The sequence below is a fragment of the Haloparvum alkalitolerans genome (genome assembly GCF_050122995.1).
GTDB classification, from domain to species: Archaea; Halobacteriota; Halobacteria; order Halobacteriales; family Haloferacaceae; genus Haloparvum; species Haloparvum alkalitolerans.
Map to the genome: position 1 here is coordinate 110466 of NZ_JBNLIA010000003.1, position 53495 is coordinate 163960.

The 53495-nt window shown below is 71.1% G+C and carries 59 protein-coding genes (2 of these 59 cut by a window edge); 28 read left to right on the forward strand and 31 right to left on the reverse strand.

Going from position 1 to position 53495, the window contains the following annotated elements; all coding sequences use genetic code 11:
- Window positions 1–222 carry the 5' portion of an MATE family efflux transporter gene (locus ACQE3L_RS04090; RefSeq protein ID WP_426962517.1) on the reverse strand. 1254 nt of this gene lie to the left of the window's left edge, so the window shows 222 of its 1476 coding nt (coding positions 1–222); the start codon lies at window positions 220–222; the stop codon falls past the left edge of the window.
- A gap of 121 nt (window positions 223–343) precedes the next feature.
- Between ACQE3L_RS04090 and ACQE3L_RS04095 the strand changes: the two genes are divergently transcribed.
- Window positions 344–745, forward strand: coding sequence for a gamma-glutamylcyclotransferase family protein (locus ACQE3L_RS04095; protein ID WP_426962518.1), 402 nt, complete (start codon window positions 344–346; stop codon window positions 743–745).
- 366 nt (window positions 746–1111) lie between these two features.
- A complete protein-coding gene (gene ilvA / locus ACQE3L_RS04100; protein ID WP_426962519.1) occupies window positions 1112–2323 on the forward strand; it encodes a threonine ammonia-lyase in 1212 nt (403 codons plus the stop codon).
- A 235-nt stretch (window positions 2324–2558) separates the two neighbouring features.
- Here the strand turns inward: ilvA and ftsY are convergent, their stop codons facing one another.
- The 8 genes from ftsY to ACQE3L_RS04140 all read right to left on the reverse strand — a co-directional run bounded on the left by ftsY (window position 2559) and on the right by ACQE3L_RS04140 (window position 7983).
- The gene (gene ftsY, locus ACQE3L_RS04105; protein WP_426962520.1) at window positions 2559–3692 is read right to left on the reverse strand and encodes a signal recognition particle-docking protein FtsY; all 1134 of its coding nucleotides are present in this window, start codon (window positions 3690–3692) and stop codon (window positions 2559–2561) included.
- Window positions 3693–3698: 6 nt separating this feature from the next.
- On the reverse strand, window positions 3699–4154 hold the full coding sequence (pfdA, locus tag ACQE3L_RS04110) for a prefoldin subunit alpha (protein ID WP_426962784.1): 456 nt from the start codon (window positions 4152–4154) through the stop codon (window positions 3699–3701).
- Complete coding sequence (gene rpl18a, locus ACQE3L_RS04115; protein ID WP_058367126.1) at window positions 4154–4330, reverse strand: 50S ribosomal protein L18Ae; 177 nt, start codon at window positions 4328–4330, stop codon at window positions 4154–4156. Before rpl18a ends, pfdA begins: the two co-directional genes overlap by 1 nt.
- A 662-nt stretch (window positions 4331–4992) precedes the next feature.
- On the reverse strand, window positions 4993–5814 hold the full coding sequence (locus ACQE3L_RS04120) for an ABC transporter permease subunit (RefSeq protein ID WP_426962521.1): 822 nt from the start codon (window positions 5812–5814) through the stop codon (window positions 4993–4995).
- Window positions 5811–6794: an ABC transporter ATP-binding protein gene (locus ACQE3L_RS04125; RefSeq protein ID WP_426962522.1), complete on the reverse strand. Its 984-nt coding sequence runs from the start codon at window positions 6792–6794 to the stop codon at window positions 5811–5813. Before ACQE3L_RS04125 ends, ACQE3L_RS04120 begins: the two co-directional genes overlap by 4 nt.
- A 90-nt stretch (window positions 6795–6884) precedes the next feature.
- Window positions 6885–7550 carry a translation initiation factor IF-6 gene (locus tag ACQE3L_RS04130; RefSeq protein WP_426962523.1) on the reverse strand — a complete coding sequence of 222 codons (666 nt, stop codon included), beginning with the start codon at window positions 7548–7550 and terminating at the stop codon, window positions 6885–6887.
- Window position 7551: 1 nt separating this feature from the next.
- Window positions 7552–7830 (reverse strand): 50S ribosomal protein L31e, encoded by a 279-nt coding sequence (locus ACQE3L_RS04135; protein ID WP_426962524.1) that lies wholly within the window; start codon window positions 7828–7830, stop codon window positions 7552–7554.
- Entirely contained in the window at window positions 7831–7983 is a 153-nt protein-coding gene (locus ACQE3L_RS04140; protein ID WP_058367121.1) for a 50S ribosomal protein L39e, read from the reverse strand.
- A gap of 542 nt (window positions 7984–8525) precedes the next feature.
- On the opposite strand from ACQE3L_RS04140, the gene ACQE3L_RS04145 reads away from it, so the two are divergent.
- The gene (locus ACQE3L_RS04145) at window positions 8526–9554 is read left to right on the forward strand and encodes a threonine aldolase family protein (protein ID WP_426962525.1); all 1029 of its coding nucleotides are present in this window, start codon (window positions 8526–8528) and stop codon (window positions 9552–9554) included.
- A 9-nt stretch (window positions 9555–9563) separates the two neighbouring features.
- Here the strand turns inward: ACQE3L_RS04145 and ACQE3L_RS04150 are convergent, their stop codons facing one another.
- From ACQE3L_RS04150 to ACQE3L_RS04160, 3 genes are all read right to left on the reverse strand, one after another.
- Window positions 9564–9971 (reverse strand): DUF6276 family protein, encoded by a 408-nt coding sequence (locus tag ACQE3L_RS04150; RefSeq protein ID WP_426962526.1) that lies wholly within the window; start codon window positions 9969–9971, stop codon window positions 9564–9566.
- Between the two features lie 115 nt (window positions 9972–10086).
- Complete coding sequence (locus tag ACQE3L_RS04155) at window positions 10087–10791, reverse strand: V-type ATP synthase subunit D (RefSeq protein ID WP_426962527.1); 705 nt, start codon at window positions 10789–10791, stop codon at window positions 10087–10089.
- Window positions 10792–10870: 79 nt separating this feature from the next.
- Window positions 10871–11185, reverse strand: a complete 315-nt coding sequence (locus ACQE3L_RS04160) for a DUF7536 family protein (protein ID WP_426962528.1) — start codon at window positions 11183–11185, stop codon at window positions 10871–10873.
- Between the two features lie 146 nt (window positions 11186–11331).
- On the opposite strand from ACQE3L_RS04160, the gene ACQE3L_RS04165 reads away from it, so the two are divergent.
- Together ACQE3L_RS04165 and ACQE3L_RS04170 are read left to right on the forward strand one after the other, a co-directional pair.
- Complete coding sequence (locus ACQE3L_RS04165; protein ID WP_426962529.1) at window positions 11332–12330, forward strand: C-terminal binding protein; 999 nt, start codon at window positions 11332–11334, stop codon at window positions 12328–12330.
- Complete coding sequence (locus ACQE3L_RS04170) at window positions 12327–13562, forward strand: hypothetical protein (protein ID WP_426962530.1); 1236 nt, start codon at window positions 12327–12329, stop codon at window positions 13560–13562. Before ACQE3L_RS04165 ends, ACQE3L_RS04170 begins: the two co-directional genes overlap by 4 nt.
- 580 nt (window positions 13563–14142) lie before the next feature.
- Here the strand turns inward: ACQE3L_RS04170 and ACQE3L_RS04175 are convergent.
- The 3 genes from ACQE3L_RS04175 to ACQE3L_RS04185 form a co-directional block, all read right to left on the reverse strand.
- Window positions 14143–14748 carry an L-threonylcarbamoyladenylate synthase gene (locus ACQE3L_RS04175; RefSeq protein WP_426962531.1) on the reverse strand — a complete coding sequence of 202 codons (606 nt, stop codon included), beginning with the start codon at window positions 14746–14748 and terminating at the stop codon, window positions 14143–14145.
- A gap of 74 nt (window positions 14749–14822) precedes the next feature.
- On the reverse strand, window positions 14823–15329 hold the full coding sequence (locus ACQE3L_RS04180; protein WP_426962532.1) for a redoxin domain-containing protein: 507 nt from the start codon (window positions 15327–15329) through the stop codon (window positions 14823–14825).
- Window positions 15329–15589 carry a glutathione S-transferase N-terminal domain-containing protein gene (locus tag ACQE3L_RS04185; RefSeq protein ID WP_426962533.1) on the reverse strand — a complete coding sequence of 87 codons (261 nt, stop codon included), beginning with the start codon at window positions 15587–15589 and terminating at the stop codon, window positions 15329–15331. Before ACQE3L_RS04185 ends, ACQE3L_RS04180 begins: the two co-directional genes overlap by 1 nt.
- Window positions 15590–15800: 211 nt before the next feature.
- On the opposite strand from ACQE3L_RS04185, the gene ACQE3L_RS04190 reads away from it, so the two are divergent.
- Entirely contained in the window at window positions 15801–17177 is a 1377-nt protein-coding gene (locus ACQE3L_RS04190; protein ID WP_426962534.1) for a hemolysin family protein, read from the forward strand.
- Between the two features lie 84 nt (window positions 17178–17261).
- Here the strand turns inward: ACQE3L_RS04190 and ACQE3L_RS04195 are convergent, their stop codons facing one another.
- The 5 genes from ACQE3L_RS04195 to ACQE3L_RS04215 form a co-directional block, all read right to left on the reverse strand.
- The gene (locus tag ACQE3L_RS04195) at window positions 17262–18470 is read right to left on the reverse strand and encodes an inorganic phosphate transporter (protein WP_426962535.1); all 1209 of its coding nucleotides are present in this window, start codon (window positions 18468–18470) and stop codon (window positions 17262–17264) included.
- Window positions 18471–18599 carry a DUF7859 family protein gene (locus tag ACQE3L_RS04200; RefSeq protein WP_281176564.1) on the reverse strand — a complete coding sequence of 43 codons (129 nt, stop codon included), beginning with the start codon at window positions 18597–18599 and terminating at the stop codon, window positions 18471–18473. It abuts the gene before it with no gap.
- Window positions 18600–18924: 325 nt separating this feature from the next.
- Entirely contained in the window at window positions 18925–19446 is a 522-nt protein-coding gene (locus ACQE3L_RS04205) for a metallophosphoesterase (protein WP_426962536.1), read from the reverse strand.
- A 49-nt stretch (window positions 19447–19495) separates the two neighbouring features.
- Complete coding sequence (locus ACQE3L_RS04210; protein ID WP_426962537.1) at window positions 19496–22426, reverse strand: replication factor C small subunit; 2931 nt, start codon at window positions 22424–22426, stop codon at window positions 19496–19498.
- Window positions 22427–22529: 103 nt separating this feature from the next.
- Window positions 22530–23075, reverse strand: coding sequence for a CDP-2,3-bis-(O-geranylgeranyl)-sn-glycerol synthase (locus ACQE3L_RS04215; RefSeq protein WP_426962538.1), 546 nt, complete (start codon window positions 23073–23075; stop codon window positions 22530–22532).
- 149 nt (window positions 23076–23224) lie between these two features.
- Between ACQE3L_RS04215 and ACQE3L_RS04220 the strand changes: the two genes are divergently transcribed.
- Both ACQE3L_RS04220 and ACQE3L_RS04225 read left to right on the forward strand, forming a co-directional pair.
- Window positions 23225–24064 (forward strand): proline dehydrogenase family protein, encoded by an 840-nt coding sequence (locus ACQE3L_RS04220; protein ID WP_426962539.1) that lies wholly within the window; start codon window positions 23225–23227, stop codon window positions 24062–24064.
- Window positions 24065–24147: 83 nt separating this feature from the next.
- A complete protein-coding gene (locus ACQE3L_RS04225; protein WP_426962540.1) occupies window positions 24148–24771 on the forward strand; it encodes a DUF502 domain-containing protein in 624 nt (207 codons plus the stop codon).
- Between the two features lie 33 nt (window positions 24772–24804).
- Here ACQE3L_RS04225 and kdgK1 read toward each other — a convergent pair whose 3' ends face one another.
- On the reverse strand, window positions 24805–25770 hold the full coding sequence (gene kdgK1, locus ACQE3L_RS04230) for a bifunctional 2-dehydro-3-deoxygluconokinase/2-dehydro-3-deoxygalactonokinase (RefSeq protein ID WP_426962541.1): 966 nt from the start codon (window positions 25768–25770) through the stop codon (window positions 24805–24807).
- Window positions 25771–25868: 98 nt separating this feature from the next.
- A complete protein-coding gene (mutL, locus tag ACQE3L_RS04235; protein WP_426962542.1) occupies window positions 25869–28370 on the reverse strand; it encodes a DNA mismatch repair endonuclease MutL in 2502 nt (833 codons plus the stop codon).
- A gap of 97 nt (window positions 28371–28467) precedes the next feature.
- Between mutL and ACQE3L_RS04240 the strand changes: the two genes are divergently transcribed.
- Window positions 28468–29571: a M20 family metallopeptidase gene (locus tag ACQE3L_RS04240; protein WP_426962543.1), complete on the forward strand. Its 1104-nt coding sequence runs from the start codon at window positions 28468–28470 to the stop codon at window positions 29569–29571.
- 225 nt (window positions 29572–29796) lie between these two features.
- The gene (locus ACQE3L_RS04245) at window positions 29797–29925 is read left to right on the forward strand and encodes a DUF7503 family protein (protein WP_426962544.1); all 129 of its coding nucleotides are present in this window, start codon (window positions 29797–29799) and stop codon (window positions 29923–29925) included.
- 10 nt (window positions 29926–29935) lie between these two features.
- Here ACQE3L_RS04245 and ACQE3L_RS04250 read toward each other — a convergent pair whose 3' ends face one another.
- Window positions 29936–32005, reverse strand: a complete 2070-nt coding sequence (locus ACQE3L_RS04250) for a CHAT domain-containing protein (protein ID WP_426962545.1) — start codon at window positions 32003–32005, stop codon at window positions 29936–29938.
- Between the two features lie 160 nt (window positions 32006–32165).
- Here ACQE3L_RS04250 and ACQE3L_RS04255 point away from each other — a divergent pair, with 160 nt between their 5' ends.
- Both ACQE3L_RS04255 and ACQE3L_RS04260 read left to right on the forward strand, forming a co-directional pair.
- On the forward strand, window positions 32166–33122 hold the full coding sequence (locus ACQE3L_RS04255; protein ID WP_426962546.1) for a succinylglutamate desuccinylase/aspartoacylase family protein: 957 nt from the start codon (window positions 32166–32168) through the stop codon (window positions 33120–33122).
- Complete coding sequence (locus ACQE3L_RS04260) at window positions 33122–34252, forward strand: threonine synthase (RefSeq protein ID WP_426962547.1); 1131 nt, start codon at window positions 33122–33124, stop codon at window positions 34250–34252. The genes ACQE3L_RS04255 and ACQE3L_RS04260 overlap by 1 nt, the downstream gene beginning before the upstream one ends.
- Window positions 34253–34324: 72 nt before the next feature.
- Here ACQE3L_RS04260 and ACQE3L_RS04265 read toward each other — a convergent pair whose 3' ends face one another.
- Window positions 34325–34510 carry an HVO_0416 family zinc finger protein gene (locus ACQE3L_RS04265; RefSeq protein WP_058367100.1) on the reverse strand — a complete coding sequence of 62 codons (186 nt, stop codon included), beginning with the start codon at window positions 34508–34510 and terminating at the stop codon, window positions 34325–34327.
- 110 nt (window positions 34511–34620) lie between these two features.
- Between ACQE3L_RS04265 and pyrE the strand changes: the two genes are divergently transcribed.
- Genes pyrE through ACQE3L_RS04280 form a run of 3 tightly spaced genes read left to right on the forward strand, consistent with a single transcriptional unit; the run spans window position 34621 to window position 35850 of the window.
- On the forward strand, window positions 34621–35160 hold the full coding sequence (pyrE, locus tag ACQE3L_RS04270; RefSeq protein WP_426962548.1) for an orotate phosphoribosyltransferase: 540 nt from the start codon (window positions 34621–34623) through the stop codon (window positions 35158–35160).
- Window positions 35161–35164: 4 nt separating this feature from the next.
- The gene (locus ACQE3L_RS04275; RefSeq protein ID WP_426962549.1) at window positions 35165–35485 is read left to right on the forward strand and encodes a hypothetical protein; all 321 of its coding nucleotides are present in this window, start codon (window positions 35165–35167) and stop codon (window positions 35483–35485) included.
- Window positions 35486–35526: 41 nt separating this feature from the next.
- A complete protein-coding gene (locus tag ACQE3L_RS04280) occupies window positions 35527–35850 on the forward strand; it encodes a hypothetical protein (RefSeq protein WP_426962550.1) in 324 nt (107 codons plus the stop codon).
- Window positions 35851–35884: 34 nt separating this feature from the next.
- Here ACQE3L_RS04280 and ACQE3L_RS04285 read toward each other — a convergent pair whose 3' ends face one another.
- Together ACQE3L_RS04285 and ACQE3L_RS04290 are read right to left on the reverse strand one after the other, a co-directional pair.
- Window positions 35885–37006: a DUF373 family protein gene (locus ACQE3L_RS04285; protein ID WP_426962551.1), complete on the reverse strand. Its 1122-nt coding sequence runs from the start codon at window positions 37004–37006 to the stop codon at window positions 35885–35887.
- An 83-nt stretch (window positions 37007–37089) separates the two neighbouring features.
- Window positions 37090–37803 carry a DUF6517 family protein gene (locus ACQE3L_RS04290; RefSeq protein ID WP_426962552.1) on the reverse strand — a complete coding sequence of 238 codons (714 nt, stop codon included), beginning with the start codon at window positions 37801–37803 and terminating at the stop codon, window positions 37090–37092.
- 124 nt (window positions 37804–37927) lie between these two features.
- Between ACQE3L_RS04290 and ACQE3L_RS04295 the strand changes: the two genes are divergently transcribed.
- On the forward strand, window positions 37928–38926 hold the full coding sequence (locus ACQE3L_RS04295) for a radical SAM protein (protein WP_426962553.1): 999 nt from the start codon (window positions 37928–37930) through the stop codon (window positions 38924–38926).
- A gap of 99 nt (window positions 38927–39025) precedes the next feature.
- Here ACQE3L_RS04295 and ACQE3L_RS04300 read toward each other — a convergent pair whose 3' ends face one another.
- Window positions 39026–39295, reverse strand: a complete 270-nt coding sequence (locus tag ACQE3L_RS04300) for a DUF7533 family protein (protein WP_426962554.1) — start codon at window positions 39293–39295, stop codon at window positions 39026–39028.
- A 175-nt stretch (window positions 39296–39470) separates the two neighbouring features.
- Here ACQE3L_RS04300 and ACQE3L_RS04305 point away from each other — a divergent pair, with 175 nt between their 5' ends.
- Complete coding sequence (locus ACQE3L_RS04305) at window positions 39471–40103, forward strand: riboflavin synthase (RefSeq protein WP_426962555.1); 633 nt, start codon at window positions 39471–39473, stop codon at window positions 40101–40103.
- Between the two features lie 18 nt (window positions 40104–40121).
- Here ACQE3L_RS04305 and prf1 read toward each other — a convergent pair whose 3' ends face one another.
- Window positions 40122–41372 carry a peptide chain release factor aRF-1 gene (prf1, locus tag ACQE3L_RS04310; RefSeq protein WP_426962556.1) on the reverse strand — a complete coding sequence of 417 codons (1251 nt, stop codon included), beginning with the start codon at window positions 41370–41372 and terminating at the stop codon, window positions 40122–40124.
- Window positions 41373–41537: 165 nt separating this feature from the next.
- On the opposite strand from prf1, the gene ACQE3L_RS04315 reads away from it, so the two are divergent.
- The 3 genes from ACQE3L_RS04315 (at window position 41538) to ACQE3L_RS04325 (ending at window position 44093) form a co-directional block, all read left to right on the forward strand.
- Window positions 41538–42167, forward strand: coding sequence for a protein-L-isoaspartate(D-aspartate) O-methyltransferase (locus ACQE3L_RS04315; RefSeq protein ID WP_426962557.1), 630 nt, complete (start codon window positions 41538–41540; stop codon window positions 42165–42167).
- 117 nt (window positions 42168–42284) lie between these two features.
- Window positions 42285–43313, forward strand: coding sequence for a class I SAM-dependent methyltransferase (locus ACQE3L_RS04320; RefSeq protein WP_426962558.1), 1029 nt, complete (start codon window positions 42285–42287; stop codon window positions 43311–43313).
- Between the two features lie 15 nt (window positions 43314–43328).
- On the forward strand, window positions 43329–44093 hold the full coding sequence (locus ACQE3L_RS04325; protein ID WP_426962559.1) for a protein-L-isoaspartate O-methyltransferase family protein: 765 nt from the start codon (window positions 43329–43331) through the stop codon (window positions 44091–44093).
- Here ACQE3L_RS04325 and ACQE3L_RS04330 read toward each other — a convergent pair.
- Window positions 44090–44548 carry a DUF7382 domain-containing protein gene (locus ACQE3L_RS04330; RefSeq protein WP_426962785.1) on the reverse strand — a complete coding sequence of 153 codons (459 nt, stop codon included), beginning with the start codon at window positions 44546–44548 and terminating at the stop codon, window positions 44090–44092. The genes ACQE3L_RS04325 and ACQE3L_RS04330 overlap by 4 nt on opposite strands.
- Before the next feature lie 202 nt (window positions 44549–44750).
- Here ACQE3L_RS04330 and ACQE3L_RS04335 point away from each other — a divergent pair, with 202 nt between their 5' ends.
- The 7 genes from ACQE3L_RS04335 (at window position 44751) to ACQE3L_RS04365 (ending at window position 50465) form a co-directional block, all read left to right on the forward strand.
- Window positions 44751–45848 (forward strand): ATP-binding protein, encoded by a 1098-nt coding sequence (locus ACQE3L_RS04335; RefSeq protein WP_426962560.1) that lies wholly within the window; start codon window positions 44751–44753, stop codon window positions 45846–45848.
- A 20-nt stretch (window positions 45849–45868) separates the two neighbouring features.
- The gene (locus ACQE3L_RS04340; RefSeq protein WP_426962561.1) at window positions 45869–46210 is read left to right on the forward strand and encodes a fluoride efflux transporter FluC; all 342 of its coding nucleotides are present in this window, start codon (window positions 45869–45871) and stop codon (window positions 46208–46210) included.
- Entirely contained in the window at window positions 46207–46557 is a 351-nt protein-coding gene (locus tag ACQE3L_RS04345; protein WP_426962562.1) for a fluoride efflux transporter FluC, read from the forward strand. Before ACQE3L_RS04340 ends, ACQE3L_RS04345 begins: the two co-directional genes overlap by 4 nt.
- Window positions 46558–46654: 97 nt before the next feature.
- Entirely contained in the window at window positions 46655–46990 is a 336-nt protein-coding gene (locus ACQE3L_RS04350) for a hypothetical protein (protein ID WP_426962563.1), read from the forward strand.
- Window positions 46987–47748 carry a M48 family metallopeptidase gene (locus ACQE3L_RS04355; RefSeq protein WP_426962564.1) on the forward strand — a complete coding sequence of 254 codons (762 nt, stop codon included), beginning with the start codon at window positions 46987–46989 and terminating at the stop codon, window positions 47746–47748. Before ACQE3L_RS04350 ends, ACQE3L_RS04355 begins: the two co-directional genes overlap by 4 nt.
- 344 nt (window positions 47749–48092) lie before the next feature.
- Window positions 48093–49145, forward strand: a complete 1053-nt coding sequence (gap, locus tag ACQE3L_RS04360) for a type I glyceraldehyde-3-phosphate dehydrogenase (protein WP_426962565.1) — start codon at window positions 48093–48095, stop codon at window positions 49143–49145.
- Between the two features lie 93 nt (window positions 49146–49238).
- On the forward strand, window positions 49239–50465 hold the full coding sequence (locus ACQE3L_RS04365; RefSeq protein ID WP_426962566.1) for a phosphoglycerate kinase: 1227 nt from the start codon (window positions 49239–49241) through the stop codon (window positions 50463–50465).
- 475 nt (window positions 50466–50940) lie between these two features.
- On the opposite strand, the gene ACQE3L_RS04370 is transcribed toward ACQE3L_RS04365, so the two are convergent.
- Complete coding sequence (locus ACQE3L_RS04370) at window positions 50941–51507, reverse strand: GNAT family N-acetyltransferase (protein WP_426962567.1); 567 nt, start codon at window positions 51505–51507, stop codon at window positions 50941–50943.
- A 152-nt stretch (window positions 51508–51659) separates the two neighbouring features.
- Here ACQE3L_RS04370 and ACQE3L_RS04375 point away from each other — a divergent pair, with 152 nt between their 5' ends.
- Window positions 51660–52169: a metallophosphoesterase gene (locus tag ACQE3L_RS04375; RefSeq protein ID WP_426962568.1), complete on the forward strand. Its 510-nt coding sequence runs from the start codon at window positions 51660–51662 to the stop codon at window positions 52167–52169.
- 96 nt (window positions 52170–52265) lie between these two features.
- Here ACQE3L_RS04375 and ACQE3L_RS04380 read toward each other — a convergent pair whose 3' ends face one another.
- Window positions 52266–53495, reverse strand: the 3' portion of a protein-coding gene (locus ACQE3L_RS04380; protein WP_426962569.1) for an ATP synthase subunit B. Its footprint extends 192 nt past the window's final position; 1230 of the gene's 1422 nt are visible here — the last part of the coding sequence; its start codon lies off the right edge, out of view — the gene reads right to left on this strand; the stop codon is at window positions 52266–52268.

Below are 53495 nucleotides of genomic sequence, written 5' to 3' on the forward strand. Positions count from 1 at the left end.
GGAGAGCGCGATGGAGCCGCCGCCGAGTCCGAGCCCGATCCGAAGCGGGAAGCGGGCGTACAGGTCCGCGAGCCCGATGGCGACGACCGCGGCCGGCGAGATCAGCGCCGTGATGATCACGTCCGTCGTCCGCATCGCGGTGCGGAACGTCTGCTCGGCCATCACGGGCCACGCGAGCGCGAACACCCGCCGCCAGACGCGTCGCACCCGCGGGAAGTCCATGACCGGACGCTCGGCCGCGGAGGGTTTGACGCTACCGGACCCGGAGCCAGAAGCCGGTTCGACGCGATTCAGCGACACGGTCCGGACGAACGTTCAAGCCCCGTGCCGCCCCAGCGTCCCCATGGACGTCTTCGTCTACGGGACGCTCACCGCGCCCGACCGCGTCGCCGAGGTCCTCGACGCCTACGCCTTCGTCGGCGCCGCGCGGCTGGAGGGGCTCCACGCGGTCGAGGGGCGGTACCCGACGCTGGCCCCCGGTGGCGCGACCGGCGGTCGGCTCCTCAGGACGGACGACCTGGCCGCGCTGGACGCCTACGAGGGAGTCGACGAGGGGCTCTACGTTCGCGTCTCGGTCCCCCTCGCGGGGAGCGACGACCATCCCGACGACGCCGCGGTCTACGTCGGGGACCCGGACCGACTCGACGCGGACGTCGTCTGGCCGGGAACGGGACCGTTCCCGGAACGAGTGCGGGCGTACCTCCGAAACAACGAGGTGCACGTCACCGTGCCGCCCGAGCGATGAACCCTCACGGCGCTGCGCCGGACGTCGGCGACCGCGGAGTCGAGCGCGGACGAGCCGGGATCGGACGCGAGCAGGCCGGGCCAGCCGCGGCTCGTCCGGAGTCGACCGCGGCCCGGCGACACCGTCGGTTCACCGGAAACACGGTTGGATGACGAACGTCTGACGGCGGGCGTGAGGCCACGCAGTCGGTCGATTACACTTTCACCCCGGAGGACGTATCTTTATAATGCCGGAGGCACTCGATCCGGATGCACGTCACACGCGTGCATTCCCCCTTTCCCCTTATTCCCCCTTTCGCGCTCCGCCAGCATCGGCGGCGTCCCGGACACCGAAACGCTTAGTCGGCGGGCTGGGGTCTCCCGATCCATGCTCACGCTGTCGGACGTGCAGGCTGCTCGCGACCGGATCGACGGCGTCGTCCGTCGGACCCCGCTCGACTACTCGCACTCCTTCTCGGAGATGACGGGCGCGACGGTCCACACCAAGATGGAGACGTTCCAGCGGACCGGCTCGTTCAAGATCCGCGGGGCGATGAACCGCATCGCCACGCTCTCCGAGGCCCAGAAGGAGGCCGGCGTCGTCACCGCCAGCGCCGGCAACCACGCGCAGGGGGTCGCCCTCGCGGCCACGCGGGCGGGCGTGGACGCGACCATCGTGATGCCGAAGTACGCCCCCGTCTCGAAGGTGAAGGCCACGGAGGGGTACGGCGGCAACGTCGTGCTTCACGGCGTCGACTACGACGAGGCGCAGGCGCACGCCCACGAGATCGAGCGCGAGGAGGGCCGGACCTACGTCCACGCCTTCGACGACCCGATGGTGATGGCCGGGCAGGGAACCATCGGCCTGGAGATCGCGGAGGACTGTCCCGAGGTCGATACGGTCGTCGTCCCCATCGGCGGCGGCGGGCTCATCGCCGGGATCGCCACCGCGGTGACGGAGACGCTCGACGACGTGCGCGTCGTCGGCGTGCAGGCCGAGGGCGCCTCCTCGGCCGCGAAGTCGCTGGAGAAGGGCGCGGTGACGGAGATCGACAGCGTCGACACCATCGCGGACGGCATCGCCACGCGCTCGGTCGGCGAGCGCACCTTCGAGGTGATCCGCGAGCGCGTCGACGAGGTCGTGACCGTCTCCGACCGCGAGATCGCGCTCGCGCTCACGCTGCTTCTCGAACGCTCCAAGACGGTCGTGGAGGGCGCGGGCGCGGTCCCGCTCGCGGCCGTCCTCTCGGAGGCGTTCGACTACGACGACGGCGAGACGATCGTCCCCGCGCTGTGTGGCGGCAACATCGACATGAACCGCCTGACGACCATCGTGATGCGCGGACTGGTCCAGATGGGCCGCTACCTGAAGATCAAGATGGCGCTGAAGGACCGCCCCGGCGAGCTGGAGACGGTCGCGGGCATCGTCGCGGACGCGGGCGCGAACGTCTACGCGGTCCACCACGACCGCACCGCCCGCGACGTCGCCGTCAACGCCGCCGAACTGGAGCTGGAACTGGAGACCCACGACGAGGACCACGCCGCCGAGATCGTCGGAGAACTGGAGGCGCACGGCTACGACGTCGACGTGCTGGTCTGAGTCGAGGGCTCGGCCGGATCCCGGTGGTCGCGAGACGGCGGGGCCGTGGCTGACTGATCTGCCGGGTTCGCCGTCGGCGTCGAAACAGTGCTCGGCCCCTCGGTAGACGCCGAGGCTCGTGGGGACGAGCGTGCTACTGCACGTGCTGGGAACAGAAAGGCCGCGGCCGGGTCGAAGCGGTGGAGCCGGACCGTCCTCGAACCGGGCCGCGCTGGGAGTCGCGGACGCGGTCGGTCTACTCGCCGAGAAGGTCCTCGACCAGCGCCTCGGGGTCGAAGCGCTCGAGGTCGTCGTACCCCTGCCCGGTCCCGAGGAAGAGGATGGGCTTCCTGGTGACGTACGCGATGGAGATGGCGGCGCCGCCGGAGGAGTCGGCGTCCGCCTTCGTGAGGATGGCGCCGTCGACCGCCGCGGCGTCGTTGAACTCCTTCGCGCGGGTGACCGCGTCCTGCCCGGCGACGGCCTCGTCGACGAACAGCGTCATGTCCGGGTCGACCACGCGGTCGATCTTCTCCAGTTGAGCCATCAGGTCGTCGGAGGTGTGAAGCCGGCCCGCCGTGTCGCCAAGCACCACGTCGATGTCGTTGGCCTTCGCGTACTCCACGCCGTCGTAGATGACGGCCGCGGGGTCGCCGCCCTGGTCGTGGGCGATGAGCTTCCGGTCGAGGTTCTCGGCGTGCTCGCGGATCTGCTCGTTGGCGCCCGCGCGGTAGGTGTCGCCGTTGGCCATCACGGAGGAGTAGCCGCGCTCCTCGAGCCACTCCGAGAGCTTCGCGATGGAGGTGGTCTTGCCGACCCCGTTGACGCCGGTGAAGACGATCGTGACGGGCTTGTCGGCCTCGGCGAGCCGCTCCTCGAAGTCGAACTGCCCGACCGCGATCACGTCCAGCAGCGCGTCGTGGAGCGCCGCCTCGACGAGTTCGCCGGTCGTCTCGACCTGCTTGCGGCTCTCGCCGAGCATCGTCTCGCGGACGGTGTCGAGGATCTCCTCGGCGACGCTCATCTCCACGTCGCTCTCCAAGAGGGCCATCTCCAGCTCCCAGAGCGGCTCCTCGAGGTCCTCCTCCTCGATGATTATCCGCCCGGTCGCGAACGCCTTCGCGCGCCGGAAGGTGCTCGGGCCATCGTCCTCGTCGCCCTCGCCGGTCGCGTCCCCGGCCTCCTCGGCTTCGTCCGCGGCGGCGCCCGCGGGGGCGTCGGCCGCGGCGGCCGGGGTCGCGGTCTCGTCCGTCTCTGACCCCTCCGGCGCGGCCGCTTCGGGCTCCGCGTCGGACTCAGAGGCGGCCTCGGCGTCGGCCTCCTTCGCCTCGGTCTCCTCCTCGACATCCTTGCGGAAGTCGTTCAGTTTGTCCTTCAGTCCGTCGAACACGGTTCGTTACTCGTCGTCGTCGGCCTGCTGCTGCATCTGCTGCATCTGCTGCTGCTGCATCTGCTGTTGCATCTGCTGGGCCTGCTGTTCGAGCTCGCTGCTCTCCTCCTCGAGCTCGTCGATCTCCGCCTGCGTCTCCTCGATGCGGTCGTCGAGGGCGTCCTGCTTCGTGCGGAGCGCGTCGATGGCGTCGTCCTGCGCCTGCTCGGCCGCGTAGTTGCCGCCGAGCGAGACGACGACCTCGTCGATGTCCTGGACCTCGGCGCGGAGGTACGCGCCGCCGCCGAGCGGCACCTGCACCGTGGAGCCGGACTCCAGCGTCTCGATGGCCTCGACGGCCTCGTCGATGTCGGACTGCTCCTGTCGATAGCCGGCGACCTCCTCCTCGAGGGCCTCGATCTCCTCGTCGAGCGCCTGCAGTTCCTGCGAGAGCTGCTGGAGTTGCTGCTGACCGCCGCCCATCATGCCGCGGACACCTCCGTGATCTCGATCTGGGTACGCTTCCGGTTGTGCTGGCTCCCGACCTGGCTGTAGATGCGGTCCTCGGCGACCGATTCGTTCGGCGCCTCGACCGTCTTGGTGAACGGCTGGTCGCCGTCGCGGCTCTGGAACGTTCCGCTGATCGTGAACTCGCTCATGGACGAAAACGGGGCTGGGAGAGGGAAGTATCTTCCTAAACGGGGAGCGACCCGAGAACCTCCCGAACAAGCCCCGACCGCTTCACACGCGATGGTTTAACGACGGACCCGATTCGGCGTCGGCGGGGTTGCGGTCGCGGTGCCCTGCTGACGTGGTGCGGTCGGCGCGCGCCGCGGCGACCGCGAAGCGCGTCGCCGCGACCGCGCGAGGGAGGCCACGGGCCGGGCGCGATGCGGCGCGTTGCGGTTTCCGCGCCCGGCCCGCGGCCGAGGCTGGGGAGGGATGAGGCTGCTGTGCGGTTGCGGAGCGAGTGCGGTGCTGTGCGGTCGCGGTGCGGAGCGGGGCGGGATGGGGTGGGACTGAAAGGGGCAGCCGGCTCGATCCGGGCCCCGACGAAGCTAGCACCGCAGTCCCGCGGCGACCTCGTGTCGCCGCGACTGTCTGAGGAGCACAGCGAGGCGCGGCCGGTCGAGCCGGCTGGGGCTTTCGGGGTGTTGCGGTCCAGCACAGCAGGCTCCGCAGCAGAACCAGATCAGCAAACCGCGTGTGGAGAGCCGGCTGGGGCTTTCTGAGAGTAGCCGCCCCGATCAGCCAGATCAACAGCGAAAACGGAACCCGAACCGGCCGATACTGACGGCGAACCGCCGCATGGCTCGACCACTTACCCGGTCAGGTCCGCGCGTTCGAACCGGACCACGGCGAGCGCGACGAGCGCCGCAGAGCCCACCAACAGGATCCCGCCCCCGACCCAGTCGTACTCGGCGTTCACCAGTATCGCCGAGGGGTCGTAGTACGCGGTCGGGCTGATCGCGCCGAGCCGGTCGTACTCCGTCAGCGCCGTCAGCGACTCGAACATGTAGAGGGCGAACACCGTCCCGAGCGCGACGCGTTGGGCGATCCCGGCCCGGTCGAACAGCACCGACGCGAGCACGCCGATCGCGGCGCACGCGAGGTGGTACGGCACCGCCAGCGCGTGGACTGCGAGCAGTCGCTCCGCGGCGATCGTCTCCCCGATCCCGAGCACGCCGAGGTACGCGACGACCGGCAGGACCGCGTTGAGCGCCAGCACGAGCGGGACCAGTCCCAGGAACGCGCCGACGACCACCGAGCGCCGACGGACCGGCGCCGCGAGCGTGAGGTCCATGCGGCGGCTCTCCACGTCGGCCGCGATCGTCTCGCCGCCGAGGTACGCGAGGTAGAGCCCGACGAGGATCACCCATGCGAACTGGTAGAACTCCACCGCGAGGAACCCCTCCACGGTGGCGATAGTAATGATCCCGAACAGCTCCCGGAACGCCGGCGGGAACGCGTCGACGTACGCGTCCATGTCGATGCCCGAGTCCGCGAACGCGGGGAAGAACGCGAGGAAGACGACGACGAAAGCCGACAGCAGCCCCGTCAGCACCGCGGTCCCGCGCCGTCGGCCGGCCGCCTCGTAGCGGGCGATCGCCAGCCACGCCGGTGGACGGTCGGCCGGACTCACGCCTCGACCCCCGCCGAGTCCCCCGATCCGGTCCCTGCCGATTCCTCGTCCGCCTCGCCGTCGGGCTCGCCGTAGAACCGGAGAAAGACGTCCTCGAGCGGCGCGTCGCGCACGTCGAGGTTCGCGATCGGGCGCTCGGCCAGCCACGCGACGAGGTCGTCGTAGGCGCCGGTGTAGGTGAACGAGACCGGCGTCGGGGTCCCCTCGCCGACGCGCACGTCGTGGGTGCCGGCCAGTCGCTCGAGCGAGTCCTCAACGCGGCCCTCGGTCCGTTCCCCCGCCCGCGGACCTGCCCCCGAGACCGCCACGCGAACGCGCTTGCCGGCGCGCTCGAGCAGGTCGTCGACGCGTTCGACGGTCGCCAACCGTCCGTTCCTGACGATCCCCACGCGGTCACAGAGGGTCTGCACCTCGCTCAGGACGTGCGAGGAGAGGAACGCGGTCGCGCCGTCCGCGACCGCCTCCTCGACGAGCGCGTTGAACTCCTCCTGCAGGAGGGGGTCGAGCCCCGCGGTCGGCTCGTCGAGTACCAACAGCTCCGGGTCGTGCATGAACGCGGAGACGAGCGCGACCTTCTGTCGGTTGCCCCGGGAGAGGTCGCCGATGCGGCGCTCCGCCGGAAGGCCGAACCGGTCCACGAGCTCTCGCCGCCGCGTTTCCCCCTTCAGGTCCGCCTGCAAGTCGAGGTACGCGGCGCCGGTCCGGTCCGGATCGAGGCCCGGATCGCTCGGCAGGTAGCCGATCCGCCGACGCGCCTCCAGGAACTCCGCCTCGTCCGTCGGGTCGCGACCCAGCACGCGGACCGACCCGCCGGTCGGGGAGAGAAAGCCCATGCACGTCCGGATCGTCGTCGTCTTGCCGGCGCCGTTCGGGCCGAGGAACCCGAACACCTCCCCCTCCTCGACGGTGAGGGAGACGTTCTCTATCCCCCGCACGTCGCCGTAGTACTTCGTCAGCGCCTCCAGTTCGAGGGCGGCCATGGCTCGGACTCCGCGTGGGGAGGAGTAAAAGGTACTGCGGAGCGGGACGGAGCTGACCGACGGAAGGGGGTCCGCGCGGCGGCCGTCGGCTCAGTCGATGAAGCCCAGCGTGTCGTCGATGCGGCCGAGCTCCGGGCCGGTGGTGTCCTGCCCGACGACGTACCCGTCGTCGTTGGCGATCAGCCCCGATCCGACGAGCGGGCCGCCGTAGTTGATCGTACCGAGGTCGGCGTACACGTCGAGGTGCTCCTCGACCGTCTGCAGCTGGTCCTCGGTGGACTTTGGGTGACAGAGCACCCCTTCGTTGTTCGCGACCGCGGCGGTGCCGACGGTGTGGACGTCCGCCAGCGAGCCGCGCTCGACGGGGACGCCGAGCGCGTCGCGGACGGTCGTCACGGCCTCGCGGTCGAGGTCGGGGTGGACGTACGCGCCGTAGTCGTTGGCGAGCACCACGTTCCCCGCGGCGTTGATCTTGCCCGGGAGTTCGTGGACCTCGGCGTCGGCCGCGTCGGCGATGCGGTCGACCTCGCGAGCCGTCGCGCGCTCGGAGACCAGCACGCCGTTCTCGTTGCCGACCGCGAGCGCGCCGACGGTGTTGGAGCCGCCGACGGTCGTGGGGACGACAGTCGCGTCGAGCTCCTCGCCGAGGTCCGCCTGCAGCGACTCGTCGATGTCCGGGCGGACGAGCAGCGTGTCGTCCGCGACGCGCGCGAACACGCCGACGTACGCCGACCCGGCGAAGGACGCCCGTAACACGCTACTCCGCGGTCTCGGCTTCGACGACCGATTCGCCGTCCTCGACGAAGCGGGCCGCGCGGACGCGGAGCTTGCTCGGCGGGTTCGTGCGCCCGTTCGCCCAGACGGTCTCGTTGACCGAGGCGTCCAGCGTGACGGCGTCCTCCTCGACGGAGAAGTGCTGCGCGAGGTGTTCGCGCACGATCTTCATCGCGTAGTCGGCGCGCTCCTGCTTCGGCTTGTCGTTGGCGTCGCGGAGCGGGATCGTGACGACGCGCTCCTCGAAATCGTTCGTGCTCATTTACTCGTCCAGGTCGTTGCGTCGCCAGTTGCGCCGCTTGGGGTTACGGGTGACGTTCATGTCGGTCTTCATCATGACCCACGTGGGGACGCGCGTGTTCTGGCGTTCCTTCTTCGCCAGCCGCTTCTTCTTGGCCTTCGACTTCTTGCCCATAGTGGGGCAATCTTTCGACGGCGCACATAAAACCCCTTCCATACGAGCCGCGGCCGCGGGAGCGTGTCACCGCCTCTCGTGGCGGTTTTCGTCCGGTCGACCGCCTTCGTAAGCCTTCGTGACCGGCCACGATCGACGGTTGGGTTCGCTGCTGCAGGTGGCTGGTAGAGGTCGCTGTCGCGAGTGGCTGTAGCGGTGCTGTGCGGTCGGCGCGCGCGAGCAACGCGCGCGAGGGAGCCCGCAGCCGCGGTCGCGCTGCGGTGTGGTGCGGTCGCGCGACCGCGACTGCGGCGAGGTTGGGGAGGCGTGAGGCTGTGGTGCGGTCGCGGTGCAGAGCGGTGCGGGGCGGGACTGAAAGGGGCAGCCGGCTGGGGCTTTCTGAATGTTGCTGTCCAGATCAGCAGAATCTGCAGCAGAACCACATCAGCAACCGCGTATGGAGGGCCGGTTGGGACGTTCTGGACGCTCCTGTGTCTCGCTCGCGCACCCAGTGCGGCCGGTTCCACGCGAGTTATCCGGACGGACGCCAACGGGGAGGTGAGATGGACCTCGACATCGACCTGCGGTCGGACACGGTCACGAAGCCCTCGGACGCGATGCGGGAGGCCGCCGCGAACGCCGAGGTGGGCGACGACGTCTACCGCGACGACCCCGCCGTCAACGAGCTGGAGCGCCGCGCCGCGGAGGCGGTCGGCATGGAGGACGCGCTGTACGTCCCCTCGGGAACGATGGGCAACCAGATCGCCGTCCGCGTCCACACCGAGCGGGGGAACGAGCTCCTGCTGGACGCGGAGGCGCACATCTACCGGTGGGAGCTCGCGGGCGTCGCGCAGCTCTCCGAACTCCAGACCCGCACCGTCGAGACGGGCGAGCGCGGCGTCCCGACCGCGGAGCAGGTCCGGTCGGGGCTCGTGGACGAGGACCTCCACCGCCCCGGCACGGGCCTCCTCGCGCTGGAGAACACCCACAACTACCGCGGCGGCACGGCGATCCCGAAGGCCCGGATCGACGAGGCGGCCGAAGCGGCCCACGAGGCGGGCGTGCCGGTCCACGTCGACGGCGCGCGGCTGTTCAACGCCGCCGTCGCGCTCGACACCCCCGCGTCCGAACTTGTCGTGGACGTCGACTCCGTCATGTTCTGTCTCTCGAAGGGGCTCGGCGCGCCCGTCGGCTCGATCCTCGCGGGCTCGGAGGCGTTCGTCGAGGAGGCCCGCCGCGTCCGCAAACTGCTGGGCGGCGGGATGCGGCAGGCCGGCATGATCGCCGCGCCCGGACTGCTCGCGCTGGACAACGTCGACCGCCTCGCGGAGGACCACGCCAACGCCGCCCGCCTCGCCGCGGGCCTCGACGCGCTTCCGGGCCTCGCGGCCGACGACCCGGACACGAACATCGTCGTCGTGGACACCAGCGAGGCCGGCGTCCCCGCCGACGAGTTCGTCCCGGCCTGCAAGGAGCGCGGCGTCGGCGCGGTCGCGTTCGACGACTACGTCGTCCGGTTCACCACGAACCTCGGCGTCGACGCCGACGACGTGGACGAGGCGATCGACCGCGTCGCCGAGATCGTGGCGTAGGCCGCTACCCTACTCGTACAGCAGGCTCTCGGCCTGCTCGACGCGCCGCGATACGTCGAAGGCCGCCCGTTCCGGGTCGGCGCCCGCGGCCAGCCGGTCGAGCGCCAGCAGCACGTCGGCGCCGCGCCCCTCGGCGTGGTCGAGTAGCGCCTCGACGCTTCCCCGCTCCAGCGCCAGCGAGCCCAACTTTCCGACCGCGAGCGCGAACGCCGCCCCGGCCTCGCCCGTCGGGAAGCCGTCGGCGACGCGGTCGAACGCGGCGTCGTCCGGCGCCGGCGCGTCATCCGCGTCGACGGCGCGCACGCGGAGGCATCCGGGACAGAGCGCCGCCGCGTCGGCCCCCTCGGGCGCGTGCTCGCGGAGCGCGGGCGGGACGGCGAAGCGGACGCGGTCGGCACCGCAGTCGGGACAGGACATGGCCCGGTGTCGGGGCGGCCGGGAGAAAAACCGGACGGTGGTCGTCACAGAGGACAGAAAATTTGGAGTGACAGAAAACGCGGAGCGACAGAAAACGCGAGACGACGTGCGCGCGTCAGTCGGCCGCTTCGACGTCCGTCTCCGCGGCGGCCTCGGCCGCCTCGGCGGCTGCCTGCTCCTCTTCCTCCTTTTCGGCCTCCTCCTTTTTCGCCTTGATCTTCTTCATGCGGAAGATCTCCTCGCGCTCCTGCTCCTCGAGTTTCTGCTCGATGTACTCCTGGTTCTCGTAGAGGTTGGGCAGGAGGGTGAACTCCAGCGCGTTGACGCGGCGCTTGGTGGTCTCGATCTCCGTCAGCATCTTTTTCATCGCGGTCTCGACCTCGGCCGCGAGGATGATCGTCTCCAGCAGCTCCTCGTAGGCGTCGGCCGCCTCGTCGATGCGGGCCGAGGAGCCGAGCAGACCGTAGCCGCGCTCGTCGAGCGACTTCTTCACCTTCGAGGACTCGATCTGCGGGACCACGACGCCCATGATGTTCTTCGACTGGGTCGTGATCTCGGGGTGCTCCTTCAGCGCCGCGGCCGCGCCGCGGACAGCCACGTCGCCCTCCATCGCGCGGGCCATGTCGATCTTGCGCTGGGCGGTCTCGTAGTCGGACGAGAGGTCGGAGCGGACGTCCTGCGCCTGGTCGAGGATGTCCATGAACTCCATGATGAGGCCGTCGCGCTTCTGTTCGAGGGTGTCGTGCCCCCGCTCGGAGAGCTCGATGCGATCCTCGATCGCCATGAGGTTCTTCCGAGTGGGTTTGACGTCCTTGGCCATCTCTTGTCGAAGCGTTGCCCCCGTAGGAGGTTAATAGTTGTCTGTTCGGTCCGTCCGGCGGCGACCATGCGGGCGACGGTCAGTTACGGCGTCCGTCCTCCGCGACCGCCGATCGCGTCCGCGAGACCGCGGTCGCGACCGTCAGCGCGGCCGTCACGAGCAGACCGACCGCGATGGCGAGCACGAACGCCAGAAGCAGGAACCACCCCTCCGGGCCGAGCACCGGGTACTCGCGGGTCCCGCCGGCCGGTCCCCACAGTTCGAGCACGCGGAACAGGTAGGCCGTCACCGCCACCAGCACACCGACGCCGATGCCGACCGCCGCGTTGCGGCGCACGCGGAACTCCTCGAACAGGGCGATAAGCGGCGGGCGACCGGGTCGATCCTCGCTCACGCGCGACGGTACGGCCGGGGCGCTCAAAACGGCGTCGGGTCCGACCGGTCGCGGCGGCGAAGCGCGGCCGAGAGCGCCTCGGAGCTCGTCGCCGGCGGACGATCAGTAGCGACAGCGCTCAAGTGGAGGGCGGTCGAAGCCCGGGTATGACACGCGTCGTCCTCCCGGACTACCCGATGGTCGATCCGTCGATCCACCGCGAGGTGCTCCGCGACCGCCTCGACGAGCCGGTAACGGTGAGCGTCGCCGACCTCGGCTCCGCGGATCGGCTGGTCGAGGCCGCGGCCGGGAACGGGGACGAGGAGCCCGCGACCGTCGTCGTCACCGACGTGGGGACGCCGGTTCCCGAGAGGGCCCTGGCGGCGATGACCCCGTCGCTGCAGGGGGTCGTCCGTTCCGCGGTCGGCGTGAGCAACGTCGACGTGGCGGCGGCCGCCGAGCGCGGCGTCGCCGTCGCGAACGTCCCCGGCTACGCCGACGACGAGGTCGCGAGTCACGCGGTCTCGCTGCTTCTGTCGGGGGTTCGGAGCTTACAGCCGTACGACGAGGCGGTCGCGGCCGGCTCCTGGGACTGGCGCGACGGCGCCCCCATCGGCCGCCTGTCCGAGGCGACCGTCGGCCTCGTCTCGTTCGGCCCCATCGCGCGCCGGTTCGCAGCCCAGGTCGCCGGGTTCGACGCGGAGCTTTTGGCGTACGACCCGTACGTCGACGCCGAGGAGATGGCGGCTCACGGCGTCGAGAAGGTCGGCTTCGATGCGCTGTTCGACCGCGCCGACCACGTCTCGGTCCACACCCCCCTGACCGAGGAGACGCGGGGGCTCGTCGACGCCGACGCGCTCGCTCGCCTCCACGAGGGGTCGGTCCTCGTCAACACGGGCCGCGGCCCGGTCGTCGACGAGGGGGCCCTGCTGGCGGCGCTGGAGGAGGACGCGATCAAGGCGGCCGGGCTCGACGTGCTGGCCGAGGAACCGCCCGACGACGACCCGCTCGTTGGGCGGCCGGATACGGTCGTCACCCCGCACGCCGCGTGGTACAGCGAGGACGCCCGCGAGGAGGTGAATCGCCGCGCCGCGGCCGACGCGGCTGCGATGATCGCCGGCGGGGAGCCCGAGGGGCGCGTGGATCCGGAGGCCGCGTGGCTGTGAGCGACGACGCGGCGGTTCCGCGGGACGGTAAGGCGACCCGGGGCGGCAAGGCGATCCGAGACGGTGGCGGTCGGCTCGATCCCGACCGCGTCTACGGCGCGCTCGCCGACCGGCTGCGCGGGGACCCCCTCTCGGCGGACGTGGTGGCGTTCCCCGACGGCTCGATCGACTACCGGTGCCGCGCCGAGGTGGGCGCCGGCGGCCGTTCCCCCTCGCGCCGGGAGCTCGGAGAGGGGATCGCCTCGGGCGAGCGGAAGTCGCTCCGGCTCGTGCCCGAGCGGGGCGAGCCCGGGGGACAGGCGGTGAACCTCGCGCGAGGCGCGCACGCGCTCGGCGCGGACGTGGCGCTGTTCGGCCACCTCGACCACGAGGCCATGTCCGCGCTCCCCTTCCGGACGCACTCGATGGGCGAGCCCGCGTCGGTGCGGATCGTGGACTTCGACGACGGGGCGGTGATGCTCGCGGAGGAGTCGGCCGACATCAGGACGTGGGGGTTCGACGACCTGCTCGCGGCGGCCCCCTCCCGGGAGGCCGCGGTCGGCGCGCTGGCCGGCGCCGACGCCGTGGCGTGCTGTAACTGGGTGTCGTTCCCCGACATGCCGGCGGCGCTCCGGACGCTCGCCGAGCGCGTCGGGGAGCGGCGGGCGACCGGCCCGCCTGGCGGGGACGACGACCGGCCCGTCTTCGTTCTCGACCCGGGCGACGTGGTCGGGAGCGACGACGGCGCGATCGCCGAGTTGCTGTCGGTGCTCGGCGCGCTGAGCGACGCCTACGACGTGGTCCTGAACGCGAACCGCCGGGAGGTGCGGGCGGTCGCGGCGGCGGTCGGGATAAACGGCGCCGACGAGGGGGCGCCGCCGGACCCGGAGGCGCCGGCCGACCCCGCGGCCGACGACCGGCGGATCGCGGCGCTCCGGGAGGCGGCCGGGATCGCAGGCGTCGTGATGCACGCGCGGCCGCGAGCGGCGATGGCCACGCCGGATGGCGTGCTCGCGCTGCGGAACCTCGACGTGGGCGAGCCGCGGCGCTGGACGGGCGGCGGCGACCGCTTCGGCGCGGGGCTGGCGACCGCGCTCGGCGCCGGGTGGCGCCCGGAACTCGCGCTGGCGCTCGGCAACGCCGCCGCGTCCAGACACGTCGCGGAGACGGGGATCGGCGGCCCAGAGGCGCTCGCGGCGTTCGTCACGGACCCCGAGTATCGCTCCGATCGAACGCCGGGGGCGGACGGATGAACGACGGAACGGACTGATCGACCGTCGCGGCTCCCCCTTCGTGGTCACTGGTCACGGCACGCCAGTGCTGGTGCTGTCGGCGCGCGCGAGCAACGCGCGCGAGGGAGGCGGCAGCGCGGCCGCACTGCGGGGCGTTGCGGTTCGCGGCCGCGCCGCCGCCGAGGCTGGGGAGGTGCGAGGCTGCTGTGCGGTTGCGGAGCGGTGCGGTGGCGGTGCTGTGTGGGGTGGGACTGAAAGGGGCTGCCGGCTCGATCCGGCCCCGGCGCCTCAAGCACCGCAGCGAGCTGTGCGGAGAGCGAGGAGCGCAGAGCGTGTCGCGGTCGGTCGAGCCGGCTGGGGCTTTCTGGGTGGTACTGTCCAGCACAGCAGGATCGACAACAGACACAGAAAAACCGCCGTATAGAGAGCCGGCTGGGGCTCTCTGGGTGGTACTGTCCGGCACAGCAGGAGCAGCAACGGAACGATTGCTGTCCGAGGGACCCGGCTGGAACTTTCGCTCCGATTCACGTCCGCCCGATCGGTCCGTGCTCGTCGCCGACCACCGGGTACAGACGGCTTCGAAACGCCGCTGGAGCCAACCTCACTCCGCAGCGTGCTCGGCCAGCCACGTCTCGATGGCGTCCGCGTTCGCGCCGCGGCGGTGGACCGTCCCCGACCCGGGGTCGACCACCGTGCTCTCGGCGCCGCCGGTCTCGCCGCCGTCGAGCACGACCGCGGCCCCCTCGCGGATCCTGTCCGAGAGCGACGCGACGCGCCGGACGCTCCCCGTGCCGGAGACGTTCGCGCTGGTGGCGGTGACGGGCGAGTCGGCGCGCTCCAGCAGGCCGAGCGCGACCGGGTGGTCCGGGACGCGGACGCCGACGCGGTCGCGGCCCGCGGTGAGCGCGTCCGGCACCGCGGCGTCGCGCTCCACGACGACGGTGACCGGCCCGGGCAGGAACGCGCGCATAAATGCCTCCTCGCGCTCGGTGGGGCGCGTGTGGTCGAGCGCGGCGTCGACGCTCGGGACGCCCAGCGAGAGGGGGTTGTCGCGGTCCCGGCCCTTCAACTCGAAGACGCGCTCGACGGCCGCGGGATCGAGCGCGTTCGCTCCCAGTCCGTAGACGGTCTCCGTCGGATAAACGACCGCCTCGCCGTCGGCTATCGCCGCGGCGGCGCGGTCGAGGTCCTCGTCGGTGACGCTCATCGAACGAGGGTGAGCCGGCGGCGCGCAAAAGGGTGACGGGGTCGTTTCGCTCCCGGAGCGCACGAACGCCGCACCTACAGGTCGTCCAGCGCGTCCTCGACGGCGTCGTAGTCGGGGAAGTCGGGCTGGGTCTCGGCGACCCACGCGTACTGCACCTCGCGGTCGCCGTCGATCAGGAAGACGGCGGGCCGGGCGTCGACGATCCCGGTCATCCCGTCGAGGTCGTTCTCGATCCCGTACTCGGCGACCACGTCCGCGGCCGGGTCCGAGAACAGGCGGGCGTCGACGCCCCGCTCCGCGAGCAGCGTCTTGTGCTCGTACGGCGAGGAAATGGAGAGGCCGACGACCTGCACCGCGTCGGTCCAGCCGCGGTCGCGGACCTCGTTCCAGACGTACGTCGCCTGGAAGGCGCCGTCCATCGGGTAGGCGACCAGCAGGACCGGCCCCTCGTCGGTCAGCTCGGAGAGCGAACGGTCCTCCCAGAACTCCTCGCCGACGAGCGGGCGCGTGAAGTCCGGGGCCGTCTCGCCCGCGGCGACGTGGTCCGTCTCGGGCAGGTCGACCACCTCGAAGTCGACCATCAGGCACCCCCCTCCCCGTAGGTCGCCTCGAGGTACTCGACGATGTTCGCGCTCTCGGACATCGTGACGCCCGTTCGCTCGTCGACGATGGCGGGGACGCTCCGCTTCCCGGAGACCCGCTTGACGACGTTCCGCTCGGAGTGCATCGGCTCGATGAACCGGGAGTGGTAGTCGAGTCCCAGCTCGTCGAGCGTCCGCACCACGCGCTCGCAGTAGGGACACGCCTGTAGTCGGTACAGGGTGATGTCTGAATCGGCCATATCCCGCTTTGGAACGCCGCAAGGGTAACCGTGTCGGCGGTCGTCCGGGTTGCCGGTGTCGGAAGCCGAACCGACCGGATCGGCTCGCTGACACGCCCGGCCGGTCGTCACGGCGCGAGAGTCGATGCGGGCGTTCAGACCGGCGCGAGAGCCGGCGAAGTCGGGTCGGAGGGGAACCCTTTAATTGCCGCCCGACGCACCTCAAGTGAGAATGGGCTTGTCGCCGACCACGCTTACGTTCACCGTCCTCCAGCTACCGGCGGTCGATCGGACGACGAAGACGGTACTGGGAGCGGTCGCCATCCTCGTCCTGGTGGGGCTGTCCGCGTTCTTCTCCTCCTCGGAGATCGCGCTGTTCTCCCTTCAGAAGCACCGTGTGGAGTCGATGGTCGACGAGGGGATCCCGAACGCGGAGATCATCGACGACCTGAAGTCGAACCCCCACCGCCTGCTGGTGACGATCCTCGTCGGCAACAACATCGTCAACGTGGCGATGTCCTCCATCGCGACCGCGCTGTTCGCGCTGTACCTCTCGCAGGGACAGGCCGTCTTCGCGGCGACGTTCGGCATCACGACGCTCGTGCTGCTGTTCGGCGAGAGCGCGCCGAAGTCGTACGCGGTCGAGAACACCGAGTCGTGGTCGCTGCGCGTGTCGCGGCCGCTGAAGTACGCCGAGTACACGCTGATGCCGCTCGTCGTCCTCTTCGACTACCTCACCCGGCTCGTCAACCGAATCACCGGCGGCGGCACCGCCATCGAGTCCACCTACGTCACCCGCGAGGAGATCCAGAACATCATCGAGACGGGCGAGCAGGAAGGCGTCATCGAGGAGGACGAACGCGAGATGCTCGACCGCATCTTCCGGTTCAACAACACCATCGCCAAGGAGGTGATGACCCCCCGGCTCGACGTGACCGCGGTCCCCAAGACCGCCAGCGTCGAGGAGGCGATCCAGACCTGCGTCCAGTCCGACCACGAGCGCACGCCCGTCTACGACGGCAACCTCGACAACATCGTCGGCGTCGTCAACGTCCGCGACCTCGTGCGCGAACTGCGCTACTCGGAGGGCGAACCCTCGCTCGAACGCGTGGTCAAGCCCACCCTGCACGTCCCGGAGTCGAAGAACGCCGACGAACTGCTCCAGGAGATGCAGGACAACCGGCTCCAGATGGTGATCGTCATCGACGAGTTCGGCACCACCGAGGGGATCATCACGCTCGAGGACATGGTCGAGGAGATCGTCGGCGACATCCTGGAGGGCGACGAGCCCGAGCCGGTGGAGTTCCTCGACGACAACACCGCGGTCGTGCAGGGCGAGGTGAACATCGACGAGGTCAACGAGTTCCTGAACATCGACCTCCCGGAGGGACAGGAGTTCGAGACGCTCGCCGGCTTCGTGTTCAACCGCGCCGGCCGCCTCGTCGAGGAGGGCGAGGAGATCGAGTACGACGGCGTGAAGATCCGTATCGACCAAGTCGACAACACCCGGATCATGCGCGCTCGCGTCACCGTCACGGAGGAGTACGGACGCGAGGAGGAGACCGAGGAGCCCGACGAGGAGAACGAACCGCTCGACACCGAGGAGTGATCGGGACGCGTCGGCTCCGAATCCTCCCTTGACGGCCGATCCGGGAGTCCACCCTTGACGGCCGCCCCGAGGTCGCGGCCCGTCTCAGCCGATCAGCGCCGTCACGCCCCAGTAGACCGAGAAGCCGAGCGCCAGCGCCAGCACCAGCGACCCGATCCACGCGAGCACGGTGTAGAGCATCTTCTTCCGGCTGACGCCCGCGTCGCCCGCCGCGAAGCCGGAGCCGACGATGGCGGAGACGATGATCTCGTTGAACGAGACGGGGATGCCGAACGCGACCGCCGTCTGGGCGATGGCGAAGGAGGGGATCAGCGCGGCGATGGACCGGCGCGGCCCCATCGAGGCGTAGTCCTGCGAGATGGCCTTGATCATCCGGGGCGCGCCGGTCCACGACCCCGCGAGCAGGCCGACGCCGCCGCCGACCAGCACCGCCCACAGCGGGACGGCCGCCCCATCGAGCAGGGGGACGAGGGGGCCGATGGCGAGACCGACCTGCGAGCCGCCGGCCGAGAAGGCGACCAGGCCGCCGAGCGCCAGGAGGAAGCGCCGCTGAGCGCCCGCGCGGTCGCGACCGAGGTCGGCGAACACGGCCGCGGCGACCAGCGCGGCGACCGCCGCCGACACCGCGACCGCACCGACGGTGAACGCCCCGACTACGGGGAGGTCGACGGACCCCGGAGCGAGCCCGTCGCCCAGCGTCCCGGCCAGCGAGCCCGCCTCCCCGTCGGGACCCAGCGCCGCGAACCCGACGTTGGCGACGATGACGCCGACCGCACCGGCCAGCACCGCGGTGAGCTCGCGCTCCGGGAACCGGTCACCGATCAACGCGCGGGCGGTGAGGAACGCGACGCCGCCGCCGAGGAACGGCGTCAGCACCCACAGCGTGAGGATCTCGCCGTACTTCGCCCACGCCGGGTCGCCGCCCATCGCCATTCCGACGCCGACGACGGCGCCGGTGACGGTGAACGCGGTCGCGATCGGATAGCCGGCGAAGACGCCGACCGCGACGAGTGTGGCGGCCGTCACGAGCGCGACGATGGCCGCGCCCGCGGTGAGCGTGACGCCGCCGATGAGTTCGGTTCCGACCGCCTCGGTGACGTTGGCGCCCTGCAGCACCGCGCCGAAGAAGCCGAGGACGCCGACGACGAGGCCGGCCCGCATCACCGAGATGGCGTTGGCGCCGACCGCGGGCGCGAACGGGGTCGACCCCGAGGAGCCGGCGCCGATCGACCACGCCATGAAGAGGCTGGCCGCCCCCGCCACGAGGAAGGTGACCGCGGTTTCGAGCGCCATCTACCGTTTCCCGTCCTCGTAGCCTTCCCGGAGCCCCAGCACCGTCCGCCGGACGAGGAGGTATCCGAAGAGGAAGAATCCGACGAGCACGGCGATCAGGCCGAGGTAGATGGGGTCCTGCAACGGCATACGCCGCGGTAACCGGGGCACCGGGTTAGGCGTTTCGGCGAGCCGCGACGAACGGCGGCGCCGTCCGGTTGCTAAAACGGCCGTTTGTGCTTAGACCACCTATATACTGTCAACCGGTCTAGTGGAGGATGCGGCATCGGTGTCGGCTCGCCCACCGCCGACCCGACCGCGAGACCGTCCGGCCGCTGCCAGCACCGTCACCCACGTTGCGACGCCCCCCACGTCGCGTCCCCACCGCCGGACGGCCTGTTTCGCCCGCTTCGGCCCTCCACTCGCCGACGCCGTGGACAGTCCACCGGTGCCGGTGTCTTCTTCCGACCCCGCGTCAGTCGGAGCGTCGCGGCTCGACCCGGAATCGCTCGAACGTCTCGCCGCCCGGTGTCACGAGCCGCCCGTCGAGCCCGTCGCCGTCGGGGACGAGTTCGGCGTGTGCCGCCCTGTTCCCGCGCGGCTGTGCGTGGCTGCCGGGGTTGAGGAGCGTGACCGCGCCGGTCGCGTCGACGGTGGGTCTGTGGCTGTGCCCGAACACGACCGCGTCCGCGTCGCGCTCGCGCCCGAACAGCGCCAGCGCGGTCGCCCCGCCGCGGCGCGTGTGCGTCACCGCGAACCGGACGCCCGCGTACTCGACGACGCGCTCGGCCGGGAGGCGGTCGCGGACCGCGGCCGTCGCGTTGTTGCCGGTCACCGCACGGAGCGTGTCGGCCGCCTCGTAGAAGGCGTCGAGCGCCGATTCGGTGTAGAAGTCGCCGGCGTGGACCACGAGGTCGGCCTCGCGGACCGCCTCCAGCGTCCGCCCGGTCAGCCGATGGCCCTCCTCGCTGTGGGTGTCCGAGACGACCGTGAGCATGGCACGGGGTTCGCGGCCGCCGACAAAAAGCCCGTCCGTCGCGGGCGGCCTACGCCTCGACCGCCAGCGACGCCAGCAGCGACTCGAGTTGGACCTGCTCGTTGGCGCCCTCCGAGATCCGGTAGTCGGCCTCGCCGACGCGCTCCATCAGTCGCACCGCCTCGCGCTCCGAGAGGTCGAACTCCCAGACGGAGCGGTGGAGCTGGTCGATCACGTCGCCGCCCGCCATCCCCGTCTCGGTCAGGAGGGTGTCCAGCGTCGCGCGCGCCTTCGAGAAGTCGCCGTTCAGCGCGTCCCGCACCATCGACTCGATCTCCTCGGGCCGGGCGGTCGCGGTGATCGCGTACACCGCCTCCTCGTCGACGACCTCGCCCGTGGTCGCGGCCGCCTGCAGGGAGTTGATCGCCCGGCGCATGTCGCCGTTGGCGGCGTACACGAGGGCGTCGACGCCCTCCTCGGTCACCTCGATACCCTCGTTCGCGGCGATCTCGCGGACCTGCGCGGCGACCGCCTCGTCCGACAGCGGCGAGAAGCGGAAGACGGCACACCGCGACTGGATGGGGTCGATGATCTTCGAGGAGTAGTTACACGAGAGGATGAACCGCGTGTTGTCGGAGAACTGCTCCATCGTCCGGCGGAGCGCCGACTGGGCGTCATCGGTGAGAGAGTCGGCTTCATCAAGGAATATTATCCGGTGGTCGTGTCCCCCGAACGACGACCGCGCGAAGCTCTTGATCCGGTCGCGGACCACGTCGATCCCGCGCTGGTCCGAGGCGTTCAGCTCCAGGAAGTTGCCGCGCCAGTCGTCCTCGCCGTACACCTCGCGGGCGATGGCCGTGGCTGCGGTCGTGTTGTGCATCACGGTCGGGACGCGTCCGGCGACGTAGTTCCGGGTGCCGGGCATCGTCAAGTCGTACACGCGCTCGTCGGCTTCGACGCGCTCTACTGACTCGACGCAGTCGTAGTAGAGGTCGTTGTCCGCGAGGCGGTTCGCCTTATCGACCTGCTCGATGGCGTCGAGCGACAACCGTCGGTTCGCGAGCGAACGGAGACGCTCCGCAACGGAGACGAACCGCGTCAGCGACCGAACCTCGGAGTCGTCGGAGCGGAGGAGGTTCGTGAGGTCGGCGGTCGTCAACTCGAGGTCCTCGACGATCTCGGCATAGCTGACCCCGAGCAGGTCGATGGAATCCCGGAGACCCTCCTTGACACGGTCGAGCCGCGCCCCCTCGACCGGCCGTCCGATCCGGTCGAGGATGGTGAGCGCCCTGTCGGCCCGAGGAGTTCGTCGGCCGTCGCTGTACTCGAGGAGTCTGTCGGCTCGCGCGCCGACGGCTTCCGAGACCTCGTGGCGCGTCTCGATGGGCGCCAGTTCGGCGCGGCCGTCGACCCACGCCGCCGGAACGCTCGCGGTCGCTTCGATCTCCGGCTGGATCTCGTCGAGGCGTTCGAGCGCGCGTTGAGCGTCATCCATCCGCTCCAGCGCGGCGCCGACGGCGCTGTCGAGCGCGGCGCAGTACGCCTCTCGACCCGGCGAATCGGGATCGAGCGACTTCGGGAGATGCTCGGTGACCGGAACGTCGAACCGGTTACAGAGGTCACGGAGGACCGTCTGCGTCGGGATCGTGTCGAAGTTCGGGTTCGACTCCTTGGCGGCGTGGCGCGCCAGTTCGTCGGCCTTGTAGTCGACGGAGAACCCGATCTCCTCGCGGAACCTGCTGAGTGCGCTCGCGCCGGAGAGGTAGAGCACGCGGTACGTGCGTTCCGTTTCGCTCCCGTTGGTCGCGGACTTCGTGAGGTCCTTCTGTCGAGACGGAATGCCGAACGTGGAGAGCAGATACGCCAGCAGGGTCACGTGGTCCTCGTTCTTCTGGGTGAGTTCGACGGTTCCCTGTGCCCCGACGTGTGCCTCGGCGTCGAACATCGCGCGAACGAACGCCGCTCGCGACTCCGCGTCCGCTCGGAGGATGGCGGAGCCGATTCCCCCCTTGCGGCTCGCTCCTGCAAACACGTCGAACACGGACTCCAGATAGTGCGTCAGCGTGCGTGACCCGATCCGAACGAAGGGCACGTCCTGCTGAACGCCGCGCGTCGTCTCCACGTCGAAGCAGTCGTGTGCGGCGTCCTCGAACGCGTCGAGGAGCTTCTCGTCGGTGTTGTAGAACTTGATCCTTCCTCCCTCGATCCGAGCCTCGCTCACAGCCAGTCCCACGAAGCGAGCCACCTCCGGCGTGACCGCCGGCGGCGGCGTGATGCTCCGGGACCTGTGGCCGTGGACGTTCACGTACTCGATCCGGGCCACGTCCTCCGGGTCGATCGGTCGGTCGGCCACCGCGAGTCGGGCGAGCGTGACGGGAGCGTCGACCCCGAAGTCGGCGGCCGCGTCGTCGGTCAGCGTCACCTCCGTCCGCTCCGGATCCATCGCCTCCATCCACGGAAGTTCGGCGGGTCCGTCGGGTGTCGGGACGCGGCGGGGCCGCGCGATCCGCTCCCCGTTGGAGAGGTCACGCGCGGGGATCCAGTCGAACCCCTCGCCATCGACTACTCGGAGCTTATGCTCGGGCGTGACGCGGAAGCTCCCGCCGTCGCGCGTCTCGATCTCGACGAGTTCGTCGGCCTCCTTGCCGAAGACGTGCGAGGGGGACCCGTACTCGACGGAGCCGTCGTCGGCCAGCGTCGCGACCGATAGCTCCGGGTCAGCGTCGGCGAACCCCTCGGTCTCGCCGGCCACGTCCTCGATGCGTTCAAGCCCTGCATCGGTAAGAACCGGCGTATCTCCCGTTACACACTTCCCGACCCCGGCCGGCCCCGCGAAGAGCAGGTGCGGGATGTCCTCCTGGTCGATGTAGCTCTGCAGGCGCTCGACGATCTCCTCCTGTCCGTGGATGTCGTCGAGGGTCTGCGGGCGGTACTTCTCGATCCAGATCTCCCGGCCGGTCGCGGCCGCCGCGTCGTCCTCGTCGCCCTCGGCCTCGCTCATGGTCGGTTGAGGGAACGGTGGGGACATAAACGGTCCGAGACGGCGCCCGCGCGGTCGGGGGTGAGCGCGTCCGCGGGGTCCGTCGCGCGAGGACTGGGCCGGCTCACCAGGGTTCGTTCTTGACGCCGATCTTGAACGCGATCACGTTCGTCGTGATGTGGAGCAGCGGGGTGATCAGCAGGACGGCGGCGATCACGCGCGGCGTGAACGTCGCGAGGAACCACGCGGGGTCGGCGACGAGCGCGCAGGCCATCGCGCCGACGACGAAGTCGAGCTGGTCGAGGCCGGGGAACGCGGCGCCGCGCTCGCGGCCGGAGCGGCGCTTGAGGAACGAGGCGCCGATGTCGCCGAGCATGGCGCCGAACGCGAGCGCGAACCCCGCCGCGAGCGAGAACGTCGGGAGCGCTTCGATACCGGTCGCGGCGACGACGGGGTCGCGGACCGCGTTGAGCGCGAGCGCGAGCAGCGTGCCCGCGAGCGTCCCCACGGCGGTGCCGCGCCACGTCTTGCCGTCGCCGAGCAGGCGGGCGCCGTTCCACGTCCGGCCGGCGTCGATGGGACGACCCCCGCCCGCGAGGACGGCGACGTTGTTCGGCACGTAGGCTGGCAGCATCGCCCAGAAGGCGGTGGCGACGAGGGAGACGACCATACCGGGACCGCACGCCCGGCGGCCGTATATAGCGTGTGGAAGGACGGCTACGGGAGGGTGGAAGCGACGGCCGGCCGCGGGAGGGTGCGGACGCCGCTCCGCCGGCGCGGACGGCAACCCTGATTACGCGCCGGCAAAAATTTCGGACCATGATCCCGCCGATCGCGAGCCGGTTCGTCGCGGGCGAGACGCCGGCGGCCGCGCTCGACCACGCGCGCGAGCGCAACGACGAGGGCGTGAAGGTGATCTTGAACCTGCTCGGGGAACACTACGACGACCCGGAGCCGGCCCGCGAGGACGCGGCCGCCTACCGCCATCTGATCGACGACATCGCCGACACGGAGCTGGACGCCTGCGTCTCGGTGAAGCCCTCCCAGATCGGGCTGGACGTCTCCGCGGACCTGTTCGCGGAGCTGTTCCGGGATGTCGTCGGGTACGCCCACGAGCGCGACGTGTTCGTCTGGTGCGACATGGAGGACGCGGACACGACCGACGCGACGCTGGACGCGTTCGTGGACGTGGCGACGGACAACCCGTGGAGCGTCGGGCAGTGCCTCCAGTCGAACCTCAAGCGCACCCGCGAGGACCTCGAGCGCGTCGTCGAGGTGCCGGGGAAGGTTCGGATCGTGAAGGGGGCCTACGACGAGCCCTCGGAGATCGCCTACACGGAAAAGGCGCGCGTCAACGAGGCGTACCGGGGCGACATCGAGTACCTGTTCAAGCACCGCGACCGCGGCGTCGCGGTGGGGAGCCACGACCCGGAGATGGTCTCGCTGGCGCGGCGGCTCGGCGAGGAGCACGGCACCGACTACGAGATACAGATGCTGATGGGCGTCCGCGACGACGCCCAGCGCGACCTCGCGGCGCAGGGCGTCGAGGTGTGGCAGTACGCGCCCTACGGCGACAAGTGGCTCTCCTACTTCTACCGGCGCGTCCGCGAGCGGAAGGAGAACCTGCTGTTCGCGGCGCGGGCGGTGCTGGGGCGGTGAGGGTCGGCCCGTGCGGTCGGCGACGCGCGCAAGACACGTGTAGAAGCGCTGATAAGGGACCGTCGCGCATACCTACCACGTAGATGTCCACGTGGAAACGCGACTTCGCGAGCGGGCTCATCGTCCTCGTGCCGCTCATCGTCCTCCTGTTGCTGGTGCAGTGGATCTACCGGCACATCGTGGCGCTCCCGTTCATCGGTGAACTGGAGCCGGGGTGGCTCCCAACCGGGGTCGAACCCGTCTATCGCGTCGTCATCGCGATCGTGGTGTTCACGACGCTCGTGCTCGCGGTCGGCTACTTCATGCGGACGACCATGGGCCGCGTCGCGGAGACCAAACTCGACGACACGATCAACCGGCTCCCCGCGCTCCGCGTGGTGTACAACGCCTCCAAACTCGCCGTCGAGACCGCCCTCTCGGGCACCGACGAACTGCAGACGCCGGTCCACCTCGAGACGTGGAACGGCATCCGCATGACGGCGTTCAAAACGGGCAAGAAGACGACCGACGGCAAGCTCGTGCTGTTCATGCCGACCGCGCCGAACATCACCTCCGGCTACGTGATCGAGGTCGAACCGGAGCGCGTCACGGAGACCAACGAGAGCGTCGAGGAGGCGATGACCCGAATTCTCTCGGCCGGGTTCGCGGAGTCGGCCCACCAGATCCCCGTCGAGGAGGAAGGCAGAAACACCGCGGACCGGGACTGACGGGAGGCCGCGGAGCGGGTCGCGACGCTTCCGCTACCGGTCGATGCCGCCCTCGCCGCCGATGACGCGCTCGACCTCCGCGGGCGTGACGACGGCCAGGTCGCCGTCGACCGTCCGCTTGAGCGCGGCGGTCGCAGCAGCGTACTCCAGCGCGTCGGCCACGTCGCCGCCGTCGAGCCGGTGGGCGAGGAACCCGGCCACGAAGGCGTCGCCGGTGCCGATGGCGTCGAACGTGTCGGCCTCGAAGACGCCCTGCTCGCGGACCGACCCGTCCGCCAGCGCGAGCGCGCCCTCCGATCCGCGAGTGACGACGACGGTCTCGAAGCCGAAGTCCGTCGCCAGTCCGTGGGCGATGTCGACCGCGTCGCCCTCGCGGTCGAGCACGCGCCGCGCGTCGCGGACGGGGACGAACAGCGTGTCCACGTCGGGGAACAGGGACTCGTAGGCGTTCCGGGCCTCCTCGGGCGTCCAGAGCTTCGCCCGGTAGTTCAGGTCGAACGACCGCGTCACGTCGTGCTCGCCGGCGGCCTCCAGCAGCGACGCTGTCGTCTCGGCCGCCTCGGCCGAGAGCGCGGGCGTGATCCCCGTAGTGTGGAACCGGTCGGCCGACTCGAAGACGCCGGTCGGCAGTTCCGCGGCGGAGACGTCGGTGATCGCGGCGTCCGCGCGGTCGTAGATCACGTTCGTCCCACGCGGCTCGCCGCCGTGTTCGAGGTAGTAGGTCCCGACGCGGGTCCCCTCGGGGTCGGCCCACGAGACGCCCGTGCGGACGCCGTGGCTGCGGAGTTCGCTCACGATCCGGCGGCCGAGCGGCGAGTCGGGGAGCCGCGAGAGCCACGCGGCGTCCGCGCCGAGGCGCGCCGCGCCGACCGCGACGTTGCTCTCGGCGCCGCCCGCCTGCACGCCGAGCTCGCGGGTCGTCTCCAGCCGCTCACCGCGAGGGGGCGACAGCCGCAGCATCGTCTCGCCGAACGTTACGAGGTCGGTCACGCGTACCACTCCATACCGGGCGCTCGGCTGGGGGCTACATAAGCGGGGGCGATCCGAGCGACCGGTCGGGTCGGCTTGTCGACCCGCCACCCGTTCCGCGATGTCCTCTACTCCGCGCGGCGTCCGGCGTGGCCGGGGTAGTCGCGCTCGAAGCGGTCCTCGATGTCCGCGCGGTCGAACGCGATGACGACCGGGCGGCCGTGCGGGCAGGCGTAGGGGTTCTCGCAGCCGTCCAGCGCCGCGAGCAGGTCGACCACGGAGCCCTCGGTCAGCGAGGTGTTGCCCGTCACGGAGGGGTAGCAGGCGAGGTCCGCCAGCAGTTCGTCGACCACGTCCGCGACCGGTTCGTCGCCGTCGGCGGCGTCGCTCACCAGGGAGCCGAGCACGTCGCGCACGAGGCCGGGGTCCAGCGTCGCGTCGAACACCGCCGGGACCGCCGACACCGCCACGGCGCGCTCGCCGTCCCGTTCCGCCTCGAAGCCGATCTCGGCGAGGTCGTCGGCGAACTCCGCGAACAGCGCCGCCTCGCGGGCGGTAAGCTCCACTCGCACCGGCTCCGCGAGCGCCTGCGCGGCCGCGCCGTCCGCGAACTCGCGCTGGAGCCGTTCGTAGTTGACGCGCTCGTCGGCCGCGTGCTGGTCGATCAGCACCAGCCCGTCCGGCGCCTCCGCGACGACGTAGGTGTCGTGGAGTTGGCCGAGCACGCGCAGCGACGGGAGGCGCTCGTACTCGCGCTCCGCGGTCGCCTCGTCGCCCCCGAGCGTGCGCTGGCTCCCGGCGTCGGTCACGCGCCGCGACGGGGCGCCCCGAGAGCCGGACGAGCCGGCGGTTCCGGCGTCCGATCCGGGGCGAGAATCGCCGCCGACAGAAGGACTCCCCGCCTCGTCGCCGACAGAAGGACGCCCGGGGTCTGCGTCCGCCCCGGTGTCCGCCTCGGCGTTCGTCTCGGCGTCCGTCTCGGCGTTCGCCCCGGTGTCCGTCTCGGCGTTCGTCCCGGTGTCCGTCCCGGCATCCGCGTCCGACTGCCACGCCCGCGGCGAGGGCCTGTCGCGGTCCGTCCGGGTCGCGTTGTGATCCGGGAGTCCGCCGCCGCTCCCGTCGTCCGAGGCCGCGTCCTCCGCGGACCCCGCAGCCTCGGAGCCGTCGCCGAGCCCCTCGACGGTCCACGCGTCGGCATCCTCGGGGTCGAGCTCCGTCGCCGCGTCGGCGGTCTCGGCCCCGTTTCTGTCCGCGGTCGTGTCCGCGTTTCCGTCGGCGACCGCGTCCGCGGTCCCGCCCGCACTTCCGTCCTCTGTTCCGTCCGCATTTCCCTCTCCGGTCGCGTCGCCGCTCCGCTCCCCCACGCCGGCCGCGCGCTCGTGGTCGGTGCCGGCGCCGCCGACCGCCTCCGCGTCGGCGGACTCGGGGGAGACGCGCGCCTCGTCGGGGGCCGAGCGCCCGCGGGGCGCGGTCGAGCGGATCAGGCCGTGGTCCAGCAGGGCGTCCTCGACCGCCTCCTCGACCGCCGCGACGACGGCGGCCTCCTCGTCGAAGCGCACCTCCATCTTCCGCGGGTGGACGTTCACGTCGACCGCGTCGGTCGGCACCTCCACGAAGAGGACCGCGAAGGGATAGCGGTCGGGCGCGAGCTGGCCGCCGTAGGCCGCCACGACCGCGTTTCTGAGCCCCCCGGCGGTGACGTAGCGGTCGTTGACGAACGTCGCGAGGTACTCCCGACCCGCGCGGGTCGTCTCGGGATGGGAGACGAGGCCGTGGACGCGCTCGACGGGGGCGTCGGCCTCGTCCCGCTCTCCCTCGGCGTCGGCTCCCGCTCCGTCCCCCTCCCCCGGCGTCCACTCGACGTCGACCATCGCCTCCGCGACCTCGCGGCCGTAGACCGCGAGGACGGCCGAGCGGAGGTCGCCGTTCCCCTCGGTCGCGAACACCTCGCGGCCGTCGTGCTCCAGCGAGACCGCCACGTCGGGGTTCGCGAGCGCGTACTGCGTGACCACGGTGTTGACGTGGTCGAACTCGGTCGCGGTCGTCTTCAGGAACTTCCGGCGGGCGGGCGTGTTGTAGAAGGGGTCCGCGACCTCGACCGTCGTCCCCGTCGGACAGCCCGCCGGTTTGACCTCGCCCACGTCGCCGCCCTCGACGGTGATCTCCGCGCCCGCGCCGGCCGCGTCCCGGGGGCGCGAGCGGAGGGTAAGTCGGGAGACCGCGCCGACGGTGTACAGCGCCTCGCCGCGGAAGCCGAGGGTGCCGACGCCGGCGTCGAGGTCCGCGGCGCCGTCGATCTTCGAGGTGGCGTGCTCCGCGACCGCGGCCGCCAACTGGTCGCGGGGGATGCCGACGCCGTCGTCGCGCACGCGGATCGACTCCGTGCCGCCCGCCTCGACGGCGACCGAGACGCGGTCCGCGTCCGCGTCGAGGCTGTTCTCGACCAGCTCCTTCACCACCGAGGCGGGGCGCTCCACGACCTCGCCGGCCGCGATGCGCTGGACCGCCCGCTCGTCGAGGTGGCGGATCGTCGGGGTGGGGTCGGCGGTCGCGTCCGCCGCGCCGGCGTCCGCCGTCTCGCCGTCCCGCGTCGGGTCCCCGCCGTCCCCGTCCTCGCCCGTGTCGCTCATTACCCCGTGGTGGGCGCGTGCGGTACTTGAAGCCGTTGTCCGGGGCGGCCTCGCCGGCTCCCGCCGATTTATGTCCTCGCGCGTCCCACCGCCGGACGTGACGGAACTCGCCGACCTGACCGCCGAACTGGTGTCGATCCCCTCCCACGAGGACGAGACCGACGCGGGCGACGCCATCGAGGCGTGGCTCCGCGCGGAGACCGACGCCGCCGTGGAGCGCGACGAGACGGGCAACGTCGTCGCCCGCCGCGGCGCGACCGACGACCCCGACGCCACGACGCTCGCGCTCGTGGGGCACCACGACGTGGTCCCGCCCGCCCCCCGCCAGACGACCGACGACGGGGGGTACGTCGTCGAGGAGCGCGACGGACGGCTCTACGGCCGCGGGACGGCCGACATGAAGGGGGCGGTCGCGGCCTGCATGCTGGCGTTCCGCGACGCCGCGGTGCCCGCCGGCGTCGAACTCGTCGCCGCCTCCTTCGTGGGCGAGGAGGTCGGAGGGACGGGCGCCCGCGCCGCCATCGACGCCGGGTTCGCGCCGGACTACGCGCTCGTCGCAGAGGGGTCGACGAACTACTCGAAGGAGGGCGTGACGGACGTGGTCGTCGCGCACAAGGGCCGGCGGGGGTCGACGGTCCGCGCGACGGGCGCGGCCGCCCACGCCTCCGAACCGGAGTCGGGCGTCAACGCGGTGTACCGCGCCTGCGACGCGGTCGACGTGATCCGCGACATCCAGTTCCCCGAGGCCGAGGTCTTCGGCGAGACCCTATCGGGGTCGGTCGCGGTGACGAAGATGGACGGCGGGGACGCGTGGAACGTGATCCCGGACGCCTGCGAGGTGACCGTCGACGAGCGCACCGTGCCGGGCGAGCGCGCCGACCTCGGGCGCGTGGAGGCCCTGCCGGGCGTCGAGTGGGAGATCGATCAGGACCTCCCGCCGATGGCCTGTGGGGACGACGCCTTCGCCGAGGCGGCGCTCGCGGCCGCGGAGACCGCTCAGGCGGGCGACCCCGAACTCGTGACGAAGCCGCACGCCACCGACGCCGGATGGCTCGCCGAGGCCGGCGTCGAGTGCGTGGTCTGTGGCGCCTCCGAACCGGGCGAGGCCCACACCGAGACCGAGAGCGTCTCGCTGGACGTGCTGGACCGCTGTTACCGGATCTATCGCGAGCTGGCCGAGAACCCCCCGCGGAGCGACTGAGCGCTGCGGTCGCCCGGGTCGGGCGGGGAACCGCGCGCGTTATCAACAGCGATACGCGGACGGACGGGCTTTTCCCTCCCCTCGTGAAACGGGTGCGCGAGCGACGGCGACGCCGGGTCGTCTCGGTCGGTGGCAGATTATTTCTCTATTTCTACTAATAGATTATCGCCGACACCTGAGTAGGCATACATAATCATTTCCTTTCAAACCAGTATTTCTGAAAGCATGGAAGCCATCAGCGCTTACCTGTCCGACAACCCGAAGATGACCGGCGTCCTGTTCATGACCCTGCTCCTGCTTTCGCAGGCCGCCCCGGCCGCGGCCAACGTCGGGTCCTCAATGCCCGGTCCGTAACTCCGTTGGCCTACAAAGGCAGTAGTTCGTCGCTCCACTGCAGTTCCCCGTCAGCGAACACCGGAAAAACCTCCAACTCCAGCAGTCGTTCGACCTGATCAGCGGTCAGTTCGCGGACCGTGACCTTGCCGGGAACGAGACAGTGCTGTTCGAGTGCGTCCGTCGTCAGGGTGAATAGCGTTCCCGCCCCGAACCCGCCGATCGGATACGTTCTGACTCCGAGGTCGTACGTTCCCCCCGTCTCCGCGAGTTCGAAGACCGCTGCCGCACCGCTCCGGCTCTGACACAGCGTCACGTCCCCGTCGCCGAGCACGCTGTACTGGTGGCCGGTGATGAGGGCGCGCTGGGCGACGTGGAGCGCGGTGCGGAGGTTGAAGCCGCCGTTCATCAGCCGGGCGACGATCCGGCCGAGCTCGGTCGCCGGCGCGTTTGCCACGTCGGTCAGCGTCGCGATCCCGCCGCGGCTCCCGCCCTCGATGAGCGCCTGGCCCTGTCTGTAGGACTGACACGCGTTCAGGAGGAAGGAGTCGACGCCGATCTCCAGGCGGGCGTCCGTGAGGTCCAGGAACCCGTTCGCACACTGCATCCCGCGGTCGTCGACGTGGCCGATGTAGTGGAGGAAGTCCACGTCGGACGCGAGCAGTTCCCGCATCTCCGCCCGAGTCAGGTCGTGGATCACCTCGATATCGAACTGCAGCATGTCGCGGAGCCCGTACAGGTTCGCCACCTCCCCCTCCTCGCGCATGCGGTCGTCGTTGCAGACGACGCTCACCGAGATCGACCCCCGTTCCGGCGTGCCGCGGCCGATACGTCGTCGGTACGCCTCGATGGTCGCCTTGTTCGCGCCGATCGGGATCCCCTCACCGACCCAGGCGTGCTCGACGGTGTCGACCGGGTCGGGCTGGACGAACTGCCCGTCGTCCACGGTGAACCCCGTCCCCCGATCCGCGGCGCCCCGAACGACCGGCGCGTCCGTCGGGGACCGGAGGAACTCGGAGACGTGACTCGACTCCGGGTCGGCGTCCGACGGGTCGGCCTCCGGACAGCGGATCAGCGACAGGTCGTCCGCGAGGTACGGCAGGACCGAGACGTTCTCCGCGGCCGGACGCACGTCCGTGGTGAGCGACCACTGCGGGAGGAGCGGCTCCAGGTCCTCGAACGGCACGTCGAGATACGCGTCCAGCCGCTCGGAAAGCGGCAGGTCGTACAGCCTCGCGTACTCCAGGTCGAGAACGTCGTCCAGCCGGTCCAACTCGTACAGCTCGACCGGATAGAACCCCTCGGTCCGGACGAGACAGTCGAGATAGAAGGTCCGCCGCAGCACGCGGGAACACCGCGCCTCGAAGTCGGGGGCCAGCGAGTGGCTCCATCCGTCGCCTCGGAGCTCGGGCGTCGACCCCGGCACGACCGTGGCGTCGAGGTAGTGCGCGAGCGAGGCGCTCGCGAAGACGTAGCGATACTCGGGCGGCACGACGATCTCCACTCCGGAATCGGTCTCCTCGACCGCGTCCGGGACCGAAAAGGCGTCGCCGACCTCGATCAGCGGCGGGTGCCCCCGCAGGGTCGGAAAGGACCGCTCCGGGCTCGTCGTGGCGAGCGACGATCCCAGAAGCGAGACGGCCCGCATCATCGACTCCGGGTCGGACGGCGTGGTGATGGTCCCCGCTGGCTGGTCGTTGAGCGAGCGAAATCCCGCTGAGACGGCCGTCTCACCGTCGAACGCGATCCGGGAGCGTTCGTCGCCGGAGACGACCGTGAGCCCGGATCGGACGTGCAGGTACGTCTTCGTCGGCGTCGGCGACACTTGCACGAAGTACTCGCCCGCGGGCACTTCGACGTCGGTCCCCTCCGCGACCACCGCTCCCGTGGCGTCCCGAACGACCACGTTCGCGACGCGGGGCACCGCGATCGTCGACGCCGAAAACCGAACCGCGGCGTCGACCGGGAAGTAGTGGTTCTCCCCGTCGGTGGGAACGGGATCGACGGGCCGGTCGGTGTAGAGTTCGAACTGCGCGTTCTCGATGTGGTCCGTGACGCGCAGCCCCTCGCTCTCGACGAGCGGGTCGATGTCGATGCTCATTGGGTGACCTCGACGGCGGAGCGTCCACGACCGCAGCCCCACGCCGTCTGTGGATCGGTTGGCTCGCTATTCGCCAATTGCCCGCATAAAGGTTGTGTCGTCCGCGAGGTCACCGGGTCGGACCGAACCGATAAAGAGTCGCCCACTCCTCCGTCCGCTAATGACCACGCTGGGAACGGCGAGCGCGGCCCCTGGGGAGACGGACACGGGGCGGCTGGAGGTGGGCGAGACGCGGGACGGGAGTCCGGTTCGGCTCCCGGTCGCAGTGATAAACGGCGCCGCCGACGGGAAGACGCTGTACGTACAGGCGGTCAGCGACGGCGACGAGCTGAACGGGCTCGGCGTCGTCAACCGGGTCGTCCCGCGGATCGACCCCGCCGAACTGTCCGGGACGGTGCTCGTCGTCGGGATCGTCAACTACCACGCGTTCCAGGTGGCCGAACACCGCAACCCCATCGACGACACGAAGATGAACCGGGCGTATCCCGGCGACGAGAGCGGCACCACCTCCGAGCGCATCGCGGCCGCCACCTTCGAGGCGGCGACGCGCGCGGACCTCATCCTCGACCTCCATCAGGGCTCCACCAGCCGGATGATCGACGAGGTCCGGGTGCGGTGTGGCCCCCGACATCGCCTCCACGGCGACTGCCTCCGGCTCGCGAAGGTGTTCGGCTGCGGCTACGTCCTCGATCAGAAGGGCCCCGACGGCCAGCTCGCCCGCGCCGGCCCGGACGAGGGCGTCCCGACGATCGACCCCGAGCTCGGCGGCTGCGTGGGCTGGGACGAGGAGTCGATCCGAAAGGGCGTCGAAGGGACGTTCAACGTCCTCCGCTACTACGGGTTCCTCGACGGCGACGTCGAGGTGGAGACGCAGACCCGCTCCCGCGGCTTCGACCAGTACGCCTCCCCCGCCGGCGGGCTCGTGCGGTTCAAACGCGAGATCGGCGCGGAGGTGTCCCGCGGCGATGCCCTCTTCGAGGTGACCGACGTCTTCGGCACGGTGAAGGCGAACGTCACCGCGGACAGCGACGGGATCTTCTGGCGGTCGCGCCGGCTCCCGCAGGTGGCCTCCGGCGAGTACGTCTGTTCGGTCGCCGTCGACGTGGACAGCTACTGATGGCCCGCGACGGAGCTCCCACGGCCGGCCCCACCGCGCTCCGGTGTCCCGACTGCGGGGCGACCCATCGCGACCGCTGGCGCTGCACCTGCGGCTCCCCGCTGCGGTTCGCCGAGCGGCCGCGCCCGGAGCCGCCGGCGCCGGACCCGGAAGCGTTCGACGCCCGCGAAGGGCTCTGGAGCTTCGCCGACTTCCTCCCGGTCGGCGACGACCCGGCCGACCGCGTCACGCTCGGCGAGGGCGCGACGCCGCTCGTGGACGCGCCCGACTGGAACGCCTCGTTCAAACTGGAGTACGTCTTCCCGACCGGCTCGTTCAAGGACCGCGGCGCGACGACGACGCTCACCCGCGCCCGCGAGCTGGGCGTCGAGCGCGTCGTGGAGGACTCCTCGGGCAACGCGGGCGCCGCGGTCGCGACCTACGCCGCCCGCGCGGGGATCGACGCCGAGATCTACGTCCCGGCGGACGTGAAGGAGTCGAAGCTGACGGCCATCCGGCGCGCCGGCGCGGAGCCGGTCCGGGTCCCGGGGAGCCGAGAGGACGTGACCGACGCGTGTCTGGAGCGCGTCCGCGAGGGCGACGCGTGGTACGCCAGCCACGCGTGGAACCCGGCGTTCCTCGCGGGAACGGCCACCTTCGCGTACGAGGTTGCCCACCGGCGCGACTGGACCGTCCCGGACGCCGTGGTGACGCCGCTCGGACACGGCACCCTGTTCCTCGGCGCCTACCTCGGTTTCCGGGCGATGAAGGCCGCGGGGTGGACCGACCGCGTCCCCCGGCTGCTCGGCGCGCAAGCGGCGGGCGTCGCGCCGGTCGTCCGCGCGCTCCACGGGCCGGACGCCGCGGACCCCGCGGACTCGGTCAACGACGCCGCCGACGGCATCCAGATCGCGGAGCCGGTCCAGATCGACCGGATCCGCGAGGCCATCGCGGCGACCGACGGCGACGCGGTTGCCGTGACCCAGACCGACGCCGAGCGCGAGCTCGACCGGCTCCACGCGGACGGCTTCTACGTCGAGCCGACCTGCGCCGTCGCGCCCGCCGCCCTCCGCACGTTCCGCGAGCGCGGCGTGATCGGCCCCGACGAGGACGTGGTGGTTCCGCTCACCGGGAGCGGACTGAAGACGTAGCCGGCGCTCGCGCGCTGCGGGAGTTCTGAAAACAGAACGGTAGCGGCGCAGCCGACGCGTCCGGTGCGTCCGTCAGGCCGCGGGGTCCCAGCCGCAGACCCCGCAGGTCGCGGCCGACTCGTCGTGAAGCGCCCCGCAGTCCGGACACTGCTTCTTGTTATACGATCGCTCCCAGCGTACGATCTCCGTCTCGTGACCGTTGTCCGCGAGGAACTCGTCGAACAGCTCGTCGTCGTTCGTGCTGGGTGCAGACGACATACACGGCATGGTATGACGTACCACTATATATGTCTTTCCGCCGGATCGACGGGTCGCGAACGACGGTCGTTCCGACCCGTTTATGCCGCCCGCGGCCGCCTACGCGAGTGATGCCCGACGACGCACCCGACGACCTCATCGCGGCGTTGCGCGCGGCCGACGCCGTGCAGTACGGCGAGTTCGAGCTCTCCCACGGGGGCACGAGCGACTACTACGTCGACAAGTACCTCTTCGAGACGGACCCGCACTGTCTGGACCTCATCGCGGCGGCGTTCGCGAGCCGACTCCGCGACACGGACGCGACGCTCGCTGGCGTCGCGCTCGGGGCCGTCCCGCTGGTGGCGGTGACCGCGGTCGAACTCGACCGCCCCTACGTCATCGCGCGCAAGCAGGCGAAGGAGTACGGCACCGGCAACCGGATCGAGGGGACGCTCGCGGCGGGCGAGGAGGTCGTCGTGCTGGAGGACATCGCGACGACCGGCCAGTCGGCGGTCGACGCCGTCGAAGCCCTCCGGGAAGCCGGCGCCGTCGTGAACCGCGTGCTGGTCGTGGTCGACCGCGAGGAGGGCGCCCGCGAACTGCTCGCCGAGCACGACGTGGAACTGGACGCGCTGGTCACCGCCTCGCAACTGCTCGACGACCGGGAGTGACTCCATGGCCGCAACCGTCGTCCACGTCGACAGCCTCGCTATCGCCGTTTCCCTGCAGATCGGCGGCGAGACGGTCGCCATCGCCGCCATCGGCACCGCCGCTGCGCTGGCGCTGGTCTACTTCGGGGTGAAGTTCGCGGCCGGCGCCCGCGAGTACCTGCAGGTGCGGCGACGCGACGCGGCCGACGCCGATGAGGAGGCCGGCGGACAGGAACCCGTCGCCGATGAGGACGCCGGTAGCGGGCAGAAGACCGCGGCCGATGAGGAGGCCGGCGACGAACCGGAGTCCGCGGCCGACGGCCGCGAACCCGGCGACTCCCGGTAGGCGGCGACATCCTTTTGTGACGAGACGGGAGTCGTTGGAACATGGCCGTGCCCTCCGTGCTCCAGTTCGGCGTCCCGGGCGGTCCGGAACTGCTGATCGTCTTCCTGCTGTTCGTGCTCGCGTTCCCGGCCGCCTCGCTGGCGCTCGGCGTCGGGGTCGGCTGGTGGCTCCGCGGGCGCCGCGGCGGGAACGACCCCGAGACGGAAACCGAACCGACCGGCGGCGCAGTGACCGACGACGCAGCGACCGCGACGGACGCCCCGACCGAGGCCGACGACGCAGCGACCGCGACGGACGCCCCGACCGAGGCCGACGACGCCCCGACCGGCGACGGTTCGGACGCGGACGACCGAAGCGAGTTCTGAGTCCGCCGGCGGTTCCCCGCCCCATCCGCCGCGATCAGGCCGGCTCCGCGGTCGAGGCGATCCGCGACTCCACCACGGCGAACGTCAGCGTGCTCAACACGCCGAGCAGCGTCCCCGCGGTGAGCGCGAGCGCGAGGTCGCCGAGCGTGAGGCTCGTCACGCCGGGGACCCCGGCAGGGAGGAAGAACCCGGAGAGGGCGTACAGCACCACGGCGATGGCGACGACGTAAAAGGGTGCGTTGAGGTAGCGCCAGCGGAACCGGTCCGCGAGGTACTCGTCGGTCACCTGGCCCAGGCTGGAGGTGATCCCCGCCGCGGCGCCCCACTGAACGAACCCGTGGACGAAGGCGGCGGCCGCGGCGCCGACCGGGACGGTCCCCCCGCCGGCGACCGCGCGGACCCGATCGACCGTCTCGACCGCCTGCACGCCGCCGATGATCAGCAGCGCGAGCGCGACGACGTAGGTGATGAGCGTCACTCGGCCGGCGTACAGCACGTTCCGGACGCGGTCGGCGACGGTGTCCACGCTGGCCTCCAGCCCGAGTCCGCGGAACAGCGAGTAGAGCCCCAACAGCGCGGAGATGAGTCCGAGCACCGCAGCGCCGGCCACGTTGAACAGGTTCGCCACGACCACGAGCGGGTAGATCAGGAGCAGGATGCCCAGCGGCACGAGGACGGTGCCGCGGGTTTCGGGGTCCGCGAGCACCTGCTTCATCGTGTAGTACATCGACTCGAGGTTCTGCGCCTGCCGGACGACGACGCGCCGGACCCCGTCGATCGGCATCCGCGAGCGGATCACGGGGAGGACGGACTCGTCCTGCGCGCCGTCGGTGATGACGACCGCGCGCACCTCCTCGCCGGTCGCCAGCTCCGCGAGCACGCGGTCGACCTCGTTGCCCACCTTGCGGTTGGCCTGCACGTCGGAGCCGTCGACGCCGGTGACGGCCGCGACCTCCACCTCCTCGCCGGTCTCGGCGGCCAACTCGTCGTGGACGTTGACGCCCTGAAAGAGCACGTTCACGTCGGAGTCCTCCGGGTCGGCGGTCGCGAGCGCGACCGCGGCCTCGGTGACCTCGTCCGCGCCGATCACCGGGGTGGGGATCCCGGTCTTGCGGCCGAGGTCGTCGTCGAGGTCGACACAGAGGACCAACAGCATCGAGACGGGCTACGCGGTCGCTCGGCATATGCTTTCGGCCACGGCGACGGGAGACGGACAGGGACTGCCCCGGCGGGCCGCGTTCAGGCCTCGGGGTGCTCGATCCCGTTCAGCAGCGCCCGCACGGCGTCCCCGTCGCCGACGGCCTCCGGATAGGCACCGATCCCGACCACGAAGTCGCCGCCGACCGCGACGGGGTCCGCGACGTGGAGCACGAGGTCGACGGTCACCCCGCTCTCGGCCAGGTCCGCGCGGGCGTCGTACTGGACGACCCGCGACTGGCTCCCGGCGACGGTCGTCTCGTACTCCGAGCGCCGCTCGAGGCCCTGCACGCCGTCGTACCGGCTCTGGACCATCTCGGCGAGGTCCTCGCTGGACATGTCGCCGACGGGGTTGAACGTCCGGCCGAGCACCTCGATCTGGGGGGTCGAGAACGCGACGAAGACGGCCGCCTGGAAGCGCTCCCCGAGGATCTCCACCGCGCGGTCGTACTCCGCGAAGTGGCTCGTCACCTCGACCTCGCGAGTCTGGTCGGCCACCTCGAACGACTCCGTGCGCACGTCCTCGCTCACGTCGACGAGTTCGTACCCCGTCTCCGAGAGGGTCGCGTCCGCGACCGTCGCCGCCTCCGCGTCGAACTCCGCCGGCCCGGAACCGGTTATCAGGTCCGTATCGATGCCCGCACAGCCCGCCAGCCCGACGGCCGCCGCGGCGCCCCCGGCGGCGAGCAGACGGCGGCGCGTGGTGTCTGTCCCGGCGTCCGCGCGGTCGGTCGCCTCGCGTGCCTCGCGTTCCATGGCCGTCCGGAGGCGCTCGCGAGGCACAAACCTTCCGTCAGACACGGCGTCGCACGCGAACGCGGCGCACACGGGGCGGACGCTCCGGACGCTTTTTGAGTCCTCGGCCGGTAGGAGGGAACGAATGATCTCGAAGGGCTGTGAACAGTGCGCCAAGGGCGGGAAGATGGTCCTGTTCGTCTACGGCTACTGCGACCAGCGGGACTGCTTCTACTGCCCCCTCGGCGAGAACCGGAAGAACGTCACGGACGTCTACGCCAACGAGCGGAAGGTGGAGTCGGACGAGGACGTGCTCGCGGAGGCCGAACGCATGAGCGCGCTCGGGACCTCCATCACCGGCGGCGAGCCGCAGGAGGCCCTCGAGAAGACGTGCCACTACCTGGAACTGCTGAAGGAGGAGTACGGCGAGGACCACCACACCCACCTCTACACGGGGATCACCGGCGGCCGCGAGAACATGCGCCGGCTCTCGGAGGCGGGCCTCGACGAGATCCGCTTCCACCCGCCGCTGGAGCTGTGGGGCGACATGCACGGCACCGAGTGGGAGGAGATCCTCCACATCGCCCGCGAGGAGGGACTCACGCCCGCGTTCGAGATCCCGGGCATCCGCGCCGAGCCGGAGTTCCTGGAGTTCCTCGACGAGGGCGCCGCCGAGTTCTGCAACATCAACGAGTTCGAGATGTCCGACGGCAACTACCGCCGGATGCAGGAGGAGGGCTTCGAGCTCCAGGAGGGCCACATGTCCGCGGTCGAGGGGTCGAAGGACGACGCCATCCTCGAGGAGATGGCCTCCCACGAGAAGGTGTACTTCTGTACCTCCGTCTTCAAGGACGCCGCCCAGCACCGCAACCGGCTGAAGCGCATGGCGAAGAACCTCCGGCGCGAGTTCGACGAGGTGACCGACGACGGCACGCTCGTCTACGGGAAGACGTACGCGCCGGCCGAGCGCTTCGAGGAACTCGGCGTCCCCGAGGAGTTCTACACGGTCAAGTCGAACCACGTCGAGGTGGCGTGGTGGCTCTTAGAGGAGATGGTCGAGGACGGCGACCTCGACGAGGGCGAAATCATCGAGCAGTACCCGACCGTCGACGGCACGGTCGTCGAGCGGACGCCGGTCGCGTAGCCCGGCCGTTTTCTGCGCCCGGCCGTTTTCTGCGCCCGGCCGCGGCGCAAGCGCACGCGTTTCGACCGCTTACTTTTCGACCGCCTACTTTTCGACCGCCTACTTTTCGACCGGATCGGACCCCGGCTCCGCCTCGTCGGCGTCGCTCCGGAACCGAGCGGGCAACAGCCCGGCCAGCAGCCCGCGGGCGATCCGCGCGGGGTCGAAGAAGAACTGCGGCAGCACCACCATCGCCACGGCGACGACGACCATCGCCGCGCCCAGCGCGGTCTCCCCCTCGAGCAGCCGCATCAGGCCGTAGTTGCCGACCGGGAGCGCGAACGCCATCGTCGCCGCCAGCCCGATCATGTCCAGCAGGCCGAACTTCATCGGGCCACCGTAGCCGGGCGACTCCTAAAAGGGTCGCGGCGGCGGGCCGGAGGGCGGAGACGGTCCTCGCGGAGGCGGTCGCTCGCGGAGGCGGCCGCGGTTCCGTCTCCCGTCCCGCCACCGTTCCATATCTGCACACGACAACGGTTTTGTGGCGGCCGCCGAACCCTCGGACATGTTCACCGGCATCGTCGAGACGACGGGCGAGATCGTGGGGCGGGAGGCGACCGACGACGGCGTTCGGCTGGCTGTCGCCGCGCCCGGTCTCGACGACCTCCACCACGGCCAGTCGATCAGCGTCTCCGGCGTCTGTCTGACGGTCGAGGCGTTCGGCGCGGATGTCGACGGTTCGGACACCGCGACCGACGACCGCGACCGCTTCGAGGTGTTCCTCGCGGCCGAGACGGTCGCGAAGACCTACCTCGGCGACCTCCGCGCGGGCGACCGCGTCAACGTCGAGCGCGCGATGCCTGCCGACGGCCGGTTCGACGGCCACCTCGTGCAGGGGCACGTCGACGCGGTCGCGACCGTCGAGGCGGTCGAGTCGGTCGGCGAGGACTGGCGACTCACGGTCTCGATCCCGGAGGGGCTCGGGCAGTACCTGGTCCAGAAGGGGTCGGTGACGCTCGACGGCATCTCGCTGACCGTGGCGGAGCGGCGCGCGGACGCCGTCGAGGTGGCGATCATCCCCACGACCTACGAGGTGACGACGCTCTCCGAGAAGGAGGCGGGCGACCCCCTGCACCTGGAGGTCGACGTGATCGCGAAGTACGTCGAGAACATGGTCGAGGGATACGCGGCCGACTGATCCGAGGGGAACGCGGCCTTAGACGCCCGTCGAGTAGCGCAGGATGCCCGCGATGCCGCCGAAGGCGTCGAGCAGCTGTTCGCCCTTCTCGAAGTCCGTCGAGATGAACGTCGTCTCGGTGCCGCGCTGGTCCGCGATGTTCATCAGGTGCTCGATGACGTCCTCGCGCTCCTGCACCTCGGCGTCCTCGCGGCACTCCGAACACTCGTGGTCCGGCGTGGAGTGGCGGGCGTCGACCACCTCGTACTCCTCGTGACCGTTGGGACACTCGTAGATCACCACGTCGGAGCGGAGGTCCTCGGAGATCAGGAGGGTGTCGACCGAGCCCATGATCAGGTTCCGACGGGTCTGCTCGAAGCCGTAGGTGGCCTCCTCGCCCGTGTGGAGGTTCTCGAAGAACGTCTCCATCAGGCGCTTGTCCTGCATGATCTCCTGGTCGGCCAGCGCCTCCTGCCCCGCGTCGACCAGGTCCTTCAGCCCGGACTCGTCGGTGTAGGCCACGTCGAACTTGCCGATGACCTTGTCCTGCAGTTCGTGGTGGAGGTAGTCGCCGTCGAGGAACTCGTCTTTCGTCGGCGAGGGACCGCCCACGAGGATGCCGTCGAGCTCGTGGCGCTCGGCGACGAACAGGTCGTTTGCCATCCCCGCGACCTCCTGGTAGAAGTTGTCGATGGCCTCCAGCCGCAGGCGGGCGAACCGCTGGGCGGACTGACCGCCCTTCCGCTGCTTGCCGGGGACCAGCGAGGAGGCGGACTTGACGGGTTCGATGCGCTTGCCCTTCAGCCAGCCGACGTTGGCCTCGCGGCGGTCGAGCACGATGAGCCCGAACAGCCCCTGGTCGGTGAGCATGTGCTCTAACGGCTCGGTCAGGAAGTGCGAGTCGCAGTGGTAGCGGAACGACTCGATGGGCTGGGGCGGCGACTCCAGGGTCTTGGTCACCATCTCCGTCTGCCCGCCGCCGGCGTCGATGGCGCCGGAGAAGATGACCATCCCGTTGTCCGGCGGGAAGGTGTCGTAGTAGCGGAGCCGGTCTTTGATCGACGTGAGCGCGTCCTGGACGTTGGTCCGCGTCTGCTTGGACTTGATGTTGGCCGCCTCGCTGTGCTCCTGGGTGACGTGAGCGACGACGTCGGAGACCTGCTTGTCCTCGGGGATGTAGATGCTGACGAGCTGGGTCCCGGAGCCCTCGTACTCCGTGAGCTCCTCGATGACCTTGCGGAACTCGTACTTCCGCCGGTCTTCGTTCGCCTGCTCTGCTTGCTCGCTCATTACCGGTAACTCGCCGCGCTGGGGGTAAGTATGCTTTGACCCGCCTGCTTGCCCGCGTCGTGGCGTGTGACGGGTTCTCCGGCCCCGCGGCATCGGCGCCCGCTCGCCGCTCGCCCCGCCGGTTCGGCCACAGCGTTCACGTCGATCCGCATGGTAGCGAAGCGCATGGATCACGAGGCGGCCCGCGAGTCGCTCGCGGAACGAGTCGCGACCGGGAGGGACCTCGACGAGCGCGTCGTCGACGCGATAGCGACCGTCCCGCGCCACGAGTTCGTCCCCGAGCGCGACCGCGACCGCGCCTACACCGACCGCCCCGTGCCGATCGGTCACGGACAGACCGCCAGCGCGCCGAGCGTCGTCGCCCTGATGACCGACCTGCTCGACCTCTCGCCCGACGACCGCGTGCTGGAGATCGGCACCGGCTGCGGCTACCACGCCGCCGTCATCGCCGCTGTCCTCGGCGACGACGGCGCGGTGTACAGCGTCGAGGTGGTCGAGGAACTCGCGGCCGACGCCCGCGACCGGCTCGACCGCCTCGGCTACGACGTGCACGTCAGACACGGCGACGGTCACGAGGGGTGGCCCGAACACGCCCCCTACGACGCCGCCTCGCTCACCTGTGCACCGGAGACGATCCCCGACGCCGTCATCGACCAGACCGCCGTCGGGGGACGGGTCGTCGCCCCGGTCGGCGGCCGCGGCGCCCAGCGTCTCGTCGTCGCGGCCGTCACCGAGGAGGGGGTCGACCGCGAGCGCCACGGCGGCGTACGGTTCGTTCCGATGGTCGAGGAGTGATGCCGGTGCGTCCGTCGTGACCGGCGCCGCCGTGGCGACCCCAGTTTCCGAAACGGTCGCTGCGACCGACGACGACGGTGGGCGGGGCTTTTGCCCCCGCGTCCCCACCGTCCGCTCATGCCGACACGCGACGACGCCGGCCTCCCGACGGAGGCGCTGTTCCTGCTGTGGGCCGCCCGCGAGACCGGCGCCCTCGACGCGCTCGCCGAGTCCGCGGGGACCCCGGCCGCGCTGGCGGCGGAGACGGACCTCACCGGTGACGCCGCGGAGACCGTCGTCCGTTCGCTCGCGGAGTTGGGCTTCCTCGAACGCGTCGGCGGGGAGTACGAGCCGACGAACCGCATGCTCGGATTTCTCGCCAAGCGCGACCCGCACTCGACCGGCCGCGTCCCCCACGCACTCGACCGGATCGACGCGCTGACCGCGCTCCCCGCGGTGCTGACCGGCGACGACGAGTCGCGGTCGGGCGAGCACCGGACCGCGAACCGCCTCGGTGCCGCGGCCGCGGCGGACGAAGCGAGCGTTCGCGCCCGCGTGACCGCCGCCCTCCGGGAGGTCCCGAACGCGGAGACCGTGCTCGCGGTCGACCTCCCCGACCCCGAGGCCGGCGTTGCCCCGGGGCCGGGCGTCGCCGCCGACGCCCGGGAGTTCGCCGCCCGCGATCGGGCGGTCACCTACCTCGCGGACGCCGCCGCGGTCGACGCGACGGGGCCGATGCTGTCGGCCGCGGGCGTGGAGCCGGTTTCGGGCGTGGAACCGGTCGCGGAGACGGTCGCCGATGCGGCCGAGCGCTATGACCTCGTGTACGCGGTCGACCGATTCGGAGCCGTTTCTTCCGACGCGGCGAGGGCCTTCGTCGCGGACGCGGCCGACCTGATCGGTCCCGGCGGTGCGGTCGTCCTCCTCGAACGCATCCGCGACCGACTCTCGCCCGAGGACGCGGTCATCGCGGACGTGCGCGCACTGGCGAGCAGGGTCGGAAGCGGGGCCGGTTCGGGGGGTGAGGCCGCCGGCGCCCACGCGAGCGACGACTACCGCGCGTGGGGCGAGTCCGCCGGGCTGACGACGGAACTCGTCGCCGTCCCCGGGTCCGACCGCACCGCGGTCGTCTATCGGCGCCCCGAGCGCACGGTTCAAGAGGACTGAGTCCCGAGGGCGAGTATGGACGAGGCGGCGCTCCGGGTCGACATGATCGAGCGACTCGAGCACGACATCGGCGAGTCGCTCGGCGAGCGCGTCCTGAGCGCGCTCGGCGCGGTTCCCCGCGAGACGTTCGTCTCCTCGTCGCCGTACGGCGCCGACGCCTCCCAGGAGGAGGGGACGCGCGCGCTGGCCCCCGCGACGGTCGCCCGGATGTTGACCGCCCTCGACGCGCGGCAGGGCGACGAGACGCTGATCGTCGGCGCCGGGGTGGGATACACCGCGGCCGCGCTGGCGGAGATCGTCGGCGCCCGACACGTCCACGCGGTCGACGTGGACCGCGACGCCGTCCACCTCGCGCGCTCGAACCTCGCGGACGCCGGCTACGACGCCGTGCTGGTGGATCGCCGGAACGGCGTCGAGGGGCTCCCCGAGTACGCGCCCTTCGACCGAGTGCTCCTGGAGGCCGCCGTCGTCCGCCCCCCGCGGGCGCTGATCGACCAGCTCTCCGCCGACGGGCGGATCGTCTACCCGAAGGGGACCGGCGTGCAGACCGTCGTCGCGGCGGAACCGACCGTCGCCGACCGCGAGGAGCGGGGCCCGGACGACTTCGCGGTCGTCGAGGAGGCCGGCCCCGCTCGGCTCCGCGCGATGCTCGCGGAGGGCGAACGCGGCGGAGTCGAGCGCAACCGAACCCGTCGCGAAGACGCCGAGCGCGCCGAGCAGGGGCACTTCGCCCGCGCCGGCTGGGAGCAGGACTGGATCGACTGGGACCGGCAGGGTTAGTCCTCGACCACCAGCACCGCGGTGTTCTCTCGGTCGTCCGCGTAGTCGCTTCCGGCGGGCGGTTTGATCGTGATCCGAAGCGTCCCGTCCGGCTGGTTCGGACCGAGCGAAGGGTCGACGGAGAGCGTCGCCACTCCATTCGCGTCCGTCGTCGCGGTCGCCACCCCGTCGAGCCGCGCGCTCCCGGCTCGGAGGATCACGGTCGCGTCCGCGACGCGGGAACCGTCGGGGTCGACGACCGTCACCTCGAGGTCCTGCTCCCCCGGCGTCGTCACCTCCGGTTCCGGCTGAGCGTCCAGTTCGGTCACGGCCAACCCCTGGATCCCGCTCACCATCGAGAGCATGACGCTCAGGCTGGCGACGCCGACGACGAGCGCGATGACCAGTCTGACGGGAAGTCCCTCAATGGCGCGCTCGTCGCGGCGGAGCTCACAGAAGGGGTGACAGACGCAGATACCCCGCTCGCAGGCGCCGCGGTCGTGGCGGGTGCGGCCGATGGCGGACTCCTCGGCGGCGTCGTTCTCGCTCGGCGGAGACGGATCGTCGGCGCGCTCGTCGTCGCCGGAGGACGTGTCGGGCATGGCCCCGAATCGCCCCGGTCTCCCATTTGAACCCTCGCGCCGACCCTTATGAACGATGCCGCGTGAATCCACCGCGATGCACGTGCTCGGACGCGACGCGCCGGCGGACGCGGGACCGGTCGCCGAGGTCGGGCGGTTCCTCGCACGGGACGGGAGCGAGGGTGCGCGGGTCGGGTTCGATATCGACCGCCCGCACGCGGGCGTGGTGGTCGGCAAACGCGGAACGGGGAAGTCCTACACGCTGGGTGTGCTCGTGGAGGAGCTCGCGGCCGCCGACGGCGTCGCGCCGGTCGTCGTGGACCCGATGGGCGTCTTCGACGGGCTTAGCGACGCCGGCGGCCGCGTCGTCGAACCGCGCGTGCGTCCCGACGCGCTCCCGCCGTCCGCCTGGCCGGAGCTGCTCGGGCTCGACCCGGAGTCCCCGGCCGGGAGCCTGCTCTGGCGAAGCGTCGCCGAGGCCGACGAAGGGGAAGGGGACGCGACCGCGCTCGCGGACGTCCGGGACCAGCTCGGGGCGGCCGATGCGCCCGCGAGCGCGCGTCGCGCGGCCGATAACGCGCTTCGACTGGCCGAGTCGTGGGGCGTGTTCGCGGCGGACGCGCCGCACCCGGCCGCGTTCGCCGACGGCGCCCCCGCCGTGCTCGACTGCACGGGGCTCCCGACGGCCGCACGCGGGGCAGTGGTCCGGGCAGTCGCCCGCGGCCTCTACGAGGCCCGCGTCTCCGACGCCGGCGGGGGCTGTCGGCGGCTTCCGTGGCTGCTCGTCGACGAGGCGCACGCGCTGTTCGGCGGCGTCGCCGACCCCGCCCTGCGGACGCTTCTGACCCGAGGGCGAGCGCCCGGCGTCTCGCTGGTCTGCGCCACGCAGCGGCCGGACGCGCTCCCCGACGTCGCCGTCTCACAGGCCGACCTGCTGGTCGCGCATCGACTGACCGACGAACGTGACGTGGCGGCGCTGCGGGCGGCACAGCCCTCGTACCTCGGCGCGGACCTCGCGGCCGCGCTCCCGACGGGCACCGGCGACGCGCTGGTCGTCGACGACGCGACGGAGGTGAGCCACACGATCCGAATCCGCGAGCGTGAGACGCCACACGGCGGCGGAAGTCCGCGGGCGAGCGCGGTCGGGGACAGTCCCCAGGGCGAATCCCGCCACCACACCGGACCAGAAAAGTAGGCGACCGCCGGATCGGGAGCATGGACCGGAGCGCGGGCGATGTCGGGCTGGTCGCGCTCGGCGGATTCCTCGGCGCGACTGGCCGATACAGCGTCGACCTCGCGCTCGGCGGCGTCGCGGGGACGTTCGCGGTGAACGTCGCCGGCGCGTTCCTGCTCGGCCTGCTCGTGGCGACCGTCACCGACCGCCGCGCCCGCCTGCTGTTCGGGACCGGAGTGCTGTCGTCGTTCACCACCTACAGCGCCTTCGCACACGACGCGGTGACGCTCGGGACCGTCGCGGGCGCCGGCTACGTCGCGGCGACGTACGCGGTCGGGTTCGCGGCGGCGGGCGCGGGGCTCGCGCTCGGGGGGCGGCGATGACCGCCGTCGACCTGCTGCTGGTCGGCATCGGGGGCGCCTGCGGCGCCGTCGGGAGACACGCCGTCGGGCGGGCGCTGTCCGGTCGGCGCTCGCTGGTCGCGGTCAACGTCGCCGGGAGCCTGCTGCTCGGTGCGGTGTTGGCCGCGCCGCTGTCGCCCTCGGCGATGCGGTTCGCGGGCGTCGGGTTCTGCGGCGCGTTCACGACCTTCTCCTCGGTGGCGGTGGAGGTCGCGACGCTGACGGACGAGGGTCGTTCCGGGGCGGCCGCGGCGCTGGCCGGCGGAACGCTCATCGCGGCGCTCTCGGCGGTTCTCCTCGGTGCGGCCGCCGTCGAGGCGGCGTGGTGACCGGGGGCGGCCCGGGTCGCGCCGCAACCGGTGCGGTCCGACCGCAACCGGGCGAACCGAGCGACAGGTACACGTTGCGGCCGCCCGAAGGACGGCCGTGACCGACGCTTCAGACACGCCGGTCGGCGCCGAGCCGGGGGACGGCGGATCGGCCGACGGACCGAACCTGGAGGGAGATGACGCCGAGGCGCGTCCGACCGAGCCGGTCGAGCGCGAGGAGCTCTCGCTCGACGACCTGACGCTTCCCCAGCGCGTGTTCGTCGCCGCGGTGCAGAACCCGACGCGGGGCGTGTTCGTCGCGTTCCTGCTGGCGTTCGCGTTCTCCTTCTACATCGCGCTCTGGCTCGCGTTCCCCCGGTTCGCGGCGCTCGGGTCCGCGGCGGCCGCGGTCGCCGCCGTCGTCATCGGCGGCGTGCTCTACCTGCTGCGATGAGCGGGGTCAGAAACGGGGCGGAGTCGGCAGACGGCCGCGAAACGGTTCTTTCCGGTGAGTGTGTCGCCTACTCGGTCCGGGAGAGCGCCCGCGCTTCGCGGCCGCGGATCGACGTGCGACCGGCCGGCGTGACGGTCGTGGTTCCGGAAACCGACCGCAGCCGGGTCGACCCCGACGCAGTGTTGGCCGGCCACGCCGAGTGGGTGCTCGAAAAGCGGGCGGCGATGGCGGCGCGCCGCGAGCGAGCGCCCGACCGCGCGTACGGGCCCGGCGCGACGTGGCCGGTCCTCGGCGCCGAGCGCGAGATCGTCGTGGAGCGACGGCGCTCCTCGACGGTCGACCGCGACGCGGACCTGATCCGGCTCGCGCGAAGCCACGTCGACCGGACCGCCCACAAGCGCGCGCTGGAGTACTGCTTCCGCGAGACCGCTCGCGCGGAGTTCGAGCGCCGGGTCGACGCCCTCGCGCCCGAGATGGGGGTCGCCGACGCGGTCGGCGGCGTGGAGGTGCGCAACCAGCGAACGCGGTGGGGAAGCTGTTCGAGCAACGGAACGCTCAGCCTCAACTGGCGGCTGCTGCTGGCGCCGCCCGCGGTGCTCCGGTACGTCGTCGTCCACGAGCTCGCGCACCTGCGGAAACGGGACCACTCGGACGCATTCTGGCGGATCGTCGCGGCACACGACACGGAGTGGGAGCGCCACCGGGACTGGCTCCGCGAGCACGCCGACGAGCTGATCTTCGACGAGAGCGACCTCTGATCGAGCTTCGCGAACGCCCCGGAACCGGCCTTCAGGGGCGGCGGGAGACGCGGACGGTCCGATCGCGTGGGCCCCAGATGGAAGGCCGCTGCCGGCTCTCCCTGCTACGCCCGTCTCTTGTCGTCACAGAGCCTGCTGCTTCGTGACCGCGACATCCAGAACGCCCCGCCCCGCGACCGCACAGCAGCCTCACACCTCCCCCTGGCTGAACGAACAGCCGCGGCCGGTCCCTCAGCATGTCGGTGGAGGACTGCGGGAGCGCGGTCGGTGGCCGCGTGCGATCCTCCCGCCGCCCGTGCGGTGTCTCGGGCGGATTTAAGTGGATCCAGGCCGACTATTCGGATATGAGTAAATCCTCTCTCGACGCCGGCGACGACGTTCCCGAGGCGGACGTCGTCCGTGTCGGGCTCAACGGGTTCGGCCGCATCGGTCGGAACGTGTTCCGCGCCGTGCTGGAGAACCCCCGGGTCGAGCTGGCGGGCATCAACGACGTGATGGACTTCGAGGACATGGAGTACCTCGGCAAGTACGACACCGTCATGGGCCGGCTCGACGGGCTGGAGCGCGACGGCGACGAGCTCGTCGTCGGCGACACGTCGGTCCCGCTGTTCAACGTGCAGGACCCCGCGGACCTGCCGTGGGACGACCTCGACGTGGACGTTGCCCTGGAGTGTACCGGCGTCTTCCGCACGAAGGCGGACGCGAGCGCGCACCTCGACGGCGGCGCCGACACCGTCATCATCTCCGCGCCGCCGAAGGGCGAGGAGCCGGTCAAGCAGTTGGTCTACGGCGTCAACCACGACGAGTACGACGGGGAGACGGTCATCTCCAACGCCTCCTGTACGACCAACTCCATCACGCCGGTCGCGAAGGTGCTCGACGAGGAGTTCGGCATCGAGTCCGGGACGCTCACCACGGTCCACGCCTACACCGGCTCACAGAGCCTCGTCGACGGGCCGATGGCCAAGACGCGCCGCGGTCGCGCGGCCGCCGAGAACATCGTCCCCACCTCCACGGGCGCCGCGAACGCGGCCACCGAGATCCTCCCGCAGTTGGACGGGAAGATCGACGGGATGGCGATCCGCGTCCCGGTCCCGAACGGTTCCCTGACGGAGTTCGTCGTCAGCCTCGACCAGGCGGAGATCACCGCCGAGGAGATCAACGACGCGTTCCGCGACGCCGCCGACTCGGGACCGCTGGCGGGCGTCCTCGGCTACACCGACGACGAGGTCGTCTCGCGGGACATCCTCGGGCTCCCGTTCTCCTCGTACGTCGACCTGAACTCCACGAACGTCGTCGCCGGCGGCGACCTCGTGAAGATCCTCACCTGGTACGACAACGAGTTCGGCTTCTCGAACCGGATGCTCGACATGGCGGCGTACGTTCACGACGCCTGATCCGGGACCCGTTCCGGCCCGGTCGCGGACCGCCGGCCGCACCGCTTGTGCGTATCGCCCACCGCTAAGTAACCGCCCCTCGATTCTCGACACATGACCGACGCCACCTTCAGAACCCTCGACGACCTGCCCGACGACTCGCGCGTGCTCGTCCGCCTCGACCTCAACTCCCCCATCGAGGACGGCGAGCCGCAGGACAACCGCCGCTTCGAGCGCCACGCCGAGACCGTCCGCGAACTCGCGGCCGCCGGCCACCGCGTCGTCTGTCTGGCCCATCAGGGCCGCCCCGGCCGCGACGACTTCGTCTCGCTGGCGGGACACGCCGACATCCTCGCGAAACACGTCGGCCGCGACGTGGCGTTCGTCGCCGACACCCACGGCCCCGCCGCGCGGGAGGCCATCGAGGCCCTCGACGCCGGGGAGGTCCTCCTGCTCGAGAACACCCGGATGTGCGAGGACGAACTGCCGGAGGCCGACCCCGAGGAGAAGGCAGCGACCGAGTACGTCGAGACGCTCGCGCCGCTGTTCGACGCCTACGTCAACGACGCCTACTCGGCGGCCCACCGGAAGCACGCCTCCCTCGTGGGGTTCCCACTCGCGCTGCCGGCCTACGCCGGTCGCGTGATGGCGGCGGAGTACGAGGCCAACACCGCCATCGCGCGCAGGTCCTTCGACGGCCCCGTCACGATGGTCGTCGGCGGGACGAAGGCGACGGACGTGATCGGCGTAATGGACGCGCTCGGCGACACGGTCGACCGCTTCCTGCTGGGCGGCGTCGCGGGCGAGCTGTTCCTCCGCGCGGCCGGCCACCCGGTCGGCTCGGACCTGTCGGGGATGGACCTGTTCGACGAGCAGTGGGAGCGCAACCGCGAGACCATCGAGCGCGTGCTCGACGAGCGGGGCGAGGCGATCCACCTCGCGACGGACCTCGCGTACGAGGGCGCGGACGGCGACCGCGCCGAGGTCATGGTCGACGACATCGAGGAGAAGGAGACGGCGTACCTCGACGTCGGAAGCGCCACGGTCGAGGCGTACGCCCCCCTGATCCGCGAGTCCGACGCCGTCTTCGTGAAGGGCGCGCTCGGCGTCTTCGAGGACGAACGCTTCGCGACGGGAACGGTCGGCGTCTTGGAGGCCATCGCCGAGACGGACTGCTTCTCGGTCGTCGGCGGCGGCGACACATCCCGCGCCATCGAGCTGTACGGGCTCGACGAGGACGACTTCTCGCACGTCTCCATCGCCGGCGGCGCGTACATCCGCGCGCTCACCGGCGAGTCGCTGCCCGCGGTCGAACTGCTGCAGGAGCAGGCGGACGCGTAACCTGAGACCCGGCCGATCAGGCGGTCGGCGCGCGCGAGGAACGCGCGCGAGGTCGCCAGCGCGCTACTGCACGCTGGCTGCTCGAAAATCTCCGATTTTCGGTGGAGTCGCGGGCCCGGCGCGCTGCGGTGTCTCCAGCGTCGCCGTGAGCGCGGTGCGGAGAGAACGGCGGCTCGAAAATCTCCGATTTTCGGCGCGCTACTGCACGCTGGAGGCCAGCGGGACGCCGTTTGTCCCGTGCTGCGGTTCCGCGCCCGGCCCGCGGCCGAGGCTGGGGAGGTGTGAGGCTGCGGGGCGGTTGCGGTACGGTTCGGAGCGGGGCGGTTCCGGTGCTGTGCGGGGTGGAACTGTTCAGAGCAGGCGGATCGGCGACGGAACACGTTCTGTCTGAGGGAGCGTTCGAACCGGGCGATGCTCGCGCGATCGGCCGTCGCCGTCACCAGACCTCAGAAATACCGAGACCGTCCGCGGAGCACTACGAGCCGTCCGTGAGCGGCAGCCGCATCCAGAGGTCGCCGCGCTCTCCCTCGACGGTCTCGAAGCCGAGCCCGCGGTACACCGAGAGCGCGGCCCGGTTACGGCGCTCGACGGTGAGCACGACCGCGGCGCGGTCGGTGGCGGCGGCGCGGGCGACGATGTGGCGGCACAGCTCCGTCCCGAGCCCGCGGTCCTGATACGTCGGGTGGACGAACACCGCGAGCTCCGGCTCGTCGGCGTCGGTCGGCGTCAGCGTGGCGTGACCGACGACCCCGGCCTCACCCTCGGCGACGACGTTCCAGCCGCGCTCGAAGAGGTCGTCGAGCCAGCGCTCCGTCCGCGACTCGGTGACCGGCGGGAGTCCCTGCGCGCGGTCGGCGGTCCCGAAGTCGCCGTACATGGCGGTGAGCGCGTCGCGGTCGTCGCCGTCCGCGGCCCGGATCCGCCACCGGACGCCGAACTTGTCGACGAACCGTGGACCGCGCGGCGAGGGGGCGGGAGCGGGCGACCGCTCCGCCGTGGGGTCTGCCGACCGGTCCGCCGTGGAGGTGGGCGTCGTGGTCATGGCTCGTCTCCACCTACGCCGAGACGGCGCTTAAACCGGGGCGCGGGCTCCCAGCGAACGGGAACGCGGCGCGGAGCGCGGGGCGCGCACGCCGGACGCCGGACGCCGGCCTCCCGCCGACACTTTTGTCGGCCGCCCGCGAACCGCCGTGCATGAAGCTCGGCATCGTCTCCGACACGCACGACGACCTGGACGCGGTCGCGGCCGCGGTCGAACTGTTCGAGCGCGAGGCGGTCGACGCCGTCGTCCACTGCGGCGACTTCGTGGCGCCCTTCTCGGTCGCCCCGTTCGAGGGCGACTGGGCGTTCCACGCCGTCCGCGGCAACAACGACGGCGAGTGGGCCGTCGAGTCGACCGTCGAGGCGTTCGGCGAGTACCACGGCGAAGCCGCCGCCCTCCCGTTCGACGGGCGCTCCGTCGCGGTCTACCACGGCACGAGCGCGACGCTCGTCGACGCGCTGGTCGACTGCGGCGACCACGACTTCGTCTGTCACGGACACACCCACGCGCACGGCGTCGAGGAGCGCGGCGGGACGGTCCGCGTCAACCCCGGCGGGCTCCCCATCCCGGTCGCGGGCGCGGACGACGCCTTCCGGGTCGCGACGATCGACACCGACCGCGAGGGCGTCGACGCGGTGACCCACCACGTGCTGGACGGCTGAATCGGTACGCGGGACGACGAACCGGGCCGTCGACGCGGCGCGGCCGCTGGACAGCCCGCCGAGTCCCGCAAAAAGAACCGAAAAGTTCCGGCGGCCTCAGTCGGCCGCTTCGACGACTTCCCGCTCGGAGTCGTCCTCGCGGTAGTAGGTCTCGATGAACTCCTCGTCGATCCGGTTGAGCTCCTCCTTCGGCAGCATCGAGAGGAGGTCCCAGCCGATCGCGAGCGTCTCCTCGAGGTCGCGGTTCGTGTCGAAGCCCTGGTCGACGAACTCCGTCTCGAACTGGTCCGCGAAGTCGAGGTACTTGTTGTCGCGCTCGGAGAGCGCCTCGCGACCGACGATGTTCACGAGGTCGCGCAGGTCTTCACCCTCCGCGTACGCCGCGTACATCTGGTCGGAGACGTCGCCGTGGTCCTCGCGGGTGAGCCCCTCGCCGATGCCGTCGTCCATCAGCCGCGAGAGGGACGGCAGCACGTTGATCGGGGGCTGGATGCCCTGACTGTTGAGGTCGGGGTCGACGTAGATCTGCCCCTCCGTGATGTACCCGGTCAGGTCCGGGATCGGGTGGGTGTCGTCGTCGCCCGGCATCGTGAGGATCGGGATCTGGGTGACCGACCCCTCGCGACCCTCGATGCGGCCCGCGCGCTCGTACAGCTGCGCGAGGTCCGTGTACATGTACCCGGGGTAGCCACGCCGGCCCGGAACCTCCTCGCGGGCCGCGCCGATCTCGCGCAGCGCCTCACAGTAGTTGGTCATGTCCGTGAGGATGACGAGGACGTGGTAGTCCTTCTCGAACGCGAGGTACTCGGCGGTGGTCAGCGCCATCCGCGGGGTGACCGTCCGCTCGACTGCGGGGTCGTCCGCGAGGTTCATGAAGACGACCGAGCGCTCCAGCGCGCCCGTCCGCTCGAAGTCCTCCATGAACTCGTTGGCCTCCTCCTGGGTGATGCCCATCGCGCCGAAGATGACCGCGAACTCGGAGCCCTCCTCGTCGCCGGACTCCTCCTCCTCGGGCACGGACGCCTGTCGGGCGATCTGCATCGCCAGCTCGTTGTGCGGCTGGCCCGAGCTCGAGAAGATCGGGAGCTTCTGGCCGCGGACGAGCGTGTTCATGCCGTCGATACCGGAGACGCCGGTCTCGATGAATTCCTCGGGGTACTCCCGGGAGTACGGGTTGATCGCCGCGCCGACGATGTCCTGTCGCTCCTCGGGAACGATCTCCGGGCCGTCGTCGATCGGCCGGCCGGAGCCGTCGAGCACGCGGCCGAGGAGGTCCTCGGTCACGGGCATCTTCATCGTCTCGCCAAGGAAGCGGACGGAGGCGTT

Coding starts and splice junctions, on each gene's coding strand:
- ACQE3L_RS04225 (WP_426962540.1), top strand. CDS start 24,148: ATGTCCACGTGGAAACGCGACTTCGCGAGCGGGCTCATCGTCCTCGTG.
- ACQE3L_RS04255 (WP_426962546.1), top strand. CDS start 32,166: ATGACCACGCTGGGAACGGCGAGCGCGGCCCCTGGGGAGACGGACACG.
- ACQE3L_RS04125 (WP_426962522.1), bottom strand. CDS start 6,794: ATGGCCGCCCTCGAACTGGAGGCGCTGACGAAGTACTACGGCGACGTG.
- ACQE3L_RS04335 (WP_426962560.1), top strand. CDS start 44,751: ATGCACGTGCTCGGACGCGACGCGCCGGCGGACGCGGGACCGGTCGCC.
- ACQE3L_RS04210 (WP_426962537.1), bottom strand. CDS start 22,426: ATGAGCGAGGCCGAGGGCGACGAGGACGACGCGGCGGCCGCGACCGGC.
- ACQE3L_RS04320 (WP_426962558.1), top strand. CDS start 42,285: ATGCCGACACGCGACGACGCCGGCCTCCCGACGGAGGCGCTGTTCCTG.
- ACQE3L_RS04145 (WP_426962525.1), top strand. CDS start 8,526: ATGGACCTCGACATCGACCTGCGGTCGGACACGGTCACGAAGCCCTCG.
- ACQE3L_RS04370 (WP_426962567.1), bottom strand. CDS start 51,507: ATGACCACGACGCCCACCTCCACGGCGGACCGGTCGGCAGACCCCACG.
- ACQE3L_RS04200 (WP_281176564.1), bottom strand. CDS start 18,599: ATGCCGTTGCAGGACCCCATCTACCTCGGCCTGATCGCCGTGCTCGTC.
- ACQE3L_RS04315 (WP_426962557.1), top strand. CDS start 41,538: ATGGATCACGAGGCGGCCCGCGAGTCGCTCGCGGAACGAGTCGCGACC.
- ACQE3L_RS04150 (WP_426962526.1), bottom strand. CDS start 9,971: ATGTCCTGTCCCGACTGCGGTGCCGACCGCGTCCGCTTCGCCGTCCCG.
- ACQE3L_RS04345 (WP_426962562.1), top strand. CDS start 46,207: ATGACCGCCGTCGACCTGCTGCTGGTCGGCATCGGGGGCGCCTGCGGC.
- ACQE3L_RS04205 (WP_426962536.1), bottom strand. CDS start 19,446: ATGCTCACGGTCGTCTCGGACACCCACAGCGAGGAGGGCCATCGGCTG.
- ilvA (WP_426962519.1), top strand. CDS start 1,112: ATGCTCACGCTGTCGGACGTGCAGGCTGCTCGCGACCGGATCGACGGC.
- pyrE (WP_426962548.1), top strand. CDS start 34,621: ATGCCCGACGACGCACCCGACGACCTCATCGCGGCGTTGCGCGCGGCC.
- rpl18a (WP_058367126.1), bottom strand. CDS start 4,330: ATGAGCGAGTTCACGATCAGCGGAACGTTCCAGAGCCGCGACGGCGAC.
- ACQE3L_RS04155 (WP_426962527.1), bottom strand. CDS start 10,791: ATGGCCAAGGACGTCAAACCCACTCGGAAGAACCTCATGGCGATCGAG.
- ACQE3L_RS04220 (WP_426962539.1), top strand. CDS start 23,225: ATGATCCCGCCGATCGCGAGCCGGTTCGTCGCGGGCGAGACGCCGGCG.
- ACQE3L_RS04245 (WP_426962544.1), top strand. CDS start 29,797: ATGGAAGCCATCAGCGCTTACCTGTCCGACAACCCGAAGATGACCGGC.
- ACQE3L_RS04285 (WP_426962551.1), bottom strand. CDS start 37,006: ATGCTGTTGGTCCTCTGTGTCGACCTCGACGACGACCTCGGCCGCAAG.
- mutL (WP_426962542.1), bottom strand. CDS start 28,370: ATGAGCGACACGGGCGAGGACGGGGACGGCGGGGACCCGACGCGGGAC.
- ACQE3L_RS04375 (WP_426962568.1), top strand. CDS start 51,660: ATGAAGCTCGGCATCGTCTCCGACACGCACGACGACCTGGACGCGGTC.
- ACQE3L_RS04180 (WP_426962532.1), bottom strand. CDS start 15,329: ATGGTCGACTTCGAGGTGGTCGACCTGCCCGAGACGGACCACGTCGCC.
- ACQE3L_RS04295 (WP_426962553.1), top strand. CDS start 37,928: ATGATCTCGAAGGGCTGTGAACAGTGCGCCAAGGGCGGGAAGATGGTC.
- ACQE3L_RS04260 (WP_426962547.1), top strand. CDS start 33,122: ATGGCCCGCGACGGAGCTCCCACGGCCGGCCCCACCGCGCTCCGGTGT.
- ACQE3L_RS04135 (WP_426962524.1), bottom strand. CDS start 7,830: ATGAGCACGAACGATTTCGAGGAGCGCGTCGTCACGATCCCGCTCCGC.
- ACQE3L_RS04365 (WP_426962566.1), top strand. CDS start 49,239: ATGACCGACGCCACCTTCAGAACCCTCGACGACCTGCCCGACGACTCG.
- prf1 (WP_426962556.1), bottom strand. CDS start 41,372: ATGAGCGAGCAAGCAGAGCAGGCGAACGAAGACCGGCGGAAGTACGAG.
- gap (WP_426962565.1), top strand. CDS start 48,093: ATGAGTAAATCCTCTCTCGACGCCGGCGACGACGTTCCCGAGGCGGAC.
- ACQE3L_RS04190 (WP_426962534.1), top strand. CDS start 15,801: ATGGGCTTGTCGCCGACCACGCTTACGTTCACCGTCCTCCAGCTACCG.
- pfdA (WP_426962784.1), bottom strand. CDS start 4,154: ATGGGCGGCGGTCAGCAGCAACTCCAGCAGCTCTCGCAGGAACTGCAG.
- ACQE3L_RS04305 (WP_426962555.1), top strand. CDS start 39,471: ATGTTCACCGGCATCGTCGAGACGACGGGCGAGATCGTGGGGCGGGAG.
- ACQE3L_RS04340 (WP_426962561.1), top strand. CDS start 45,869: ATGGACCGGAGCGCGGGCGATGTCGGGCTGGTCGCGCTCGGCGGATTC.
- ACQE3L_RS04280 (WP_426962550.1), top strand. CDS start 35,527: ATGGCCGTGCCCTCCGTGCTCCAGTTCGGCGTCCCGGGCGGTCCGGAA.
- ACQE3L_RS04250 (WP_426962545.1), bottom strand. CDS start 32,005: ATGAGCATCGACATCGACCCGCTCGTCGAGAGCGAGGGGCTGCGCGTC.
- ACQE3L_RS04300 (WP_426962554.1), bottom strand. CDS start 39,295: ATGAAGTTCGGCCTGCTGGACATGATCGGGCTGGCGGCGACGATGGCG.
- ACQE3L_RS04175 (WP_426962531.1), bottom strand. CDS start 14,748: ATGAGCGTCACCGACGAGGACCTCGACCGCGCCGCCGCGGCGATAGCC.
- ACQE3L_RS04185 (WP_426962533.1), bottom strand. CDS start 15,589: ATGGCCGATTCAGACATCACCCTGTACCGACTACAGGCGTGTCCCTAC.
- ACQE3L_RS04290 (WP_426962552.1), bottom strand. CDS start 37,803: ATGGAACGCGAGGCACGCGAGGCGACCGACCGCGCGGACGCCGGGACA.
- ACQE3L_RS04165 (WP_426962529.1), top strand. CDS start 11,332: ATGACACGCGTCGTCCTCCCGGACTACCCGATGGTCGATCCGTCGATC.
- ACQE3L_RS04095 (WP_426962518.1), top strand. CDS start 344: ATGGACGTCTTCGTCTACGGGACGCTCACCGCGCCCGACCGCGTCGCC.
- ACQE3L_RS04195 (WP_426962535.1), bottom strand. CDS start 18,470: ATGGCGCTCGAAACCGCGGTCACCTTCCTCGTGGCGGGGGCGGCCAGC.
- ACQE3L_RS04355 (WP_426962564.1), top strand. CDS start 46,987: ATGAGCGGGGTCAGAAACGGGGCGGAGTCGGCAGACGGCCGCGAAACG.
- ACQE3L_RS04275 (WP_426962549.1), top strand. CDS start 35,165: ATGGCCGCAACCGTCGTCCACGTCGACAGCCTCGCTATCGCCGTTTCC.
- ACQE3L_RS04215 (WP_426962538.1), bottom strand. CDS start 23,075: ATGGTCGTCTCCCTCGTCGCCACCGCCTTCTGGGCGATGCTGCCAGCC.
- ACQE3L_RS04325 (WP_426962559.1), top strand. CDS start 43,329: ATGGACGAGGCGGCGCTCCGGGTCGACATGATCGAGCGACTCGAGCAC.
- ACQE3L_RS04140 (WP_058367121.1), bottom strand. CDS start 7,983: ATGGGCAAGAAGTCGAAGGCCAAGAAGAAGCGGCTGGCGAAGAAGGAA.
- ACQE3L_RS04265 (WP_058367100.1), bottom strand. CDS start 34,510: ATGTCGTCTGCACCCAGCACGAACGACGACGAGCTGTTCGACGAGTTC.